Below are 57032 nucleotides of genomic sequence, written 5' to 3' on the forward strand. Positions count from 1 at the left end.
ACTGCAGGGGGGACCCTGTGGGAGAGTAGGACACCGCCGGACTTAACTTGAGAAACAACATGAAAGGCCACCCCACGGGGTGGCCTTTTTTGGTTTAACAACTGACCGGCGAGGGCGCTCGGGGAGGCGATAGACTTTTGCAGTGAACGCCCAACGCCCCTCTTCTGCCACACTGCGTGGACGCTTCGTGCAACTGCAACGGCTGGGCAGCGCCGCCATGCCCGAACTGTACCGGGCCATCGCCAAGCCCGCCGTCTTCGCCCACGGCTACGGTGGCGGCCCCTCGGCGCTGCGCACCGATGTCGACCGTTTTACCACCTGGGCAGACACCTACTTTCAGTGGGAAGGCATGCCCTATGCGGTGCGGCTGCTGGGCGGCCCCAACGACGGTGACCTCGTGGGCACCACCACTCTCGGCGACATCGATCTCGCCAACGAGTCGGCCCACCTGGGCTGGACCGCGTACGACCCGCGTGTCTGGGGCACCGCCGTCAACGCCGAAACCAAGCTGCTGCTGCTCGGTGCGGCCTTCGACAACGGCTTTGGTCGAGTGAAGATTCAGGCGGATGCCATCAACGACCGTTCCCGCGCTGCGATCCTCGGCATTGGGGCCACCTTCGAGGGGGTTCACCGCCGTGACCGCCCGCGCGCCGACGGTAGTTGGCGGGACACCGCCGTCTACTCGATCCTGCGCGAGGAGTGGCCGACCGTGCGCGACGGCCTACAGGCGCGCCTTGACGCGTTCCAGGGGCGTTCGGTGTCGTATCGCTCCCGCTAACTCGGCGACCGGTACGCAGCGCGGCCCGCAACCCCTGATAGCCCTGCAGTTTCTCGGCATGGGACTCGTCTGGGGCGCCAGCTTTCTGTTCATGAAGATCGCCCTCGACGGCGTGAGCTTCGGCCAGGTGGCCTGGTCCAGGCTCGTGCTCGGCGGCCTGACCCTCGGACTCATTGTGGCGGTCTCGCGGCCGCGCGTGGCCGGAGGGCCCGTGTTGCCGCGCGAAGCATCCGTCTGGCTGCATTTTCTGGTCATTGCGGTGACCGGATGCGTGCTGCCGCACCTGCTCTTCGCCTGGGCCGAACAGTACGTGTCGTCGGGGCTGGCCAGCATCTACAACGCGGTGACGCCGATCATGACCGCGCTCATGGCAACGCTCGCTTTTCGCGTGGAGCGCCTCGCGCGGGTGCAGGTGTTCGGCGTGCTTGTGGGCATCGTCGGAGTCATAGTCATCATCGCGCCGTGGCAGTACTCGGAGCTGTCCGGCGACCTGTGGGGCCAGCTGGCGTGCCTCGGTGCCGCGCTCAGCTACGGCTTTACGTTCGGCTACACCCGCCGCTATCTGAGCGGACGGCCGATCGCCGGGGCCACCTTTGCCTTCATGAATATCGGAATTGGCGGGGCGATCATGCTCGCGCTGACCCCGGTGCTCGCCTGGCAGCCGGTTGAACTGACGGTTCCGATCGTGCTCTGCCTGGTCACCCTCGGGGCTCTCGGTACCGGGCTCGCCTACATCTGGCACATCAACGTGTTGCGGGCCTGGGGGCCCACCACCACGTCGACGGTCACCTACGTGACGCCCGTCGTCGGCGTCAGCCTCGGAGTGCTGGTGCTCGCCGAAACGTTCTCCTGGCACGAACCGGCCGGCGCGGCACTCGTGCTCGGCGGCATCCTGCTGACCCAGCGCCGTTCCCGACGCCGGCTGCGCACAGGCCCGACCGGCACGGCGCCCGGCGGCGATGCATTATCGTCGAAGCATGGCCGTACAGGAAGAGTTGCCCGCTGACGCGGGGCAGGACGCGATTGACCAGCTGCACAGCATCCGCGAAAGCATCGACAATATCGATGCCGCGCTGATCCACCTGCTCGCGGAGCGGTTCAAGTTCACCCAGGGTGTCGGCCGGCTGAAGGCGGCACACGGGCTGCCTCCCGCCGATCCGGCCAGGGAACTGATGCAAATCGAACGGCTGCGCGGCCTGGCCGTCGAGGCCCACCTCGACCCCGCCTTCGCCGAGAAGTTCTTGAACTTCGTCATCGCCGAGGTCATCCACCACCACGTGCAGATCGCCGGCGGCCAGGCCGCATCCGGCGCCTAAGCGCGGTAACGAGGGCCGATCATGGGCTGGAATCCGCGGCGGCTGCCCGCGCAGCACGGCAGAACCTTCGTGGTCACCGGTGCCAACGCGGGCCTGGGCTACTTCACCAGTGAGCAACTGGCCTCCGCCGGCGCAGACCTCATCCTCGCCTGCCGCAACGAAGCGCGGGCACAGAACGCGGCGACCCGCATTCGGGAACGGGTGCCAGGGGCATCCGTCTCGACGCTCACGATCGATGTCGCCGACCTGAGGTCGGTTGCCGCAGCAGCAGAGCGGATGCTGGCCCTCCCTCGCCTGGACGGCCTCATTCTGAATGCCGGGATCGTGCACCCGCCGACGGACCGCAGCGTGAGCCTCGACGGCAACGAACTCGTCTTCGCCACGAACTACCTCGGCCATGCGGCTCTGGTTGACGCGGTGCTGCCGGTGCTCGACCGCACGCCGGGCAGCCGGATCGTGTCGCTCGGCTCGTTGATCTCTCGGATGATGGACTCGTCCCTCGATGACTTGCAGCTCGAGACGACGTACAGCGGCTGGAAGGCGTACGCGCAGTCCAAGATCGCGTCTCAGGTGCTGGGTTTCGATCTGGATCGCCGGCTGCGGTCGCGCGGCTCACAGGTGCGTTCGCTCGTCGCGCATCCCGGATACTCCATTTCGGGGCTGACCCCGCGCATTCGTGGCGTGAACGACGTGACCGGGGGCAAACGAGTGATCGACGGGCTGCAGCGGGTGCTCGGCGCGCAGGGCAAGCATCAGGGGGCGTACTCGGTTGTGCGGGCCGCGCTCGATGAATCCCTGCCCGGCGGGGCCTATGTGGGACCTCGTTTTCTGGTGCGGGGCGCTCCGATACGGCAGCCCGCCACCCGTACCTCGCGCGACCCCGGCATTGCCGCGCTTTTGAGGGAACGCACCGAGACGCTGCTCGCCTAGCCCCGTGTCGCCCCGCCCCGTGTTCGCGAAAGCGGGTGAGCCGTCGGTATGGCTGTCTCAGACCGCCAACTCACCCGCTCTCGCGGGGTGGGGCGCACTGGTCGGGACGCCAGCCGGCGGCTCGGAGAGCGGTTTCGACCCGGCGCACGATGACGGGCGAGGAGTAGGACTTGTTGATGCGCAGCACCCGCCAGCGCTCCTCGATGATGGCGTCGAGACCGTTTACGTCGCTGTTGTACTGGCTCTCGTTGGTACGATGCTGGCCGTCGTCATACTCCACGAGCACTCGAAAATCACGATAGACGAGGTCGCCGTGGGCGATGCAGACCCCCCAGCCGTCGGTGATCTCGCCGTTCACCTCGGGTTCCGGCAACCCCGCCCGCACGAGCAGGAGGCGCACGTCGGTCTCTGTGGGCGAATCGACGCCCGGGCGAATCCACAGCAGGGCCTGCCGCAGTGCCTTGGCGCCGCGCTTGCCCGCGTACCGAACGGCGCCCGCCCTGAGGCCGGCGAGGGTCGCGAATGGATTCTTGCGGCGCACGAGCGCATCGCCGACCCGAATGAGATCGTCGAGGCTCAGCACGGTGGCGAGCTGACACCAGGTATCGACCGGGCTGCTCACCCGCAGGCCATAGGCATCGACCACCCGCACCGTTCCTCGCTTCACGTGGTGGCCGATGACTCCCGTGCTGCCGTGGCGCACCGCGGGAGTCTCGGTCGACACGTGCAGGGTCATGGACCGCTGTAGATGGGCCGGCAGGGGAAGGCCGTAGATCAGCGCCGCCGTGACGTGGCTGTAGAAGTGGTCGGGCGACATCCGCAGCGCGTAGGCCAGAACGAGCGATTCGGCAGAGACCAGGGTGCGCGGCGCGGCATAGATGCCGCGGAACGGGCTGTCGAGGTCGGAGCGGCGCAGCCGTCCGGGGCGTAGACCGGCCGCGGCGGCCTCGGCGGAGGTGAAGGCTCGCCCGGCGATCCCCGGTGGTAGCTGCGCGGCCCGTTTCATGCACTGATGATGCAGCGATTCGGGCAGCCCCGCAGACTTCTGCACAGGTTTAGCACCGCATCGCGCCGCGAGAGCGGGTGAAACGTCGGTTAGACGGTGTCTAAGCGACGAATCGCCCGCTCTCGTGGGAGGGGGAGCGTGAGCTGCGCGGGCTAGGCGAAGGCGGCCGGCAGGGTCGAGCGGTGTCGCGACTGCAGGTCGGCCAGAGTGACCGAGAACACGTCCTGAATCTCGAGGGCGTGCAGGGTGGCATCCGTCACGCCGATGCGCAGCACCGGGTACTCGCGACCCTTGCAGAGGCCGAGGAACTTCACGTCGTCTTCGCGCGGCACGCTCACGATGACGCGGCCGGCCGATTCGCTGAACAGGGCGACGGATGCGTCCACGCCGTCACGCTCGCAGATCTCGCTCAGCCAGACCCGCGCGCCGACACCGAAGCGCATGACGGCTTCGGCGAGGGCCTGGGCGAGCCCGCCCTCGCTGAGGTCGTGGGCGCTGTCGACGAGGGCTTCCTTCGACGCGGCGTGCAGCAGACCGCCGAGGGCGACCTCACGCTTGAGGTCGACGGCCGGCGGGCGGCCGCCGAGGTGGTCGTGCACGACGCCGGCCCAGGCCGAACCGTCGAGCTCTTCGGCGGTGGTGCCGAGCAGGTAGATGTTGTGTCCGTCGTCCTGCCAGCCGCTCGGGGTGCGGCGGCCGACGTCGTCGATCACGCCGAGCACGGCCACGACCGGGGTCGGGTGAATAGGCTGGGTGCCGGTCTGGTTGTAGAACGACACGTTGCCGCCGGTGACCGGGATTTCCATTTCGAGGCATCCGTCGGCGAGGGCGGTGACGGCCTCACGGAACTGCCACATGACCTCGGGGTTCTCGGGGGAGCCGAAGTTGAGGCAGTCGCTGATGCCGACCGGCACCGCGCCGGTCGCGGCCACGTTGCGGTAGGCCTCGGCGAGGGCGAGCTGGGCGCCGACGTAGGGGTCGAGCTGGCAGTAACGGCCGTTGGCGTCGGTCGCGATCGCGAAGCCGAGGCCGGACTCTTCGTCGACACGGATCATGCCGCCGTCGTCGGGAAAGGCGAGGGCCGTGTTGCCGCCGACGTAGTGGTCGTACTGGTCGGTGATCCAGCTCGGGTCGGCGAGGTTCGGCGAGCCGAGCAGGTCGAGGAACTGGGCGCGCAGGGTGTCGCCGTCGAGCGCGCGGGGGAGTACGGAGGCGGTGTCGGCCTGCAGGGCGTCGATCCAGGTCGGGTAGGCGACCGGGCGCTCGTAGACCGGGCCGTCGATCGCGACGGTGCGCGGGTCGACGTTGACGATCTCTTCGCCGTTCCAGTCGATGATGAGGCGACCGGAGTCGGTGACCTCGCCGAGTACGCTCGTCTCCACGTCCCACTTGTCGGTGACCGCGAGGAAGCCCGCGAGCTTCTCGGGGGTGACGACCGCCATCATCCGCTCCTGGCTTTCGCTCATCAGGATTTCTTCGGCCGTAAGGGTCGGGTCGCGCAGCAGCACGTTTTCGAGCTGGATGTACATGCCGCCGTCGCCGTTCGACGCCAGTTCGCTCGTCGCGCAGCTGATGCCGGCCGCGCCGAGGTCCTGGATGCCCTCGACGAGCTTGCCCTGGAACAGTTCGAGGCAGCACTCGATGAGCACCTTCTCGGCGAAGGGGTCGCCGACCTGCACGGCGGGACGCTTGGTGGGGCCGCCGGCGCTGAAGGTGTCGGAGGCGAGAATCGAGGCGCCGCCGATGCCGTCGCCGCCGGTGCGGGCGCCGAACAGCACGACCTTGTTGCCCACGCCGCGGGCGTTGGCCAGGTGCAGGTCTTCGTGGCGCATGACGCCTACCGAGAGAGCGTTGACGAGGGGGTTGCCCTGGTACACGGCGTCGAAGTAGGTCTCGCCGCCGATGTTGGGCAGGCCGAGGCAGTTGCCGTAGAAGCTGATGCCGCTGACGGCGCCGTGCACGACGCGGGCGGTGTCGGGGTCGTTGATGTCGCCGAAGCGCAGGGCGTCCATGACGGCGACCGGGCGGGCGCCCATCGAGATGATGTCGCGCACGATGCCGCCGACGCCGGTCGCGGCACCCTGGAACGGTTCGATGTAGGAGGGGTGGTTGTGCGATTCGATCTTGAAGGTGACGGCCCAGCCCTCACCGACGTCGAGCACGCCGGCGTTCTCGCCCATGCCGACCATGAGGTTCTTCTTCATGGCGGGGGTGATCTTGTCGCCGAACTGGCGCAGGTACATCTTCGAGCTCTTGTAGGAGCAGTGCTCGCTCCACATGACGGAGTACATGGCGAGCTCGCCGCTGGTGGGGCGGCGGCCCAGAATCTCGCGGATCTGCGCGTACTCATCGGCCTTGAGCCCGAGAGCGCCGTAGGGCTGCTCTTTCTCGGGCGTCGCGGCGGCATTCGAGACGGTGTCCGCGATGCCGCGGGAGGGTGTGGTGGAAACAGCGGTCACGTGGCGTTCTCCCGAGGTATAGCGGATGCTTGACCCGCCCAGTCTACCTGTCACCCCTCCCTCGTCCGGTGGTCTGCCCCGGCTCCGGCTGGTGCCGGGGGCGAATTCAGGAAATCGGAGGGGGCCGCCCCGGAACTGCCGCACTGGTTCGTGGCCGCGGCGCGCGGCGGTCGAGGATTTCCTGAATTCGCCACCCGGCCATCCGGCCACCCGGCCATCCGGCGGCCCGGGGACCCGGCTGGGCGGCCAGGAGGGGAGCCGACTCTGCGCGCGCGGGTCAGGAACTGAGCGTATCCCGGGCGCGCAGGTCCTTGCGCAGGATCTTGCCCGAGGCCGACTTGGGGATGGCGTCGATGAACTCGACGACGCGCACCTTCTTGTGCGGTGCGACCCGTTCGGCGACCCAGGCGATGACGACCTCGGCGGTGATGCCGGCATCCGTCACCGCCACGATGTAGGCCTTCGGAATCTCCTGGCCGTCGTCGTCGTTGACTCCGATGACGGCGGCATCGTTGACGTGCGGATGGGTGAGCAGCAGCGCTTCGAGTTCGGCCGGCGCGATCTGGTAGCCCTTGTACTTGATGAGCTCCTTGCTGCGGTCGACGATCTTCACCACGCCCGCGGCGCTGACCGTCGCCACGTCGCCGGTGTGCAGAAAGCCGTCGGAATCGATGGTCTCGCGGGTGGCCTCGTCGTTGTTCAGATAGCCGAGCATCACGTTCGGGCCGCGCACCAGCAGCTCGCCCGGGTCGCTGACACCCGTTTTCGGCAGGGGGATCTCTGCCCCGGTGTCGAGGGACACGAGCTTACATTCCATATTCGGAATGGTCACTCCCACGGAATCTCGGGAGATTTCGGGGGCATCGCGGGGAATCAGGTGCGAGACCGGGCTCGCCTCGGTCATGCCATAGCCCTGCAGCATGCGACAGCCGAGGCGTTCGGCGACGGCCGCGGCGAGGGCTCCATCGAGGGGAGCCGCGCCCGAGAGGATGGTGTGCACGCTCGAGAGGTCATAGTCGGCCACGAGCGGATGCTTCGCGAGGGCCACAGCGACCGGTGGCGCGATGAAGACGTAGGAGCAGCGTTCGTCCTGAATGATGCGCAGAAACTCGGTCAGGTCGAACTTCGCCATGGTCACGAGGCTCGCGCGCTGCTTGAAGGCGAGGTTGAGCAACACGGTCATGCCGTAGATATGAAAAAACGGCAGCAGGGCGAGCACACGGTCGTCGGGCACGACGTTGATCAGGCCGCGGGCCTGCTGCACGTTGGCGACGAGGTTGCGGTGGCTGAGCATGACGCCCTTGGGTCGCCCGGTAGTGCCCGAGGAATACGGCAGCACCGCGACATGCGTCGCCGGGTCGATCGAGGGCGCGTCGACGAGCGGCTCCGCGAGCAACAGGTCGGCGAGCGACGGATGCCCGACGGCCCCGTCGAGCACGATCAGGTGGGTGTCGTCGAAACCCACCGTCTGGGCGGCCTCGCGGGCTCCGGCCAGCAGCGGCGACACGGTCACCAGCCAGGTGGCGCCGGCATCGGCGAGCTGGCGCTGGATTTCACCGGCCGTGTAGAGGGAGTTGATGGTCGTGACGGTGATACCGGCGCGCAGCAGGCCGTGGAAGACGCTCGTGAAGGCCGGAATGTTCGGGCACAGCAGGGCCACGACGGTACCGGGGCCGGCTCCGTGGGCGGCGAAGGCGCCCGCGACGCGGTTGATCTGGTCGACCAGGGTTCCGTAGGTCATGGCCGCGCCGGTGGCGCCGTCGACGACCGCGACCCGGTCGAGGTCCGACGGGCCGGTGTCTGATGTGAGCAGGTCGCCGAAGAGGTAGTCGTAAATGCTGACGTCGGGAATGTCGACGGGGGGATACGGGCTGGTGAACACGCAAAATCTCCTTTGATTTCGGTCACGCTTCGGGGCGTGAGCACACACTACCCGACGGTCCTGACCGTCACAGCAGCTTCGGTGTTTACCCGCAGTACACCCGAAGGGGGGCTCTCGTTCCCGCCGGGCCCCTACCCTGATAGGCGTCCGCGTCCACGACCGGGCACAACGAAAGGTCGTTACCGTGCAGGTCATTGACACCCGTGGCCCGTGCAGGCGCCGGGCGCTCCGATGAGTGCGACCGGCAGTGCGACCGGCGGTGCGACCGGCGGTGCGACCGGCGGTGCGACCGCGTTCGACGTCGTGGTCGTCGGCTCCGGCATCGTCGGCCTCGGGCACGCGCTCGCCGCCATCGACCGCGGGCTCAGCGTCGTGGTCGTCGACCGGGCGGCGACGCTCGCCGGGGCATCCGTTCGCAATTTCGGACACCTCTGCTTCACCCCGCAGGCCGGACTCGCACGCGAGTTCGCGGCGCGGTCGCGGCCGCTCTGGCTGCGCCTGGCGACGGATGCCGACATCTGGCTGCGCGAATGCGGCACCGTGGTCGTCGCCCGGCACGCCGACGAGTTGCGAGTGCTCGCCGAAATCGCCGCGGAACGCGGTGGGGCCGCGGTCTTCGGCGGGGACCTCGCTGGTGGTCGTGCGCCGGGCCCCGAAATCGAGATGCTCGACGCCGCCGAGCTCGAGGCACGCACCCCGGTGGCCCGCGGCATTGCGGTCGGCGGCGCCTTTCTGCCCGCCGACCTGCAGGTCAACCCGCGGCAGGCCGGCGCGGCCCTCGCCGGCTACCTCGCGGGCCGCGGCGTGGAGTTTCGCTACCGCACCGCGGTCACCTCGGTGCGGGGCGGCGCGGTCGAGACGACCCGTGGCCGCATCGATGCCGGCACGGTCATCGTGGCGGTCAACCACGACATCGACCAGCTCTTTCCCGAGGTGGCCGAGCGGGTCGGCATTCGCCGCTGCGGACTCGACATGCTGCGCGTCGATGCGGGCCTCGCGGCGCCGCTGGGTGCCCCGCTGCTGACCGGCTGGTCGCTGCTGCGCTACGCCGCCTTTGCCGCGGCGCCCTCGGCGGCGGCGCTGCGCGACCGACTGCACCGGGAGCATCCCTCGCTCGCCGCGCTGGATCTGAATCAGATGTACACGCAACTGCCCGACGGCAGCCTGATCGTGGGCGACACCCACTATCGCGGCGATGCCGTGGCGCCCTTTCAGGCCGAGGGGGCGTTCGACGCGCTGCTCGACCTGACCGCCGAGCTGTTTGCGGTGCCGCGGCCGCGCGTCATCGAACGCTGGCAGGGCGTCTATGCGTCCGGGCCGGATGACTTTCTCATCGACCAGCCGGAACCGGGCGTGCACCTCGTCGCCGCGACGACCGGCATCGGCATGACGACCGGTCTCGGACTCGCCGAGAGTGTCATTGCCGGATTGTACGAATCTGCCAGTTCCGAACCTCTCCTCACACCTCCCACGAAAGGCACACCATGACCATCAGTGACGGAACCTTTATCGCCGACGCCACCGACATCGACGCCGAGCAGCACGACGCCGGGCAGCACGACGCCGGGCAGCACGAGACCGAGCAGTACGAGTCCGAAGAATACGACGACGACTTCGAGGAGCTCGACGTCGAACTTGTCGTGCTCGACATGGCGGGCACGACCGTGCGCGACGACGGGCTCGTCGAGCGGGCCTTTGTTGTTGCCGCGCGCGCCGTGGGTCTCGCCACGACAGATGACGCCCTCGAGGCCGCGCTCGACTACGTGCGCGAGACCATGGGGCAGTCCAAGATTCAGGTCTTCCGCGCCCTGACCGAGAGCGAAGACGACGCCGCCGCCGCGAATTTGGCCTTCGAGGCGGCCTATCTCGACCTCGTCGTCGAGGCAGGAGTGACGGGAATCGAGGGCGCCGAAGAGCTCTTTCGCGAGCTGCGCGACTACGGCGTGAAGATTGCGCTGACCACGGGGTTCTCGCGCGCCACCCAGGACGCCCTGCTCGACGCGCTCGGCTGGGCCGACCTGATCGACCTCACCCTCTGCCCCGGCGAGGCCGGCCGCGGCCGGCCCTTTCCCGACCTCAACCTCACGGCCCTCCTGCGCACCGGGGCCACGAGCGTCGCCGGCATGGTCGTCGTCGGTGACACCGCGAGCGACATGCTCGCCGGCGTCAACGCGGGCGCCGGCCTGGTCGTCGGGGTGCTGAGCGGCACCCACGACGAAGAGACCCTCGAAGACGCGGGTGCCGACGTGATCATCGACAGCATCGCCGACCTCGCCGAGATGCTCGGCCTGCGCGACGGCGACGAGGACTAACCTCACTCGGCGACGCGGTTCGCGTCGCGGCACTCGTTAGGCGTCGCGGCACTCGTTGTAACGAGTGCCACGAGCGCGGATGAGTGCCGTGAGCGCGCGCGATCGAGGCGAGCAGTGCCGCGAGAAGCGACGGATGCGCTCAGCTGGCGCCGCCGGGCGGCCCGGCGGTCATCAGCACGGTCATCACGGAGATCAGTCCGAGCACCAGTACTGTCGTGAACAGCACGGGGCGCGCGAGCATCCAGCGCAGCAGGCCACTGACCCGGGTGTGATCGCGGGGATCGTCGGTGCGTGCACGGCGCCAGGCGCCGTCGAGCAGGCCGTTCTTTTCGAGCCCGCGGTCGAGGGGGATCGTGCCGAACGGAACGATCGCGGTGACCATGGCAATCGCGGTGAGCTTCGGGCCCCAGTGCTGGTTGACGCCCACCAGCAGGGCCGTCATGCCGAAGGCGATGAAGACGAGGCCGTGCAGAAACCCGCCGACCTGCACTCCCAGCTCGCCGACCTGCAGCACGTATTTGCCGAGCATTCCGGCGATCAACAGCGCCCAGGTGACGGCTTCGGCAATGGCGACGGAACGAAACAGCAGGCGTGGGGTCATGATGACTCATCGTCGCAGCCTCACCTGAGCAAGTCCCCGTCCCGCGAGAGCGGGTGAATCGTCGTTCTGGCCGCGGCTGACCGACGATTCAGCCGCTCTCGCGGCGCGGGCGGCTTCGGGTTTGCCGAGAAACTTGCGGCAACGCAAAGTTGCAGTTGCGCAATTACGCAGTGATTGCAAGAATTACAGCATGATCACCGATCCCAGTCTCGGCCTGCGCGACCGCAAGCGCCTCGAAACGCGCGCCCGGCTCGAAGAGGCCGCCGTCACGCTCGTGCTGCGCGACGGCCTCGAGCAGACCACCGTTGACGCCATCAGCGACCTCGCCGACGTGTCGCCGCGCACCTTCTTCAACTATTTCGACAGCAAAGACAGCGCCATCCTCGGCCTGCGCGAGATCGACATCACCGCGGGCCTGCTCGCCGACACCATCGACCGCGCCGCCGCCGACGGTCTCGTCGACGCGGTGGTGCACCTGATCCTCGACGTAATGGGTGCCCCGCTCACCCGCTCCACCATCAAAGAAGACCGGATGGAAATAGTGCGGCGCCACCCGCACCTGCTCGCCGGCCAGCTCGCCCAGTTCACCCAGCTCGCGGCGCAGCTGACCGAGGCCGTGCAGGTTCTGCTCGCCCGGGACCCGCGGTACGCCGGCCAGAACGAGGCCGACCGGGCGGCATCCGCCGACGTCGTGCTCTCGCTCTGCGGCGGCGCCGTGCGCGCCGCCGTGAAGGAATGGGCCGCGGATGCCGCCGCCGTCAGCGCGCGCTTCGACACCGCGAGCACCAGCCACCGACTTGAATTCCGAGCAATCTCGCTCGCCAGAGAGGTACTAGACAAACTTTCATGACCACCACACTCAACCGGGATGCGGCCCCTGCTGCCGCGGCCGTCGACCCGGGAGCCAAGCGCGGCATCCTGCTCGTATTCGCCGGCCTCATGGTCACCATGCTGCTCGCCTCGCTCGACCAGACCATCTTCAGCACCGCCCTGCCCACGATCGTGGGCGAGCTCAACGGCGTCGACCACATGCTCTGGGTGACGACCGCGTACATTCTCGCGTCGACGATCATGCTGCCCGTCTACGGCAAGCTCGGTGACCTCATCGGCCGTAAAGGCCTGTTCATCGGCGCGATCAGCATCTTCATTCTCGGCTCGATCATCGGCGGCCTCGCCCCCGACATGACCTGGCTGATCGTCGGGCGTGCGGTGCAGGGCCTCGGCGGCGGCGGCCTGATGATTCTCTCGCAGGCGATCATCGCCGACGTCGTTCCCGCCCGGGAACGCGGCAAGTACATGGGCATCATGGGCGGCGTGTTCGCGCTGTCGTCGGTGGCCGGCCCGCTGCTCGGCGGCTGGTTCACCGAGGGCATCGGCTGGCGCTGGGCGTTCTGGATGAACATCCCCCTCGGTGCCCTCGCCATCGTCACCGCGGTCTTCGTTCTGCGCCTGCCGAAGGTCGACCACGCCAAGCCCCGACTCGACGTCGCCGGCATGGGCCTGCTCGCCCTCGCCTCGACCGGTCTGGTGCTCACCACGACCTGGGGCGGCACCACCTACGCCTGGGATTCGCTGCTGATCATCGCCCTGATCGTCGTCACCATCGTCGCCGCCGCGGCCTTCGTCATGGTCGAGCGTCGGGCGCCCGAACCGATCATGCCCCTGCATCTGTTTCGCGACCGCAACTTCAACCTCACGACCATCGCCGGCCTCATCACCGGCATCGCGATGTTCGGGGCCCTCGCCTACCTGCCGACCTATCTGCAGATGGTGACCGGCGCGAACGCCACCGAGGCCGGGTTTCTGATGATTCCGATGATGGCCGCGCTGCTGATCAGCTCGATCGGCTCCGGCTGGCTGGTGTCGAAATTCGGCCGTTACAAGTGGATGCCGATTGCCGGCACGGTCATTGTCGGTGTCGCTCTCGTGCTGCTCTCGACCATGACGCCGACCCTGGCCGTCTGGATCCTCTGCAGCTACCTCGCCCTCATGGGCCTCGGGCTCGGCCTCAGCATGCAGATTCTCATTTTGATCGTGCAGAACAGCTTTCCGAACTCCGAGGTCGGCACCGCCACCGCGTCGAACAACTACTTCCGCCAGATCGGCGCCTCGATCGGCTCCGCCGTGGTCGGCAGCCTGTTCGCGGCCCGGCTGACCGAGCTGCTCACCGAACGTATGCCCGCCGGAGCATCCGGTGCCGGCGAGGCCAACTCGTTCACCCCCGCGATGGTGCGCGACCTGCCGGAGGCCGCCCGCCAGATCATCATCAGCGGTTACAACGATGCCCTCACCCCGGTGTTCCTCTATATGGTTCCGCTGGTCGTCGTCGCCGTCATCCTGCTGTGCTTCGTCACCGAGAAGCCGCTCGCCACCACGATCGAGCGGGACATCCTTCCCGAGAGCCTCGAGATCGACGGCGGCAACACGGTGCACCTCACGAGCGCGCGCCTCGCCGCCACCAATCAGACGAGCACCGATCAGGCGACGGATGCCCCCGTGGCCCGGTAGCTCGGCCAACGCTATTCGACCAGTAGTGAGACCGTTTCGGCCACGCACGCGGGCCGCTTCGCTCCATCGAGCTCGATGTCGTGGCGGACGACGGCCTGGTGACCGCGCTCCGATTCCGTCACCGACAGCAGCGTCAGATGGTCGCGCACTCGCGAGCCAACCGGCACGGGGCTCGGAAACCTGACCCTGTTCAATCCGTAGTTCACGACCATCCGCAGCCCATTGACGCGGTAGACCTGCTTGGTCAGGAACGGGATCATCGACAGGGTGAGGTACCCGTGGGCCACCGTGCGGCCAAAGGGCCCGGCGGCGGCGGCGACGGGGTCGACGTGGATCCACTGCTGGTCGCCCGTCGAATCGGCAAAGGCCTGCACCTGGTCCTGCGTGACGGTGTGCCACTCGCTCACGCCGAGCTCCTCACCCACGAGTGCCGACAGCTCGGTGACGCCCTGGATTTCGCGCACGCCTCAGCCCTCCAGGATCGGCCGGTACAGGGCCTGTATCTCGGCGAGGCTCTCACCGAGGGCCGTGCCGCCCTGAAACTCGGCGGGTACGAGGTTCTCCCCGAGCTGCTCGAGCACCGTGGGGTCGGTCAGACACGTCTCGAGGGCGCCTTCGAGCGCGTTCGCCAGGGGTGTCGGCAGATCGTGCGGGCCGAAAAGTCCAAAGACCGATGTCGCGTCCACGAGATCGGTGAAGCCGAGTTCCGCCAGCGTCGGCAACTCCGGCAGCCACGGCAGCCGTTCGGGCGTCGTCGCGGCCAGCGCCCGAAACGAGCCCTCATCGATGCGGGAGATGACGTCGGGGTGATCGTTGATGAAGAGCGCATCGACGTGACCACCGAGCAGGTTCGTGGTCATCTCGGCATTTCCCGCTGCGGGCACCGCCACGACCTCGACGTCGTACTGGTCCTTGAGGCGCCTGAGTTCGATCGCGGCCGGGCTCGTTGCTCCGGGAACACCCATCGTGAGGGTACCGGGGCGTTTCTCGGCCGCCGCGAAGAACGCTTCCGCGTTCTCGTAGGGGGAATCGTCACCGACGACGATGAGGGTGGGGTTCTCGGCCATCACTCCGATCGGGGTGAAGTCGTCAAGAGAATAGGCCAGGGAGTTCACCATCGGGGTCATGACGAGCGTTCCCGCGGTGCCCAGGCCGAGGGTGTAGCCGTCGGGCTTCGCGCTCGCGAGTTCCTGCATGGCCACCGCCCCGCTGCCTCCCGCCTTGTTCTGCACCACGAAGGTCTGGCCGAGACGCTCGCCGAGGCAGGACGAGATCGACCGGGCGGTGAGATCGGACGGACCACCGGCCGCGTACGGCATGAGCACCGTGACGGGCTTGGACGGGTAGGTCTCGTCGCCGCCGGTCGGGCCGGACTGGCACCCGGCCAGAGCGACGGAGAGAGCGATGACGGCAGGCGGCAGAAGGTATCTGTGGGACTTGTTCATGATGACCGCCTACCGGAATGCCGGAATGCCGGTGATGTGGCTGCCGAGGATGAGGGTGTGCACCTCGTCGGTGCCCTCGTAGGTGCGCACGGACTCCAGGTTGTTCGCGTGCCGCAGCGGTGAATAGTCCAGGGTGATGCCGTTGCCGCCGAGAATGGATCGGGCCTCCCGGCAAATCTCGAGGGCCTCCCGCACGTTGTTGAGCTTGCCGAGCGAAATCTGCACGGGCTCGAGCACCCCGGCGTCTTTCAGGCGACCGGTGTGGATGGCGAGCAGCGTACCCTTCTGGATCTCGAGAAGCATGTTCACGAGCTTGAGCTGCGTGATCTGGTACGCCGCGAGGGGCTTATCGAACTGCATGCGGTCGAGAGAATATGCCAGAGCGACCTCGTAGCTGTCCCGGGCGGCTCCCATCGCGCCCCAGATGATGCCATAGCGGGCCTCGTTCAGACACGCGAACGGACCCCGCAGCCCCCGCGCGCCGGGCAGCAGCGCGGTCTCAGGCAGTCGAACGTTTTCCAGCAGGATGTCGCACTGGATGGAGGCACGCATCGAGAGTTTCGCTTCGATCGGTGTCGCCGTGAACCCGCGGGTGTCGGTGGGTACGATGAAACCGCGCACGCCCTCGTCGGTCATGGCCCAGATGATCGCGATTTGGGCAACGGATGCGAGGCCGATCCACCGCTTCGATCCGTCAAGAATCCAGCCCCCGTTTTCATCACGGCGGGCGGTCGTCGCCATGCTCGACGGATCGGAGCCCGCGGTCGGTTCGGTGAGTCCGAAGCATCCGATCAGCCGGCCGGCCGCCATCTCGGGCAGGTACCGATTCTTCTGCTCTTCGGAACCCCACTTGTGGATGCTGCTCATGGCGAGCGAGCCCTGCACGCTCACGAAGGTGCGCAGACCGGAGTCTCCGGCTTCGAGTTCCATCGCGGCGAGACCGTATTCCACGCTCGATCGGCCGGGGCACCCGTAGCCCGTGAGATGCATGCCGAGAAGTCCGAGGGCGCCCATCTGCTGCACGATCTCGAGCGGAAAATGCGCCGCTTCGTACCAATCCTTGATGTACGGCCTGATGCTGTCCCGCACGAAGGCGCGAACCCGGTCGCGCAGTTCGATTTCTGCTGTGCTCAACAGCCCGTCAAGGTGGAGGATATCCGAAGTGGTCGCGGGCATATGAGTGGCTCCTTTGCCGAGTTGGCGCGCTGGGTGGCCAGCTGCACGCTCTCGACTGTGCCAGCAAATCTATTTTCGATCCAATACCAAATCACGTGTCTATTGATACCTGTTCGTCATGAACGGCGCTATCGTGCGCGACCGGCGGGGTGGGGAGCACCAGCTGCGAGAGTCTGAGGACTTCACGCAGCGCCGGGCTGTCATTGTCGGCGCGCCACACAAGCTGCAACAGGATCGGTTGCATTTCGTCTTCGAGCGGCAGAAAGATCACGCCGGGGTAATAGACGTTCTCGGCCACGGTGGACACGGTCAGGGCGATGCCGATCTCGGCCGCGACGAGCGAGACGAGGGTCCACGTGTCGGGGGCCACCTGCACGATGGAGGGCACGAAACCGGCCCTGCTCGCCAGCCGCATCAGGTGGTCGCGCAGGATCGCCCCGGGATCCTGCGGCAGGGTCACGAAGGGCTGGCCGACCAAATCCTTCATGGAAACCGACTGCCGATCGGCGAGCGGATGGCTGGTGTGGATCGCGATGACGAGGTTTTCGTAGGCGATCACGCGGCGTTCGATGCCGGCCGGGATGAAGTTCCACCTCCCGAGCCCGATCTCCATCTCCCTGTTGATCACCTTGTCGAGCGCGGGGATCGCGAAATTGGAGCTGTAGAGCTCGAAGTCGATTCCAGGATGGGTCTCACGCACGAGTTTGGCGAGTTTGCCCACCATGACATGGGACGACGCCCCCGCGAAGGCCACCCGCACGCGGCCGGTCTCGCCCTTTCCCGCCGACACCACCGCGACCGCCGCTCGGCGGACACCATCGAGGATGTCCGTGGCCGGTTGCACGAGGGCCTCACCGGCCGGCGTGAGGCGCACCGAACGGGTACTGCGAGCGAAAAGCAGGGTTCCGAGCTCGCGCTCGAGGTTCTGGATGGCCCGGCTCAGCGGGGGCTGCGCCATGAAAAGCTTCTCGGCCGCGCGGCCAAAGTGCAGCTCCTCGGCCACGGCGAGGAACGCTCGAATCTGCTGAATTTCCATGGCTCCACTATTGCGATAGGTGCATGAAACTGTCAAGGATTCATACGCTATTGCTGTTCAGGTATCAATCGGCGGCGAAATTGATATTGGACGCGACGTAATCAAATTTGCGACAGTGGAGGCACGACAGACGAACAGGGAGTCATTCAATGGATGAATCTGGCGCAGCAAAGAAGCTGCACCGCATTTTCGATCGGCCGGGAACCGGGCCGCTGAGCGGAATCATCGTGGCAGACTTCAGCCGCGTTCTCGCCGGCCCGTATTGCACCATGCTGCTCGCTGATATGGGCGCAACGGTGATCAAGGTGGAGAGTCTGCAAGGCGACGACACCAGGGGCTGGATCCCGCCGGTGCGAGATGACGAGGCGACCTTCTACCTCTCGGTCAACCGCAACAAGCACTCGATCGCCCTCGACCTCAATGATCCGGCCGATCTCGAGGTGGCACACGAACTCGCCGCGCGGGCCGACGTGCTCGTGGAGAACTTTAAGCCGGGCGGCCTCGACCGCTTCTTTCTCGACTACGACTCGGTCGTCACCCGCAATCCCGAGGTGATCTACGCCTCCATCACCGGTTTCGGAACCGGGGCAGGGGCCGGGCTGCCCGGATACGACCTGCTCGTGCAGGCGGTCTCCGGCATGATGAGCCTCACCGGCGGCCAGGACACCGAGCCGTACCGGGCGGGCCTCGCGATGTTCGATGTGATCACCGGGCTGCACGCGGGAATGGGCGTGCTGGGGGCACTGCACCACAAAGACCTCACCGGAAGCGGGCAGCGTGTGGAACTCAACCTGCTCTCATCCGCTCTCTCGGGCATGGTCAACCAGTCCGCCGCCTATGTCACGGGCGGTGTCATACCCACCCGCATGGGTAATGAGCACCCGAGCCTCTACCCCTACGAGCCGATGCCGACGGGCGACGGCATGCTCATCATCGCGGCGGGCAATAACCCCCAATTCGCGAGGCTGTGCACGGCACTCGACATTCCGGAGACCGCAACGGACGCCAGGTTCAACTCGCCGCAGCAGCGCAACTCGAACCGTGGCCCGCTCCGGGAGATCCTCCAACTCCAGCTCGTGCGGCGCTCGGCCGCCGACTGGTTCGAGTTTCTCTCCGACCTGGGTCTGCCCTGTGCACCGATCCAGGATGTGAAGGGCGGAATCGAGCTCGCCGAAAGGCTCGGCCTCGAGCCGGTCGTGCTGGCGGGAACCGGGGATCGCCGCATTCCGACCGTGCGGCATCCGGTCACCTTCTCGCAGACCCCGGTGACCTACGATCTGGCCCCACCTCACCTCAACGAGAGTTCAGACCTCGTGCGCTCATGGCTGGCCAGCCGCGAAGCGCAGCTCGTTGACTGAGCCGTTCCGCGCCCGGGTCGCGGTGCGCTGGAGCGACCAGGACCTCAACGGCCACGTGAACAACGCCCGCGTGGCCACCCTGCTCGAAGAAGCCCGGCTGGCCTGGCGGGCGCAGGCCCTTACCGGCTCCGACCACCTCGGTTCGCCGACGGTCGTGGCGGCCCTGCAGCTGAGCTTTCGGCGCCCGATCGAGTTCGGCGCCGTCGTCGAGATCGACGTCTGGGTGGGCCGGGTGGGATCCAGGTCGTACACCCTGCAGTACTCCGGGATTCAGGCCGGCCACCCGGTGCTGGATGCCTCGACCGTGATGGTGCCGCTGCACCCCGAAAACGGTGAGGCGCGGCGGCTCGACGCCGCGGAGCGCGGTTCCCTCGCCCGATGGGTCATCGCCGATGCAGCCCCACAGCAATCGCGCCAACAGAAAGGAACAGCATGACCGACTCCGAGATCAACAGTGATTACTACCTCGTCGACGACTTCCTCAACGATGAGGAGCGCGCCATTCGCCTCAAGGTGCGGGCCTTCGCAGACGCCGAGGTGCTTCCCATCATCAACGACTACTGGGACCGCGCCGCCTTCCCCTTCGAGCTGATCCCGAAGATCGCCGGGCTCGGTATTGTGGGCGGCACAATTGAAGGCTACGGATGCCCGGGGCTGAGCCGTCTGGGCGCCGGGATGGTGTCCCTGGAAATGTCCCGCGCCGACGGTTCGATCAACACCTTCATCGGCGTGCAATCCGGCCTCACCATGGGCACGATCAACATGCTCGGCAGCGAAGAGCAGAAACAGCGCTGGCTGCCCGGCCTCGCGGCGCTCGACCTGGTGGGCGCGTTCGGGCTCACCGAGCCCAACCACGGATCCGACTCGGTCGCGCTCGAAACGAGCGCCCGACTCGACGGCGCCCACTACGTTCTCAACGGCGCCAAACGGTGGATTGGCAACGCGAGCTTCGCCGACGTCGTCGTGATCTGGGCCCGCGACGAAGCCGACGCCAGGGTGAAGGCCTTCGTCATGGAAAAGAACCCCGATGGTTCGTTCCCCGAGGGCTACGACGCCACCGTCATCACCGGCAAGGTCGGCAAGCGAGCCATCCTGCAGCCGGACATCGTGATCACCAACCTGCGCATCCCCGCCGAGAACAGGCTCGTCAACGGCCACTCCTTTAAAGACGCCGTGCGCGTGCTGAATTCCACCCGCGGCGGGGCTTCCTGGGAAGCCCTCGGGCACGGCATCGCCGCCTACGAGGCCGCTGTCGCCTATGCCCGCGACCGCGTGCAGTTCGGCAAGCCCATTGGAAGCTATCAACTCGTACAGAACAAACTCGCCAATATGCTCGCCGAACTCACCGCGATGCAGCTGCTCTGCTTTCGGCTGGCCACGCTCGCCGACCAGGGCAAGATGACGGGGGCCATGGCCTCCCTCGCCAAGATGCACACGGCCCAGAAGGCGCGCTGGATCTGCCAGGAGGCCCGCGACATGCTCGGCGGCAACGGCCTGCTGCTCGAAAATCACGTGGCTCGGCACCTCACCGACATGGAGGTCGTGCACACCTACGAGGGCACGGATTCCATTCAGTCGCTGCTGATCGGCCGCGACATCACCGGAATTTCGGCATTCGCATGAGCCTCCGGCCCACGAGCGCCCCACAACAGACCAAGCAGGGAGATTTCATGAACAGGCTCACCGACAGGGTCGCGGTCATTACCGGCGGCGCGCAGGGTATCGGCGCGGCGACGGCGCTGCGGTTCGCCACCGAAGGCGCGCACGTGGCCATCCTCGATCTGAATGCAGAGCGCGCAGCCGAAACGGCCCAGCAGATTTGCCAGACCGAGGCCGTTATCGCGGCGGGCGGGTCGGCGAGTGGTCTCGTGTGCGACGTCACCGACGAAGACCGGGTGGCGGAAGCCTTCAGCCAGGTCTTCGCTCGCGCCGGCCGACTCGACATTCTCGTCAACAATGCCGGCATAACGCGCGACAACCTGCTGTTCAAGATGGGGCGTGCCGACTGGGACTCGGTTCTCGTCACCAACCTCACGAGTGCCTTCCTCTGCGCTCAGGCCGCCCAGAAATTCATGGTCCCCGCCCGCTATGGCCGGATCGTGAGTCTCAGCAGCCGCTCGGCGCTCGGAAACCGGGGACAGGCGAACTACGCGGCGGCCAAAGCAGGGATTCAGGGGCTGACGGCCACGCTCGCGCTCGAACTGGGGCCGTTCAACATCACCGTCAACGCGGTCGCACCGGGCTACATCGCCACGGCCATGACCGCGGCGACCGCCGAGCGGGTCGGCAGCACCGCGGAGGAACACCAGAAAGCGGTCGCCGAGCGCACGCCGCTCGGCCGGGTCGGGTCGCCGCACGAGGTCGCCGCCGCTATCGCATTCTTTGCGAGCGACGACTCCTCCTATGTCTCCGGCCAGACGCTCTACATCAACGGCGGAGCACGCTGATGGTCGAGGCCTTTCTCGTGGGAGGGGTGCGCACTCCCGTCGGCCGCTACGGCGGAGCCTTGTCGAGCATCCGCTCGGACGATCTTGCGGCTCTTGTGCTCGGCGAGCTGGTGCAGCGCACCGGCGTCGACCCCGCCGCGATCGATGAGGTAATTCTCGGCAACACCAATCAGGCCGGCGAAGACAGCCGTAACGTGGCGCGCCTGGCGAGCCTGCTCGCCGGTTTTCCCGACGAGATCCCCGGGCTCACGGTCAACCGCCTGTGCGCCTCGGGCCTGAGCGCCATCATCCTCGCCTCGCAGATGATCAAGAGCGGAGCCGCCGACCTCGTCGTGGCTGGCGGGGTGGAATCGATGTCGCGGGCGCCATGGGTGCTCGCCAAGCCGGACAAGGCATTCGGGCGACCGGGCGAGATCGCTGACACGAGCATCGGTGCCCGTTTCGTGAACCCGAGATTTGCCTCGACGACCACGCTCTCGATGCCGGAAACGGCCGAGGAACTCGCCCGCGTCGATGGCATCACCCGCGAAGAAGCGGATGTTTTCGCCCTCGGCTCCCACGAGCGGGCCGCGGCGGCCATCGATGGCGGCCGTTTTGCGGCGGAGATCGTTGCGGTGGCGACGAAGAAGGGTCTCGTGGAGCACGACGAGGGGCCGCGGCGGGACACGACTCTCGAGACCCTTGCGGGCCTGCGCTCGGTCGTGCGGCCGGGCGGGATTGTGACGGCGGGCAATTCGAGTTCGCTCAATGACGGGGCTTCTGCCGTGATCGTGGCGAGTGAGAGTGCCATTGAACGACTCGGCCTCAGGCCACGGGCTCGAATCGTGCACGGAGCCTCAGCAGGGGTGCCGCCGCAGATCATGGGCATCGGGCCCGTGCCGGCCACCCGAAAGGCGCTCGAACGCGCGGGGTGGTCGGTCGATGAACTGGGCGCGATCGAGCTCAACGAGGCCTTTGCGGTGCAGGCGCTGGCCTGTATTCGGCGCCTCGGACTCGACCCGCAGGTCGTGAACCGTGACGGTGGAGCGATCGCCCTCGGGCATCCGCTCGGCTCATCGGGCTCGCGGATCGCCATCACGCTGATGGGCCGGATGGAGCGCGAGGGCGCCAACCGGGGCCTGGCCACGATGTGCGTGGGGCTCGGCCAGGGAACGGCGATGTTGCTCGAACGGGTCTAAACCCCGACACGGTTTTATGTGCCACGGGTATCAATGCGCCCCCAAAATAGTATTGGAAATGGATTTATGATTCTGCGACAGTGAAATGGGCTGACGCGAATCACTGCGCGAATCACTCCGCCATGAGGCACCAAACAGATGACAATGAGGTCAGCTTTGAAGAAGAACACTGTTGTATTCCTGCCCGCGCTCGCCGGACTGGCCATGATGGGCCTCGTGGGCTGCAGCGCCTCCGGCTCTGTCGGGGCGCAGGAGGCGGAAGCCGGATACCCGTCGAAACCCGTTACCTTCGTGGTGCCGTTTGCGGCGGGCGGACCCTCCACCGTGACGGCCCTTGCCTTCGCCTCCTGCCTTGAGGCGGGGCTCGGACAGACATTCGTCATCGAGAACCAGCCGGGCGGCAGCGGCGGGCTGGCCATGCAGGACGTGTCGAGCGCCAAACCTGACGGGTACACGCTCACGCTCGGTACGAACGGTCCGCTCGTGATGAATCCCATGATCAACCAACTCAACTACGGCATCGAAGACTTCACCTCGGTCGGAGTAATGGCCCAGATGCCGACCGTGCTCGTGGTCGGTGAGGACTCCCCTTACGAGAGCGCCGATGAATTCTTCGCGGCGGCCGAAAAGAACCCCGGTAAGCTCAGCGTCGCCATTCCGGGGGCGACCACCTCTGCGGCGATCGAGCTGCAGCGGCTTCATGAGGAATACGACATCGAGGTCACCGCCGTTCCGGCCGTGGGCAACGCGGAGATGACCACGAGCCTGCTCGGCGGCCACGTCGACGCTCTCTTCATCACCGACCACCAGGACGTGCAGTCGCGCATCGAGGACGGGTCGTTTGTGCCGCTCGCGGTGAGCAGCCCCGAACGTGCGGACTGGTACGCGGACGTGCCGACCCTGGCGGAGCAGGGATACCCTGAGCTGGTCAACGCGGTGTCGGTCTTCGGAGTCGTGGGGCCGAAGGGCATGCCCGACTCCATCGTGTCGACCCTCGAGTCACAACTCAAGACCTGCTCGGAAGACTCGACCGTCATCGACCAGATCGGTGAGATGTTCGTTCCGGCGGAGTTCAGCGGAGCCGCAGCCCTCGACGGGGTCTTTGCTGACATGCAGAAACTCTACGAACCCATCCTCGGACAAGAATGAGCGACGATACGCTCGAGGCCACCCAGGTCGCCGAGCCTGGTCCGGTCAGAGCCACGGGCCCGCACACGGGCAGATACCGGCTCGTTCCCGTCGTACTGCTGGTCACCGGCATCGCAGCGGTGATCGGATCCTGGCGCCTCGGTCTGGGCGAACTCACGAACCCCGGGCCCGGTCTCTGGCCGTTGGTGGTCTCGATCGCGGTGACGATCACGGCGGCCATCCTCACCGTCATTCCCGATACCGAGGCTTACGAGAAGTGGACGCGACGCACGACGCTGCTCGCCGGCGGCGTGCTGAGCCTCGTGGTCTTCATCCTCCTCTTCACGGCCATCGGCTTCGTCGTGCCGGCCTTCCTGCTTCTGCTTCTCTGGCTGCGGGTGTTTGGCGAGGAATCCTGGCGGCTCGCCCTCACGCTCGCCGTCGGCGGTACCGCGGTCTTCTACGTGGGCTTCGCGGTTCTGCTCGGTGTTCCCTTTCCCGACGACATCGTCGTGGGCACCATTACCCGACTGATCGGAATGTGACATGGACGCCTTCAACAACCTGGGTCTCGGATTCTCCGTTGCCTTCGAGCCCATGAACCTGCTGTTCGTCTTCGTGGGTGTGGTCATCGGCACCGCCATCGGCGTGCTGCCGGGCCTCGGCCCGACGGCCACGATCGCGCTGTTGCTGCCGATCACCTACACGATGGACGCCACGAGTGCCGTCATCATGCTCGCGGGCATCTACTACGGTTCGATGTATGGCGGAACGATCACGTCGGTGCTGCTGCGCATTCCGGGCGAGGCGGCATCCGTGGTGACCACCTTCGACGGCTATCAGATGACCAAGCAGGGCCGCGCGGGACCCGCGCTCGGAATCAGTGCGATCGGCAGCTTCATCGGCGGCACCGTCGCCATCATCGGGCTGACATTTCTCGCGCCCCTGCTGGCGCAGGTCGCCGTCGCAGTGGGCCCCGCCTCCTATGTCGCGATCATGGTGCTCGGGCTCTTTCTCGTGACGTCCCTCGGCACGGGATCCACGATGAAGAGCCTCTGCATGGCCGCGATCGGCCTGCTGCTCTCGACCGTCGGCCAGGACCCGATCACGGGCACGGCCCGCTTCACCTTCGGCATTCCCTCCCTGCTCGGCGGCTTCGACTTCGTCGCCATCGCGATGGGCCTGTTCGGTGTCGGCCAGCTCCTGCACAGCCTCGAACGCACCGAAAAGGCGCAGGCGATCACGACGAAGATCAAGAACATCTGGCCCTCACGCAAGGATTTCCGGGACTCCTCCGGTGCCATCGCACGCGGTTCGCTGCTCGGCTTCGTGATCGGCGTTCTGCCCGGTGGGGGTGGGGTCATTTCTTCCCTCGCTTCCTACGCGCTCGAGAAGCGCCGAGCGAAAGACCCGTCACGGTTCGGTAAGGGTGCCATCGAGGGGGTTGCGGGACCAGAGACAGCGAACAACGCGTCGTCGACATCCGCTTTCATCCCGCTGCTGATTCTCGGTATCCCGTCCAACGTGGTGCTCGCGATGCTTTATGGGGCCTTGCTGCTGCAGGGGATCACACCCGGCCCGTCGCTGATCGAGGATCGGCCGGACATTTTCTGGGGCGTCATAGCGTCGATGTACATCGGCAACGTCATGCTCGTGATTCTCAATATTCCGCTGATCGGCATCTTCATTCAAATGCTGCGGGTCAGAACCGGCATTCTGGCGACCTTCGCGCTCATGGTCGTCATGGTGGGCGTGTACTCGATCAACAACAATCCCTTCGACATGTGGGTGGTGCTGATCTTCGGTGTCTTCGGTTGGATCATGATCAAGACCGGCTTCGACCCCGGGCCGCTCGTGCTGGCCTTCATTCTCGGGCCGATCCTGGAACGGTCATTTCGCCAGTCGATGCTCATCTCCGACGGCAGCTTCGGCATCTTCGTCACCGATCCGATCTCGGCGACGATCTTCGGGGTGCTCGCGGTCTTCCTGACCTACTCGTTCATCAGTCGCCGACGTCGCGCGAAGGCTGCTGCGGCTCCCGCGCGCGCGGGGGCGGACGCGCAGTAGCGGGGTGCGGGCGCTGCTAGCGTGAAACCATGCGCGCACCCCGACCTCGACCCGGCCGTACCCGGTGATCGGCGTCATCCTCGCGCTCACCTCTGCCGCGGCCTACGGAGTCAGCGACTTCCTGGGCGGCCTCGCCTCTCGGCGGGTGGCCGCCCTGCGGGTGATCCTGGTCTCGTATCCGCTGTCGGCGATCATCGTGACCGTGCTCGCGGTGTTCGTCGGCGGAACGCCGTCGTGGCACGCCATGCTGTTTGGGGCGGCGTCGGGGGTGGCCCTGGCCCTGGCGATGTGGTGGTTCTACATCGCACTCGCCGAGGGCCCGATGAGCGTCGTCTCGCCCATGACCGCGGTACTCGTCGCCGGCATCCCGGTCATCGTCGGTGTCGCCCTGGGCGAGCGGCCGTCGGTCGTCTCGTTCGTCGGGGTCGGCCTCGCGATCATCGCAGTGCTGCTGGTCAGCCGCGAACCGACGGATGCCCCGGCCGGCCCAACGGTTGCCGGCACCCTCACGCCCGGCCACATGGCCCGGTCCGCCCCACGCTTCACTCGCCGCGTGGCCTGGTTCACGATCGGCTCCGGCACCTTCTTCGCGCTCGCGTTCATCTTCGTGCACCAGATCGAGGCCGGCACCGGGCTGTGGCCGCTGGTCGCGTCGCGGGGCGTGGCATCCGTCATCGTGATCGCGGTGGCCGTGGCCACCCGGCAGCACGGCCTGCTGCCACGCGGCATCGTGGGTATCGCCGTGATCATCGCGCTGCTCGATGTGGCCGCGAACGTGACCATGCTCTACGCCTTCCAGGGCGGACTGTTATCGCTGGTCAGCGTGCTGATCGCGCTCTACCCGGCGGTCACCGTGCTGCTGGCCGTGCTCGTGCTCAAGGAACGCGTCGGCCGGCTGCAAGTGGTTGGCATGGGGCTCGCGCTCGCGGCCATCGCGGCAATCGCCATCAACGGCTGAGCCAAAACTTTTTTCTCGCGGCTGTCCTATCGGGCGGGGGCTGTTCGTTCCTAAGGTAGATCCATCATCCGATGGATCCCCACGAAGAACCGTGAAGGAGCAATCATGCCCAGCTATGTCGCACTCATCTACACGCCCGACGTCGATTGGAGCGCCCCCGAATACGCCGGTGAGATGGCCGAATACGGCGCCTTCGGCGAAGCGGCCGCGAGCGTCATTCGCGGCGGTGCCGCGCTGTACCACACGCCCACCGCGACGACCGTGCGGGTCACCGGCGGCAAGGGCGGCGACGTCGTGCTCAGCGACGGCCCATACGCCGAGACCAAGGAGGCCCTCACCGGCTTCTACCTGCTCGAGTGCACCGACCTCGACGAGGCCATCAGGGTCGCGTCGATGATCCCCGGCGCTTGGAACGGCGCCGTCGAGGTGCGTCCGGCGCTGCCGATGACGGCGCCGACGGATGCCGACGCGTCGGCCCCGGGTGCGGAAGCGCGCCCGACATCGGTCACCACCTGACGTGAGTGCTGCCGGGGCCGACCCCGCCCGCGCCCCGCACCTCGACGAGCCGACCGGGCTCGCCGAGGTGCTGCGGCGTGAACGGCGGCAGGTGCTTGCCTCGCTGACCCGGCTCACCGGCAACCTCGACGTCGCCGAAGACGCCGTGCAGGAGGCCTCGATCATCGCCCTCGCGACCTGGCCGCGCACCGGGCTGCCGCCCAATCCGCGGGCCTGGCTGATCGTGGCCGCGAAACGACGGGCCATCGATGAGCTGCGCCGGGAAGCCACCCGGCCAGGCAAAGAGAGGGAGGCGATCACCCTGGCCCTGCAATGCGCCCCCGATGACTTTTCCGTCGGGGTGCTGCGCGACGATCAGTTGCGCCTCATCTTCACCTGCTGTCACCCCGCACTCGCGCCCGAGGCGCAGGTCGCCCTGAGCCTGCGCGTGCTCTGCGGCCTCAGCGTCGCCGAGGTCGCCCGGCTGCTGCTGGTGCCGGAGGCGACCATGGCCAAACGCCTCACGCGAGCGCGGGGCAAGATCGCGGCCGCGGGCATCCGCTACCGGGTACCCGACGCGGCTGACCTGCCCGAACGGATGCGCCTGGTCGCCACGAGCGTGTTTCTGCTGTTCACCGAGGGCTACGCCTCGCGCTCGGCCGGGCTGCATGAGCGGCGCCAGCTCGCCGAGGAGGCCGTGCGGCTCGGCCGGCTGCTCGTGGCGCTGCTGCCGGGGGAGGCCGTGCTCGAGGGGCTGCTCGCGACGATGCTGCTGCAGCACTCACGCCGCGATGCCCGCTTCGACGAGGCCGGGGACATCGTGCTGCTCGCCGATCAGGACCGCGCCCGGTGGGACCGCGCGCTCGCCGCGGAGGGCGTGACGCGGGCGGCCGAGGCCATCCGCCTGAGCAGCGTCGTGCCGGAGCGCTTCGCGGTCGTCGCGGCGATCGCGGCCTGTCATGCCCTCGCAGCGGATGCCTCAGCCACCGACTGGAGCGCGATCGTCGCCTGGTACGACGTGCTCGTCGTGCTCGACGCGAGCCCGGTGGTGCTGCTCAACCGGGCCGCGGCCGTCGCCGAAACCGGCCAGACCGTGCTCGCCCTCGAGCAGGTCGAGGCGCTCACCGGGCTGGAGGGCTACTTCTGGTGGCATGCGAGCCGCGCGGAACTGTTGCGGCGCCTCGGCCGGCCGCGGGAGGCATCCGCCGCCGCCGCCGTGGCCGCCGGCCTCACGGAAAGCGCCGCCCAGCGCCGCCTGTTGGCCCGCCGCTACCCCTGAGCTTGCCGCCGCGTGGCGAATGCAGGACGGATTGCGTGTTCGTCGGCACAAGCAGGATGAATTGGCCTGTTTTCGCGGTCAGGTCCTGCTTTCGCCACACGTCGGCGGCGGGGAGAGGTGTTAGGCGTTGACGAGGGCGCGGGCGATGACCGAGGTGAAGAAGGTGAGACCGTCGACGCCGCTCGACATCGCCTGAGCGGTGTCGGGGCCGAAGCCGGCCTCGACCGCGTGCTCGGGATGCGGCATCAGGCCCACGACGTTGCCGCGGGCGTTCGTGACGCCGGCGATGTCGCCCAGCGACCCGTTCGGGTTGACGCCGATGTAGCGGGCCACGATGCGGCCCTCACCCTCGAGCCGTTCCAGCGTCTCACTGGAGGCCATGAAGGAGCCTTCGCCGTTTTTGAGCGGGATGGTGATTTCCTGGTTGGCCGTGAAACCGGTCGTCCAGTCGCTCGTCGAGTTCTCGATGCGCAGTTGCTGGTCGCGGCAGATGAAGCGGCCGGCTTCGTTGCGGATCAGACCGCCCTCCAGCAGGTGCGCCTCGGTCAGCATCTGGAAGCCGTTGCAGATTCCGAGCACGGGCATGCCGCCGTTGGCCGCGTCGATGACCTCGGCCATGATCGGCGAGAGGCTCGCGATGGCTCCGGCACGCAGGTAGTCGCCGTAGCTGAACCCACCCGGCAGCACGAGCGCGTCGACACCGTGCAGGTCGTGCTCGCCGTGCCAGAGGGCGACCGGCTCGGCGCCGGCGAGGCGGATGGCGCGCTGGGCGTCCCGGTCGTCGAGCGAGCCGGGAAAGGTGACGACGCCGATGCGCACTAGTTGACCGCCGCAGCCGCCGCGACGGACTCGACGACGTGGATGCCCACGACGTCTTCGATCACGGAGTTGGAGAGCACGGAGTCGGCGAGTTCGGTGACGGCGGCGAGGGCCGCGGCATCCGCCGGTCCGTCAACGGTGATTTCGAAACGCTTGCCGACGCGCACGGCGCTGAACTGCGTCTGGCCGAGGCGGCCGAGGGCCCGGGCGACGGCCTTGCCCTGCGGGTCCAGCAGCTCGGCCTTGGGCATAACTTCAACGACGATTACAGACACGGTGCACTCCAGAAAGGCTCGAGGTGGCCAGAAAGGCTCGAGGTGATTAGTTCGATTGTACAGGCCTGCGCTCCCGCCCGATCAGACCGCCCGCTCAGACCGCCCCGCCGCTCTGCCCGCTCAGACCGCCCCGCCGCTCTGCCCGATCAGGATGCCGCGCAGCACATCCCGAATCGCGGCGACGCCCTCGTAGGTCTCCACAAAGCTCGTGCTGAGCGGCGCGAGCCCGATGCGCAGGCCATCCGGCGCGCGAAAGTCGGGGATCACGTCGTTCGCCCAGAGAATCTCGGTCACCTGCCGCATCGACGGGTGGTCGATCGTGACGTGTCCGCCGCGGTGTGTGCTCTCCCGGGGCGAGGCCACCGTGACGCCCATTGGCGCGAGCCAGTCGTCGACGAGCGTGAGGGCGAACTCGGTCAGCGCGACCGACTTCGCCCGTACCTCCCCGATCGTGGCCTGCTCGATCATCGCGATGGTGTCCTGCATCGCGAGCATGCCCACGACGGCGGGCGTTCCGCTCATGAAGCGACGGATGCCGGTGGCCGGCACATAGCCCGGCCCCATCAGGAAGATGTCCTGGGTGCCCATCCAACCCTGAATGGGCTGGGCGAGCACGTCCTGCAGGTCGCGGCGCACGTAGCCGAAGGCCGGCGCACCCGGGCCGCCGCTGAGGTATTTGTACGAGCAGCCGACGGCGAGGTCAACGTCGCAGAGGTCGAGTTCGACCGGGACCGAGCCGACGGAGTGGCTGAGATCCCAGAGCACGAGGGCGTCCTGGGTGTGGGCGACCCGGGTGATGGCGCGCATGTCGGCGAGAAAACCGGAGCGGTAGGCGACATGGCTGAGCAGCACGAGGGCGGTCTGCGGCCCGACAACGGCACGCACCTGCTCGGGTGTGACGCCCGCGGCAGGATCGCTCGTGATCCACCGCAGGGTGAGGCCGCGTTCGGCGGCGATCCCCTCGAGCACGTACCGGTCGGTGGGGAAGTTGTCGCTGTCGAGCACGATTTCGGTACGCCCCGGCCGGGCATCGACGGCGGCGCGAGCCAGCTTGTAGAGCAGCACGGTCGTCGAGTCGCCGACGAAGACCTGCCGTGGTCCGGCGCCGAGGGCCGCGCGGCCGAGGTCGTCGCCGATCTGCAGGGGCAGTTCCATCCACTCGTCGTCCCAGCCGCGAATGAGGCGGGTGCCCCAGGCGCCGGTGATGAACGCGGCGATGCGTTCGGCGGCCGCCTTCGTCGGGCGCCCGAGGGAGTTGCCGTCGAGGTAGGCGATCGGATTGGGGAGGGCGGCGGCCGGGTCGGCGCTGCCGTCGGCCACCGTGCCGATGAAGCGTGCCCGGTAGTGACCGAGCCCGTCGATGCGGTCCTGCCGACGCGCGAACGCGAGGTGGCTGTCGGTGAGCGGAGCGGTCGGGGTCATCGGAGGGCCTCTCGAGGGGCGGAATCGGGCGCGGAATCGGGTGCGGGGAGGGGGCCGGACACGCTGCGGGCCGTGCACAACCAGTCGGCGAATGCCTGCCGGGAGGCGGGCCGTGGGCCGGCAATTCGGGTGTGACGCAGCGCCGGCCCCCAGTCGATGCCGAGCGCAGCGCCGTCGTCATCAGACGTGAGCGTCGCGATCACGGCATCCGTCGACAACCCGGCGGCGAGCAGCGCGCCGATCTCCCGCCGATTCAGGCCCACCGGCAACGGCCCGTTTCCGAGGTCGGTGCCGTACAGCATCCGTCCGCCGTGGGCGTGAAACCGGCCCAGATTATCCACGGCGGTGTCGAATTCGCGGCTCGGCCGGCCCCAGCCGTGGATGTCGAGGGTGCTGATCCAGGTCATGCTCCCGGCCATCGCCGCGATCAGTTCGTCGTCGAGCCGTTCGCTGAACGGGGTGTGGGCGAAGGCGTCGACGCCGGCCGTGAACGCCCGCTGCGCCTGTCCCCGGCCCTGCGCGTGAACGACCACGGTGACCCCGCGGTCGTGGGCGCGCCCGACGATCGCCGCGAGCACATCACCCGGGAAGACCGGTCCGGCAGCCGAATTGAGCGTGATTTTCACGACGGATGCGCCTCCGGCGAGCTGCCGATCGACCGCGCCCGCCGCATCCGTCGCCCCGTTCCCCGGTGCGCCGCTGACCTCGCAGACGCTGCCGGGCGGCGCCCAGCCGGCCCGGCTCGGATATCCGCCCGGGGCGGTGAGCAACTGCCCGGCGCCGCGAACGCAGAGCCGGTCGGCGCCGGACGCGCCCGACCCGAGCCTCCAGCCACCGAGGTCGAGCACCCGGCTGATGCCGCCGGCCAGCAGCGCGGCCGGCGCCGCGGCATCCGCGAGGGCGAGGTGAACGTGGGCGTCGAGAAAACCCGGCAGCACGGTGTCGGTCGCGGTGCTCGGGCCGGCCGCTGTCATGACCCGATTTCGGTGCGTACCGCGAACAGCTCGGGAAAGAAGGTGAGTTCGAGGGCCTTCTGCAGAAATGCGGCGCCGCTCGAGCCGCCGGTGCCGTGTTTCATGCCGATGATGCGCTGCACGGTCTTGAGGTGGCGAAAACGCCAGAGCTGAAAGTTATCCTCGAGGTCGACGAGTTCCTCACAGGCCTCGTAGGCGGCCCAGTTGTCGTCGGCGTTCTCGTAGATGCCGCGGAAGGTCTGCACGAGCTCGGCATGCAGCACCCAGGCCTCGGTCACGTCGCGCTCGAGCACGTCGGTCGGCACCGCGTACCCGGCGCGTGCCAGATAGCGCAGAAACTCGTCGTAGAGGCTCGGGGCGTCGAGCATCTCGGTCAGCAGGGCGTGCGCGTGCGGGTCGGACTCGAACACGCTCAGCATGCGCCGATTCTTGTTGCCGAGCGCGAATTCCACGGCTCGGTACTGGTACGACTGGAATCCGCTCGAATTGCCGAGAAAGCCACGAAATTGGGCGTACTCGGTGGGGGTCAGCGTCGCGAGCACCGACCACTGCTCGGTCAGGGTGCGCTGAATGTGCTTGACCCTGGCGATGCGCTTCAGCGCGGGGGCGAGCTCGTCGCGGCGCAGCGACGCGGTCGCCGCTCGCAGCTCGTGCAGCACGAGTTTGAGCCACAGTTCGGTGGTCTGATGCTGAATGATGAAGAGCAGTTCGTCGTGGTGCTCCGGCTCGCTGACCGGTTTCTGGGCGCCGAGCAGGGTGTCGAGGTCGAGATAGGAGCCGTAGCTCATCCGCTGCCGAAAGTCGGTCACGATCTGCGGATCGAACTCTCGGGTGTTGTTCTCGACCGGCACGATAGCTCCGTTTCTGCTGCGCTGGCCCGGGCGTCGCGGCACGGGTCCTGCTCTGAATTGTGCGGGCTGACGCGCTCAGACGCAACACGGCGCGCACCAATCGATGCCGGTGGCGGCGACACGCGGGCCCGCCGAAAACTATTCCACCAATCTGGGCGCGTGATACCACGACTCACGGAGGTTTCCCTCCGAGTAACCCAGACACGGCACCTAGAATCGAGTCCATGACTTCGTCCGCACGCGCGCCCCAGGACCGGCCGCAACCCCGGCGCCGTGACGCGCGGCAGAACCGGGAACGCCTGCTCACCGAGGCGAGAGCGCTGATCGCCGTCAACGGCGTCGACGCCTCCCTTGAGGAGATCGCCCGCCGCGCCGAGGTCGGCGTGGCCACGCTCTACCGCAACTTTCCGACCCGCGACGACCTCGTGCGCGCCCTCTACGATCTGGCCCTGGCCGAGCTCGCCGCCGTGCAGGGCGAAATCGCCGCCGCCGACACGGCGTGGGACGGTGTGGTCATCTACACCGAACGCGTCGCCGAATGGCTCGTCGCCGATCCGTCACTGCCACCGATTTTAAAGCGGATGTCCACCCTCGACCCCGGCGCCCGCCCCGGCACGGACTTCGAAGCCGTCATCGCGGCCCTCGTGGCTCAGGCGAAGAAAGACGGTGCCCTGCGCTCCGACGTCGACGCCGTGGACATCGCCGTGCTCGTCACGATGGTCGGCTCGCTCGGTGGGCTCGGCGACGGCTACGCCGGCCAGTGGCGCCGGCAACTGGGCATCGTGCTCGACGGCCTGCGCGCCGCCGACAAGCCGCGTGCGAAGCTGCCCGGCCGCCCGCTCAAGGGCAAGGAATTTCAGGCCACCGTCTACGGGCTGACGCGGCGCGCGAAGCGTGCCGCCCGCGGTCCCGGCAAGGCCTGACCGCAGCGCCAAGCGCGCCGCCCGTGGTCCCGGCAAGGCCTGACCGCAGCGCCAAGCGCGCCGCCCGTGGTCCCGGCAAGTCCTGACCCGCCTTCCGCTCAAATTCCGCCCGCCTCCCGCTCCGCTTCCGCTGGCGCGGCGGAACCCGCGAGGGCTCTCAGGACTGTGCGCCGCAAAGCTGCTCGTGCGGCGCAAACTGTCACACTGCTGCGCGGCTACGGCCGTTGATGCGCCCAAAAGCGGCGGCTACGACCGTCCTGCGCCCCAAAGCTGCTGACGCGCCTCAAACTTGCACGCCGTCGTGCGCCTCAAAGCTGCTGATGCGGGCCAAACTTGCACCTCAGAACGGTCATGCGCCCGAAAACTGCACGTGCGCCTGGCAGGCCAGGCGCACGTGCAGTTTTTCCGCGCATGAAGAAACCGGGGCGCCGTCTTCGCCCGCACGTGCAGTTTTTCGGCGCACGAGCGCCCCGAGCGCAGGCGTCCTGGTACTGGCACTGGCACCGACGAACGGAATCCGGCCGCACGGTCACCTTTGACGGGAAATCGCAAGCCGCACCGGTAGTCGAACCGAAACGTCGCCGCACCGAAACACCAGCGCGGTGGTCAGTGCGCGGCACGCACCAGGATGCGGTTCGCCCAGGGGTCGTCGAAGCCGAGGGTCTGCCCGTCGTGACGGGTCGGCACGCCGTAGTGCGACATCCGCTCGCTGAGGGAGCCGAGGTCGTCGGCGCCGGGCACGATGATGCTGACCTCGCCGAGTCCGAGCGCGAGACGGCGGCGGCCGGCGCCCTGGCTCTGCCAGGTGTTCATCGCCATGTGGTGGTGATAGCCGCCGGCCGAGACGAACAGGGCGCTCGGGCCGAAGTTCGCGGTGGCCTCGAAGCCGAGTCGGTTCACGTAGAACTCGCGGGCGCTGGCCACGTCGCCGACCGAGAGGTGAATGTGCCCGACCGTGGCGGGGCCGTGGCTTGAGCTCGCGGCCGCTGCTTCGGTGAGGTGCTCGCCGATGAAGGCGTTCGGATCGAGCGCGAGGGTCGCCATTTCGACCTGGCCGTGGGTCCAGCTCCACAGCGTGCGGTCGCGGTCCCAGTACAGCTCGATACCGTTGCCCTCCGGATCGGTGAAGTAGAAGGCCTGGCTGACCAGGTGATCCGCGCTGCCGGTGAAGGTGCCCGGATGCTTCGTGCCGACCGAGTAGACGGCCTTCGCGAGCTCCGTCTGCGTCTCAAAGAGAATTGCGGTGTGAAACAGGCCGGCCGAGCGGGGCTCGGCGGCGGCGAGTTCGGGGGCGTGCTGCAGAATCACGATCGGCGTCGTGCCTCGGCCGAGCACCGCGACGGGGCCGTCGTGGCTGATCAGGTCGAGGGTCACCGCGTCGCGGTAATAGGCGATGAGGGCATCGAGGTTACCGGCGCGCAGAGTCACGGCGCCCATGCCGGTGTCGGCGGCGAGCAGGTCTGTTCGAGTGGTGTTCACGGTGATGTCAACGGATGCCGCGCCCCGGCTATTCCGACGCCGCGCCCCGATCTGACCCCCGTTGTGGACGAGCGCCGCGCCGCGCCCGGCCCCGCTCGATGCGGCTGCGGGGCCAGCGCTGCCGGCCTAGTCCTGGTGGAGCTGAATGTAGTTTCCGCATCCGTCGTCGAAGACGGCCGTGGTGCCCGAGAAATCGGTGCTCGGAGCGCTCTGGAAGTACACGCCGAGGGCGCGCAGCCGGTCGTACTCGGCCTGCACGTCGGGGGTGCCGAACACGATCGCCGGGATTCCGAGGCGGTGCAGGCCGCTCTGGTAGGCCTTGGCGACCTTGGTGTCGCTCGGCTCGAGCAGCAGCCCTGGGCCGGTGGGGTCGTCGGGGGCCCGCACGATGTAGAGCGCGTGCTCCGGCATGCGCATGAGCTCGGTGAAGCCGAGCAGCTCGGTGTAGAACGTGAACGCGGCGGAAGGATCGTCAACGTGAACGCTGCACATCTTGATTCTCATGAGGTCGACAGTACCGGGCGCCGCCGACATCCGGGCCCGGGAACCGGCCGGGCCGACATCCGGGGACATGCCGCCGGGGCGCCGGAGGCTACGCGGCGGTGAGGCGCTCGAGCAGCTCGTGGTATCGGGCCGCGGTCTGCTCAACGATCTCGGGTGGCAGCAGCGGCGGGATGCCGGTCTCGTCCCAGTTGGCCGCGAGCCAGTTGCGCACGATCTGCTTGTCGAAGCTCTCCATGCGCGCCTCGGGCGTCGCCGCGCTCTGCCAGCTGGCGAGGTCCCAGTAGCGACTCGAATCACTCGTGAGCACCTCGTCGGCGAGGGTCGTGACGCCGGTCTGCCGGTTCGCGCCGAACTCAAACTTGGTATCGGCGAGAATCACGCCGGCCGCCTCGGCGATCGTCGACGCCGTGCGGTACAGCTGAAGCGAGAGGTCGCGCAGCTCGGCCGCGACGACCGGGCCGACGAGTTCGACGGTGCGCTCGAAGCTGATGTTCTCGTCGTGCTGGCCCATCGGGGCCTTCCAGGCGGGGGTGTAGATCGGCTCGGGCAGGCGGTCGCCGTTCTGCAGCCCGGCGGGCAGCGCGATGCCGCACACCGATTGCGACACGAGGTATTCCTTGAAGCCGGAGCCGGTGAGATACCCGCGCACGACGCACTCGATCGGAAACATATCGAGGGTGGAGCAGAGCATCGCACGCCCGGCGACCTCGGCCGGAATCAGGGCGCGCACGGTGTCGCCGACGAGCTCGTGGTCGGCCACGAGGTGGTTGGGTACGTCGGTGAGGCGGTCGAACCACCACAGGCTCAGCGTCGTGAGCAGCTCACCCTTGCCGGGGATTCCCGGTTCGAGCACGTGATCGAACGCGCTGACCCGGTCGCTGGCGACGACGAGCACGCGGGCGGCGCTCGCGAGGTCGGCCGGGGCATCCGCTTCTGACGCCGTAGTGGGAACGTACAGGTCGCGCACCTTGCCCGAATAGGCGTGGTGCCATCCGGCGAGCGGGCGGGTGGGCTGCTGAAGGGAAGTCACGGTCCCCATTCTCCCGCATCCGCTCTCGCTCGCGCGATTCGGCCAGGCGAGGCGGGTAACTCAGGCAGCTCAGGCGACGCGGGCCGCGATGTCGGTGCGAAACTGTGATCCGGCGAGGGTGACGTGGCCGAGGGCCTCGTAGGCGCGGGCGCGGGCCTCGGCGAAATCGGCTCCGACGGCGACGACGCTCAGCACCCGGCCGCCGGTCGACACGAGCGCGTCGCCCTGCAGCGCGGTCGCCGCGTGCGCAATCGTGACGCCGCCGACGACGGATGCCTCGGCCAGCCCCGTAATCTCGCGCCCGGTTGCCGGGGTGCCCGGGTAATTCTCACTCGCGAGCACGACGGTCACGGCCACCTCAGACGAGAATTCGGGCCACGGCAGGGCGGCCAGGCCGCCGGTCGAAGCCGCGAGCAGCAACTCGGACAGCGGGGTCACGAGGCGCGGCAGCACGACCTGCGTCTCGGGGTCGCCGAAGCGCGCATTGAACTCGATGACGCGGATGCCGTCTTTCGTGAGGATCAGCCCACAGTAGAGCAGCCCGACGAACGGGGTGCCCTCCCGCGCGAGCTGCGCGATCGTGGGCAGAGCGACGGTCTCGATGATCTCGCCGATGAACGCCTGCTCGCTGCCAAACTCCGCGTCGAGCCAGGGCAGCGGGGAGTACGCGCCCATGCCGCCGGTGTTCGGGCCGGCGTCGTTGTTGCCGAGACGCTTGTAGTCCTGCGCGGGGGAGAGCGGCCGCACGGTCACGCCGTCGCTCAGCAGAAAGAGGGAGATCTCCTGGCCGTCGAGAAACTCTTCGATCAGTACGCTGCCGTGCTCGAGCCAGAACACGGTGTGGTCGATCGCGGCGGCGCGGTCTTCGGTGACGAGCACGCCCTTGCCGGCGGCGAGGCCGTCGGCCTTCACGACGTAGGGCGCACCGAACTCGTCGAGGGCCGCTTCGGCCTCGGCGAGGGTGCCGGCCCGCACGGCACGGCCGGTGGGCACGCCGGCCTCGTGCATGATGCGCTTGGCGAACGTCTTGCTGCCCTCGAGGGCGGCGGCGGCCTGGCTCGGCCCGAATACCGGGATGCCGCGTTCCCGCAGCGCGTCGGCGACTCCGGCGACGAGCGGTGCCTCCGGACCGATCACCACGAGGTCCATCGCGTGCTCGACCGCGTACGCGGTCACGGCGGCCGGGTCGTTCGCGTCGAGCGGCACCACGGGAACGTCGGCCGCGATGCCGGCGTTGCCGGGGGCGGCCGTGATCGCGTGCCCGGGGCTCTCGCGCAGCAGGGCGGTAATGATGGCGTGCTCGCGGGCACCGGAGCCGAGTACAAGAATTCTCACCGGTTCAGGTTACCGGATGCTTGGCGCTCGCCCCCTGTCGGGCGCCTCGGCCGGGCCTGCGCCCGCGATCGGGCAGACTGGAGCCATGGCACGAGCACGAATCGATGACGAAGCGGGCACGGTGGCCGTGCGCGCGGCGCTCGCCGAGGGCGCACAGGCGAGCAGGGACATCCGTGCCCAGGCTGTGCGCTACACCCTGCAGCTGCTCGCCGAACAGGCCGAGGGCAACACCCTCGAGGTGCGGGTGCCGCCGTTCGGCGCGACGCAGTGCATGGCCGGACCCCGCCACACCCGCGGAACCCCGCCGAACGTCGTCGAGACGGATGCCGCCACCTGGCTCGCTCTCGCGACCGGCGCCCTGACCTGGGCCGACGGGGTCGCGACCGGCGCGATCCATGCCTCGGGCCAGCGCGCCGACCTCACCGGGCTCGTGCCCGTGCTGCCGCTGTAGCCCCGGCCTGCACCAAGGCGCTGCGCTCGGCCGCGCCCAATTAGTGGGTTTAACCCCAGCCGTTCACCTTGCGGCCACCCGGTGACAGCCCGGGTTCTCTAGCGTGGGGTCGCCCTGCCCCACGATCGAAGGCCAGTTTCCGTGCAGATCTCGCGCCGCCCCATCCGTCATTCCCCGCTCGCCGGGGCGCTCGTGCTGCTTCTGGGGCTCGGCGCCGCCGCCGCGGCCCCCGGCTCGATCGCGCAGGCCAGCACCGCGCAGGCCAGCACCGCGCAGACGGATGCCTTTCCCCTCGTGGTCACGGAGATCACTCCCGACACGCTCGGCTACGACAACTTCGAGTTCTTCGAGGTCACCAACACGACCGACGTCGACATCGACCTGACCGCCGCGGGTATCGGGCTGAGCTACATCTTCGCCGATTCCGACGACCGCGCCAAGGACGTGCCCTTCACGATTCCGGCGAACACGATCATCGCCGCCGGCGATTCCACTGTCTTCTGGGTCGACTACACCTCCGGCAACGTGGATACCTCCGTCGTCACTGAGAACGACTTTCGCGCGCACTTCACCGCGGTGGGAGCCCCCGCCGCGGAGTACCCGCTCGTGCGGGTCACGGGCCAGCCGGGCCTGGCCAACGGCGGCGGGCGTGGCATCCGCGTGACCGATGCGACGAACACCTCGATCGGCTGGGCCCATTACCCGTCGGGTTCGGTCGGTGTCGACGCGAGCGCTCACTTCGCTGCGCCGACGGATGCCGCGGCCCGCTCGCTCACGCTCGTGCAGTCGAAGGGCGTTCCGACCCCCGGCGCGCCGAGCCCGGTGACCGAGCCGACCTCCAGCCCGACCCCGACGCCGACGGCCACCCCGACCCCGACCCCGACGCCCACGGCATCCGCTGCCCCGTCACTGATGGTCACCGAGATCACCCCCGACAACGTCGGCTACGACAACTTCGAGTTCTTCGAGGTCACCAACACCACGACGGCCGACATCGACCTCACCGCAGACGGCGTCGGCCTGAACTACATTTACGCCGATTCCGACGACCGCGCGAGCGACGTTCCCTTCACCGTTCCGGCGAATACCGTGATCGGTGCCGGCGACTCCACGGTGTTCTGGCTCGACTACTCCACCGCCACGGTCGACACGCAGGCGTTCACCGTCGACGACTTCCGGGCCCGCTTCGCCACCGGCGAGACCACCACGGCCTACCAGGTTGTGCGCGTCACCGGTCAGCCCGGCATGGCCAACGGCGGCGACCGCGGCGTGCGCATCGTCGACGCGGCGAACGCGAGCATCAGCTGGTCGTTCTACCCGACCGGATCGGTCGGCACCGACGCGAGCGCCCACTTCGACGCTCCGGCCGGCGGCCTGTCGGCCGCGCTGATCCGCAGCCAGGGCGTGCCGACCCCCGGCGTCGCCGCCCCGGTCACGACAGACCCGACCCCGACGAGCACGCCGACGCCCGAGCCCACCTCCACGCCGATCCCCACAGCGACGGCGACCCCCGACCCCACCACGGTCACGGCGCCGCTGCAGATCACCGAGATCACCCCCGACACCACCAATGTCGGTACCGGCGACGGCTTCGAGTTCATCGAGGTCTACAACGCGACCTCCGAGCCCATCGACTTCAACGACTACACCCTGAACTACCTCTACCCGCTCGCCGACCTCAGCAACAGCTCCACGCTGCGCTGGCCGGCCGTGCCCGCGAACGTCGTGATCCCCGCCGGCGGCACACTGGTGTTCTGGGTCAAGAACGGCCAGAACGACGCCCTCACCGCCGCCGACTTCAACGCCCAGTTCGGCTCCGACCTCACCCTCGGCACCGACCTCGTCGAGGTCTTCGTGGGCGGCCTGGCCAACGGCGCCGCCCGCGGCATCGAGATCATCAGCAACACCGGCTTCAGCGTCAATACCGCCTACTACAACCTCGACGGCGTCAAGGATGTCACCGCCAACCTCGGCATCCAGTACGGCACCGACCCGGCCAACCCGGCCCGGCAGACCAAGCTCGGCGCGATCGCCGCCAACCCCGGTCTGGTCTTCGCCGAGCAGGTACCCGCCGGGCTCATGATCGTCGCCGCGGACAGCGAGCAGCCGGTCGTCACCGACCACACCCTCGGGCAGATCGACGCCACGCAGAACTTCGCGCTCGCCGCCACGGTGACCGATGACGTGCAGGCCCGCACCGTGACGCTGCACCTCAAGAGCAACCTCGACGCCGATTACCTCGAGCTGAACCTGGCGACGGATGGCGCCGACGGCTACCAACACAGCCTCCAGTCCGTCGACCTCACCGGAAAAAGCTGGTACGAGTACTACTTCACCGCCACCGACGGTCACAACTCGGTCGACACCCCCGTGACCCGGGTCGGACTCACGGGCCTCGACACCGCCCCGGTTCGCCTGAACGTCGAGGACGGCCAGTACCTCAGCGGCCTCAGCACACTGTCCGCGGCCGGGGACGCGTACCCGTCCGGCCTCACGCTCAACGTGGACGGCACATCCGTCGCCACCACGCCCCAGCTCGAAGGTGAACCGCAGTTCGTGTTCGAGGCGACCGCCGTCGACACCTACTTCAAGAACGGCGTGCTGGTCGGCGACGATATTTTGCGCATCTTCGACGACGGCATCTACGAGGGCTGGGACACCATCGCGACCCCGATACCGCTCGGCTACGTGCGTGAGGGCCAGGACCTCGTCGCGAGCATCTACGCCGGCACCAAGGTCGCGCCCGAAATCGACCTCGACGAGAACAACGACGACTTTCAGGTGCGCAACCTGCGCCTCGTGCTGCCCGACGGCCGCACCCTCGCCCCGGCCGGCTATACCGACCCGACCCTCGCTCTCAGCATGGGCGACAGCGCCGGCAAGCTCGACTTCTTCGACGCGCACTTCACGATTCCGGCGGATGCCTACACGGCCGTCGAACATGCCTGGGACACCACCCTCGCCGCGGACGGCGCGCACACGGTCAGCGCCAGCAACGGGTTGGATTCACGCAGCCGCCGCGTCATCGTCGACAACCTCGCACCCGCCATCACGACCGACGTCGAGGCCGGCCGCCTCTACCAGGGCGAGTTCATGATCGACGCCGAGGCGACGGATGCCGGCGCCGGCCTCGAATCGCTCACCGCGACCCTCGACGGCCGCGATATCCAGCTGCCGTATGCGACCTCATCGATCCGGCTCGCCGACGGCGAGCACACCCTCGTGCTCACGGCACGGGACCTGATCGGCAACGAGGCGAGCGAGACGACGCTGTTCTCGACCCCGGTCGAAGAACCCGGCAACGAGCTCATCACCCCGCTCGACGGTGCCGAGATCTCGGTCGAGGCCGGCGGTACCGAGCTCACCGCCCGCGCCACCGACCCGAGCGGCGACCTGCTGACCGTGACCCTCAACGAGGGCGACCGACTCGCGGCCGGCGATGACGGAGTGCGCGAATACTCGGGTGTGACCGGGGTCGCGAGCGCGGTCGACCGGCCAGAGAAGCAGCTGCTCTCGGCCGAGCAGGTCGCCTCGATGGCCCGCCTCGACGACGTCACCGAGCCGGTCTCGTCTGACGCGGCGTTCCCCTACCAGCTGTTCGAGGTGGACGTTCCGGCCGACTCCGGCGACGACTTCACCGCCCGGGTGCGCTGGGACGGCACCGCTAACGCCGACGCGAAGGTGCTGCTCTATGTGCAGAACCACCTCACCGGCGCCTGGGAGGAGTTCGACCGACAGGTGACGATCGGTGAGGAATCAACGACCTTCACCCTCGACGCGATGGTGCCCGCCGCGGGCCACGTGGCCAACGGGGTCATCACGGTGCTGATCCAGCACTCGGAGGGCTTCGCCGGCGCCGACCTGTCCGACCGCACCAGCACCCTGCCGGTCAACAACGTCAACGACACCGCCCGCTCGAGCTACGACTTCACGCTCGGCTGGGAGTCCGACACGCAGTACTACAACGACTCCTACTACCAGCGTCAGCTCGACATTCACGACTACCTGCTCGAGGAGCGCGAGGCGCTCAACCTGCAGTACCTCTTCCACACCGGTGACATCGTCGACAACCACTACGAGACCCGCCAGTGGCAGAACGCCGATGCCGCCTACACGATGCTCGACGACGCGAGCCTGCCCTACGGGGTGCTGGCCGGCAACCACGATGTCGGCCACAAAGAGATCGACTACGCGCCCTACAGCTCGTACTTCGGTGACAACCGCTACGACGCCAACCCCTGGTTCGGCGGCAGCTTCGAAGACAACCGCGGTCACTACGATCTGATCACCGCCGGCGGCATCGACTTTCTCATGCTCTACATGGGCTGGGCGCCCACACAGGACGGCATCGACTGGCTCAACGAGGTGCTCGCGCAGTACCCGGAGCGCACGGCCGTGCTGAACCTGCACGAGTACATGCTGACCACCGGCGGTCTCGGCGAGATTCCGCAGCAGATCTACGACGAGGTCATCACCCCGAACGCGAACGTCGCCATGGTCTTCTCCGGCCACTACCACGACGCTTTCACGCGCATCGATGAGTTCGACGACAACGGTGACGGCGTCGCCGACCGTCAGGTCTACCAGATGCTCTTCGATTATCAGGGCCTGCCGGAGGGTGGCCAGTCGTTCCTGCGGCTGCTGCACTTCGACAACGAGACCGAGCAGATCGCGGTGCGCACCTACTCGCCCTACCTCGACGTCTACAACTCCGACGACCCGACCCTTGAAGCACAACACCAGGACTTCACCGTTCCCTACGCCGCTTTCGGCATGACGCCCACGGTCAAGTCCCTGGCGACGGATGCCTTCACCGTCGACATCCTGACCACCACCGAGATCGCCGCCTTCGAGAACGTGCCGAGCGGCACCGAGGTCACCGCGGCCTGGAACCCGGGTGTCGGCAGCCACGGCTGGTTCGCGTTCAGCGAAGACCCGTACGGCGCGACGGCGTACTCCGAGGTGCGCCGGCTGACCATCGCGGCGGCCGTGGTGCCCGAGGTGGAGGTGCCCGTCGAGGTGCCCGCAGTTGAGGTGCCGTCCGAGGTGCCGTCCGAGGTTCCGGCCGAGGTTCCGGGTGCGGGAGCCGCGGCATCCGCTGCCGCCGGCTCGAACCGGCCCGCGACGCCCCGCGGGCCGGCCACGGGGTCCGGTGCCCTGAGCGCTGCCGCGGTCGCGGCTGCCGAGGCGCTCGCCGACACCGCCGCTGTCGCGGCAGCTGAGGCCGCCGACGAAGCTGAAGCGAACGAGCAAGAGAGTGAGAACACTGACGAGTCCACCGACTCGAGCGGCTCAAGCGACTCGAGCGAGTCCGAGGCAACGGATGCCGCCCTCGACTCGGTCGACAGCGTCGGCGGTATCGGCGGCTGGGCAATCGTGCTCGTCACGCTCGCGGTGCTGGCCGGGCTCGCCCTCGCCGTGGTCGCCGTGCGTGCGGTGCGGGCTCGCCGGGCCTGACGCGGGGCTGGTCAGCGTTCCGGGCCGGGGCCGGGAGAAGGCCCAGGGCGAAGGGCGCCACGGAAGTTGCGTCGTGGCGGTTGGGGCTGCCGGCTCGCCTTCTCCTTGGTCTCGCCTCATGGAGAGGGCCGGCGGCCCGCACGGTGTCACCGACGCCCCCTCGGGGTCTCGGCGATCGCCCCGAAGGCTCGCTCATGGGGCGTTTGTTGGCTTTTCGTCAGCGAGAAGCCAACAATGGCCCCTTGGGGGATGTCGGCTGGTCGTGAGAAGCCAAAAAGAGCCCCATGGATCGAGTCGAAGGGGCATATTTTGGCTTCTCGCGGTGGTTCAAGTCCTGCCATGGGGCACTTTTTGGCTTCTCGTGAGCGAGAAGCCAAAAACGGCCCCTTGGGCGCGGGGCGCAGTCTCAAGCGAAGGCCCGCGGGCCGACCCGCCTGGCCTGTACGCCTGCGCGTGCCTGCGCGGCCGCCAGCGCGCAAGAACTCACCCGAGGATCGCGGCGACCTCCGCGAGCATCGGCAACGACTCCGTGGCGCCGGGACGGGTGACCGTGAGCGAGGCGGCGACCGTCGCCCAGCGCACGGCATCGACCATGGCCTCGGGGGAGACCGAGCCAGCCACCGCGGCATCCGTCGCCGCGAGCCGGGCGACGAGGGCGCCCACGAAGCTGTCCCCGGCGGCGGTCGTGTCGACCGCGGTCGCCGGGCGGGCCGGGGCGAGGCCGAGCACCTCGCCGTCGAAGGCCACGATCGCTCCCTCGGCGCCGAGGGTGACGATTGCCCAGGTCGTGTCGGCGCTGAGCAGCTCAGCGGCGCGGGCGGCATCCGCTTCACCGGTCAGCGCGCTCGCCTCGATCTGGTTGGGCACGACCAGGTCGACGGATGCGAGAAAACCGGCCGGCAGCGGCACCACCGGTGCCGGGGTCAGCACGGTGAACACGCCGGCAGCCCGGGCCACCTCGATGGCCGAGGCGAGCACCGCGATCGGCAGCTCGCACTGCATCACGAGAAATCCGGCGCCGCTGATCGTCGCCCGCTGCTCCGCCGACAGCGCCGTGACGGTCGCGTTCGCACCCGACACGACGACGATGGAGTTCTCGCCGGCATCCGTCACGCTGATGTGCGCGGTGCCGGTCGGCTCGACCGACTCGGCCAGCCCCTCAGAGCGGATGCCCTCACTCGCGACGAGCGCCCGCAGCTCGGCCCCGTAGGCATCCGCTCCGACCGCGCCGAGAAACTCAACGGCGGCGCCCTGACGAGCCGCGGCGACCGCCTGGTTGAGGCCCTTGCCGCCCGGAACGGTCGTGAAGCCGTGGCCGAAGATGGTCTCGCCCGGTTCGGGCAGCCGTGGCTGCCGAACGACGAGGTCCATGTTGGCGCTGCCCAGTACGGCGATGATAGTCATCGCTCCAGTCTGCCAGCGCCCGCAGCCCCCGTCCGCGAGAGCGGGTGAATCGTCGGTTTGCCGCAGCCAGAACGACGATTCACCCGCTTTCGCGAAAAGAGGGCAGGGCTTTCGCGGCAGTAGGAGCAGCTGCTCGTGGAACAATAGACGGGTGAGCCTTTCCGAACCGCAGCCCGAACCGCAGGAACAGCAGCCCGAACGCGCTGAGACCGTCATCGGCACCGTCACCGGCACCCTGCACCGCGCCCCGCGCTACACGAACTTCATGATCCTCGGTGCGATCCTCGGCGTGCTGACCGCCCTGATTCTCACGGTGATCTACCCCGAAAACGCCGACTTCAGCCGGGCTCAGGTCTTCGGCTTTCTGCTGCTCGCCGGCGTCGCCGGAGGCGTGGCCCTCGGAAGCGTCATAGCGCTCATCCTCGACCGGGTGGTAGGTCGGCGATCGAGCACCGTGGTCGCCGATAGACTGAGCCGCAGTGAGTCACGCGCCGATCAGGCGCCGGAGAGCGAATCTGACACGAACGCATCCGACACCCGCACGATCAACAACAACGAGATATAAAGGGGCTGCGGCTTGCCCGGTGGCGACGGACTGTTAAATCACGATCTTCTTCCCGGCGAGAAGGGGCCACAGGATGCCTGTGGCGTCTTTGGCGTCTGGGCTCCCGGCGAAGAGGTGGCCAAGCTCAGCTACTTCGGCCTCTACGCCCTGCAACACCGCGGTCAGGAATCGGCCGGCATCGCCACGAGCGACGGCAGCAAGATCCTCATCTACAAGGACATGGGCCTGGTCTCACAGGTCTTCAACGAGGCCTCGCTCAGCACCCTGCTCGGGCACATCGCAGTAGGGCACACCCGCTACTCCACGACCGGGTCATCGAGCTGGCAGAATGCCCAGCCGACCCTCGGCCGCACCGCGAGCGGCACCGTCGCGCTCGGCCACAACGGTAACCTCACCAACACCGCCGAGCTGCTGCAGCTCGTGCACGAGCGTTACCCGCAGGCCGACGGCGAGCTGGCCCGCGGCAACACGACCGACACCGCCGTCATCACGGCGCTGCTGATCGGTGACCGTGACCACACCCTCGAAGCCACCGCGATGGAGGTGCTGCCGCGCCTGCGCGGCGCCTTCTGCCTGGCTTTCATGGACGAAACCACCCTCTACGCTGCCCGTGACCCCCAGGGTGTGCGGCCCCTCGTGCTCGGCCGGCTCGAACGCGGCTGGGTCGTCGCCTCAGAGACCGCCGCCCTCGACATCGTCGGCGCAAGCTTCGTGCGTGAGGTCGAACCCGGCGAACTCATCACGATCGACGAAGACGGGCTGCGCAGCCAGCGCTTCGCGCCCGCCGACCCCAAGGGCTGCGTCTTCGAGTACGTCTACCTCGCCCGCCCCGACACCACCATCGCCGGTCGCGGCGTGCACGAGGCTCGAGTCGAGATGGGTCGTCGGCTTGCCGCCGAGTATCCGGTCGAGGCCGACCTCGTCATTCCCACCCCGGAATCCGGTACCCCGGCGGCCATCGGCTACGCCCAGGCCTCGGGAATTCCGTTCGGCCAGGGCCTGGTCAAGAACTCCTACGTGGGACGCACCTTCATCGCGCCGTCGCAGACCATCCGGCAGCGCGGCATCCGCTTGAAGCTCAACCCGTTGAAAAATGTGATCAAGGGCAAGCGGCTGATCGTCGTCGACGACTCGATCGTGCGCGGCAACACCCAGCGCGCCCTCGTGAGCATGCTGCGCGAGGCCGGCGCGGCGGAGGTGCACGTGCGCATCTCCAGCCCGCCCATCACCTGGCCGTGTTTCTACGGCATCGACTTCGCCAGCCGTGCCGAGCTCATCGCGACCGGCCTCGAAATCGATGAGGTGCGCCAGTCGATCGGTGCCGACAGCCTCGGCTACCTGTCGGAAGACGGCATGATTGCCGCCACCGAGCAGCCGCGCGAGCGCCTCTGCACCGCCTGCTTCACCGGCGTCTACCCGATCGCGCTGCCCGAATCGCAGCACCTCGGCAAGAATCTGCTGGAGCGCCAGCCCGCGCAAGCCGCATCAAACGGATGCGACCCCGGCCCCGACGCCGACCTCGAAGGCGTTGTCGAACCGGTGGCGACACGTGAAGAAGCCCTCGCCCACCTGGGCAAGGCGCCATCAGTACAGACCCCAGTGGTTCAGGCCGCCTTCGGAGATCCGGGAAGACAAGAATGAGCAACGCCTCCTACGCCGCCGCCGGTGTCGACACCGCGGCCGGCGACCTCGCCGTGAGCCTCATGAAGGCCGCCGTCTCGAAGACTCACGGCCCCGAGGTTCTCGGCGGCTTCGGCGGCTTCGCCGGACTCTACGACGTGAGCTTTCTCACCCGGTTTCGCCGACCCCTGCTGGCCACGTCGACGGATGGCGTGGGTACGAAGGTAGCCATCGCCCAGGCCATCGACAAGCACGACACCATCGGTCAGGACCTCGTCGGCATGGTCGTGGACGACATCATCGTCGTCGGTGCCCGCCCGCTGTTCATGACCGACTACATCGCCTGCGGCAAGGTCGTTCCCGAGCGCATCGCGGACATCGTCGCCGGTATCGCGCGGGCCTGCTCCGCTACCGGAACCGCCCTCGTCGGCGGCGAAACCGCCGAACACCCCGGGCTGCTCGGGCCCGACGACTACGACGTGGCCGGCGCGGCCACCGGCGTCGTCGAGGCCGACCAGGTGCTCGGGGCCGAACGGGTCGTCTCCGGTGACGTCGTCATCGCCCTCGCCTCCTCCGGGTTGCACTCCAACGGCTACTCCCTGGTGCGCAGTATTCTGCGCACCACCGGCGTCGACTTCACCGATCGGTCCGACGACCTCGGCGGAATCGTCGGCGAGGTTCTGCTCGAGCCGACCCGCCTGTACACCGGCCCGCTGCTCGACGTGTTGAACGACCCCGACCTGGCCGGGGCCGTGCACTCCCTCAGCCACGTCACCGGCGGCGGCATCGCGGCAAACCTGGCCCGCGTGCTGCCGCTGGGCTCCTGGGTCGACGTCGACCGCTCGACCTGGTCGCCCGCCCCCGTCTTTCGCGTGCTCAGCGACATGGCCGGAACCTCCCTCGAGAGCTCAGAGGGAACCTGGAACCTCGGAATCGGTATGTTCGCGGTCGTGGATGCCGCATCCGCTTCCTCGGTGATCGCCCGCCTCGATCGCAGCGGAATCAGCGCCTGGGTCACCGGCCGGGTGTCGATGGCAGCGCGCGACATCACCGGTTTCGAGCAGGGCGCCAAGGGCGTCAACGGCGGCGCCGTGCGCCTCGTCGGCGGATACGCCGCGTAGCGACCGGCCCCCGGTCAGGCAACAGGCCGTCAGCTAGAACGCACGGAGTCAGGCAACAAAAAACCCCGTGAGGCTCCGGTTCTGGTCGGGCCCACGGGGTTTGCTGTCTGCTGGTGTTGAACCAGAACGGCGCTGCGGTTACGCGCGGCGCTGTTCTTCTTCGGTGGCATAGTGTTCGGTGGCGTAGTGATCGACGTATCGCTCGTCTTCGTCACTCTCATCGTCGGTGGCGTTGTTCTTCGCAGCCTCGGCCTTTTCGGCCTTCTCTTTTTCGTACTCAGGCCACTTCGCCAGGTCTTCGTCGAGACGCGGGTCAGCCGGATGCCCGGTGAGCTCGCGTTCGAGCGCGTTGTAGTTGGTGTCCGGGCTGAAGTACTTCAGCTCACGAGCCACCTTGGTGTGTTTTGCTTTTTGACGGCCGCGCCCCATGCGTGACCCCCTTTACGATGCCAGGCCGGGTGAGCCAGAGTCTCCCGGGAGTTGCCGAACGGAATGGAAAAACTAGAGGCCAGTTTAGCATGGCCGAACGAACGGCTTGCTGACCCACCTCTCAGGCGTACCTGATGAGATGGGCTGTGATGCCGAGCGATGCGAGTGCGCCTGTAGTGATCGTCGGAGCAGGGCAGGCGGGCCTGTCAGTAGCCTACTATTTGCGCAGCTCCGGTTTGGTCGCCGGGCGGGATTTTGTGATCTTTGACCGTGGTCCGCAGCCGGGCGGAGCCTGGCAGCATCGCTGGCCGGCCCTGAAGCTCGGTACGGCCCACCGCGTGAATGACCTGCCGGGCCTCACCGACCTCGGCCTGAGCTTCGAGAACGCCGACCGCGCGCGACCGGCGAGCGAGGTCGTCACCGAGTACTACCGTCGCTACGAGCAGCACTTCGAGCTTGCGGTGGTGCGCCCGGTCGCCGTGTCCCGGGTCGGCACCCGCGGCCCCGACCTCGTCGTCGACACGACCTCGGCGCTGTACGGAGATCACCGCACCACCACGCAGATCCTCGTGAACGCGACCGGCACCTGGGGCGCACCCTTTCGCCCGCACTATGCCGGGGCCGAGACCTTTCGCGGTCGTCAACTGCACACGAGTGATTACCGCACGGCCGACGAATTCGCCGGTCAGAACGTGGTCGTCATCGGCGGCGGAACCAGCGCGATCGGGTTTCTGCTCGAACTCGAACCGGTCGCCTCCCACCTCGCCTGGGCGACGCGCCGGCCAGTGGAATGGAGCGACAGCGAGTCACTCGATCTTGAGGCGGCCGTCGCCGCGGTCGCCGCACAGGACGCGGCCGCACGGGCCGGGCGCCAGCTGCCGAGCATCGTCAGCGGAACGAAAGTGCCGATGAACGAGCGTATCCGCAACGGAATCAAGCGGGGTGTGCTCGCGGACCGGCCGATGTTCACGCGCATCGAACCGACCGGCGTGCGCTGGGCCGACGGCAGCTTCAGCCCGGCCGACGCGCTGCTCTGGGCGACCGGGTTTCGGCCCGAAGTGCGCCACCTGTCTGCGCTGAGGCTGCGTGAAGCTGCGGGCGGCCTGCGGGTGCAGGAGGGGGCATCCGTCGCCGACCCCCGCATCTTCTTCGCCGGCTACGGCCCGCAGGCGAGCACCATTGGGGCTGCGCGGGCGGCGCGCCGCACGGCCAGGGCGATTCTCGAACGGCTGCCCGCGCTGCGCACGCGGTAGGTCGCGGCACATCGACGGTCAGCGCGCGAGCAGGTAGCCGAGCGTTGCCACGCCCACGCCCAGCGCGAGGGTCAGCCCCGCATTGACCACGGCAGAGCGCCAGCGGCCGCGGTTCACGAGCTCGATCGTCTCGACGCTCCAGGTGCTGAAGGTCGTGAGGCCCCCACACACCCCGGTGAGCAGCACGAGCTGCAGGTCAGCCGAGATCGCGGCGCGCTCGGCGAGGCCCAGCACGACGCCGCCGAGCGCCGAACCGACCACGTTCACGAGCAGCACTCCGCCCGGCAGCCGCCCAGGGCGCACCGGCCAGGCGCGCGCGACGAGGTAACGGATGACGGTGGCCGCGCCGCCGCAGACCACCACGCTCAGCAGGGCCCAGACACTCATGAGCGTTCTCGCGGTCGGGGGAGACGCCCGCCGAACCACAGGCCGAGCGCCGCAGCACCGAAGCCGAGCACGACCGAGGCGATGAGGTAGCCGGTGGCCAGCGCCCACAGCCCGGTCGACCCCTGGGCGACGACCGAGACCATCACCGCCGAGAAGGTGGTGAAGGAGCCGAGCAGGCCAGGGCCGAGGGCGACCTTGAGCCAGGCCGGCACGGACGGACGCGTCCACAGCCCGCCGACCAGCCAGCCGAGCACGAGGGCACCGAGCACGTTGACGACGAGGGTTCCGGCCGCAAACTGGTCGTTGCTGTGGGGAACGGCGAGATCGGCGGCGAAGCGCAGGCTGGTGCCCAGACATCCGCCCACGAAGGCGGCCAGGATCAGCCGCACGCGTTACCGGCGCTTTCGGCGCCGCGATGCCTTCGGCGTGGAACGGTTCGACGGGGCACCGACGACGGGACTGCCGTTCTTGACGACCTTGCCAGGCATGGTGATGGCTCCGGTGCCGAGCGGCGCGAGGGACTTGCGCTGCACCGGGCGCGAACGCACCGGCTCGCCGCGGCGATCCTGGCCGGGGATCGGGCGGGAGCGACGTCCGTAAATGAGCTCGGAGGAGTCCAGCAGCCAAGGCACGAGGGCGATCGTCACGCCGTGCACCATCATGAGCTTTTGGCGCAGGCGGCGGGCCTTGTGGTTGTGCAGCAGGCCCTCCCACCAGTGGCCCACGATGTAGATCGGCGTGTACACGGTGACGACCTCGGCACCGTGGTCTTCGCGGCGGTCGCGAATGTAGCTGATCAGCGGCCAGCTGATGTCCCGGTACGGGCTCGCGACGATGCGCAGCGGTACCTGGATGTTCTGTTTCACCCAGGCACGTTTGAGTTCCTTGGTCTCGGCGTCGTCGATGGAGACGTGCACGGCCTCGAGGCTCACATGGCGGGCCGCGATGGCGTAATCGAGGGCCTTCAGCACGGGCTTCTGCATCTTGCCGACGAGCACGATCGCGTGGTCGCCCTGCGAGCCGAAGGTCGTGATCGGGTCGACCTCGATCTCACGGGCCACGTCGCGGTAGTACCGGTTGACGCCCATCATGAGGGCAAACAAGATGGGCATCATCAGAAACACGAGCCAGGCGCCGTGGGTGAACTTGGTGACGGTGACGACGATGAGCACGATGCCGGTGAGCATCGCGCCGAAGGCGTTGATCGACAGGCTCATGATGATCGAGCCTCGATGGGCCGGCTTGGTTTTCAGCAGGGTCAGCCAGTGCTTCACCATGCCGGTCTGGCCGAGGGTGAACGAGACGAAGACACCGATGATGTACAGCTGAATCAGCACGGTGAGGTTGGCCTGGTAGACCACCATGATCACGATCGCCGCGAGGGCCAGCAGAATGACGCCGTTGGAGTAGATCAGGCGGTCGCCGCGGGTGCTGAGCGACTTCGGCGCGTACTGGTCGCGGGCGAGCACCGAGCCGAGCAGGGGAAATCCGTTGAACGCGGTGTTCGCCGCGAGCAGCAGCACGGCTGCGGTCGCCGCCTGCAGCACGTAGAACATGATCGAGAAGTTTCCGAAGGTCGCTGCGGCGACCTGGGCGATGAGGCTGCGTTGCGGGTCGGTCGCGCACTCGGCCCAGCCGATCAGGTCGCACGGTCTCTCGGCGTAGTGCACCTGGGAGGCCAGGGCCAGAGCGGTCAGCCCCACGAACAGCACGATCGCGATGCCGCCCATCAGGGCGAGCGTGGTCTGGGCGTTCTTCACCTTGGGGTGCTGGAACGCGGGGACCCCGTTGGCGATCGCTTCGACGCCGGTCAGGGCGGAGCATCCGCTCGCAAAGGACCGCAGCAGCAGCAGAATGAACGCCGACTGCGCGAGGCTGTGGCCCTCCACGTCGAAGCCGGCCGATTCGGCGGTCGGGGTGTCGCCGAGAGCCATGCGCACGAGGCCGACCACGATCATCAGGGCAACGCTGCCGACGAACAGGTAGGTGGGGAAGGCGAAGGCCTTACTCGACTCGCGTACCCCCCGCAGGTTGGCGGCGGCGAGCAGAATGATGAAGACGACGGCCAGTTCGACCCGCAACGGGTCGAGCCCGGGAATGGCGGAGATGATGTTGTCCACGCCGCTGGCGACCGAGACGACGACGGTCATGACGTAGTCGACCAGCAGGGCGCTCGCGACGATGAGGCCGGCCTTTTCGCCGAGGTTCTTGTGGGCGACCTCGTAGTCACCGCCGCCGGAGGGGTACGCCTTGATCAGCTGCCGGTACGAGACGACGACCACGACGAGCAGCACCACGACAACCGCGGCGACCCAGGGCGCGAAACTCAGAAAGGCGAGTCCGCCGAGGGTGAGAATCATCAGCAGCTCTTGCGGGGCGTAGGCCACGCTCGAGAGCGGGTCGCTCGCGAAGATCGGCAGCGCGAGGTGTTTGGGCAGCAGCTGGCCCTCGAGGTGCTCGCTCGGAAGCGGATCGCCAATGATCCATCGCTTCGGAGAGCGGCTTTCTGGGGTGGGGGTGGGCCCCTCTGGTGTCACGAGGGATGACACTACACCGTTGCCTCCCGGTGTCAAGTTCACGCGCTCCCGCCCCATTGTCGCGAGTGAGCGCTTTGTGCGCTTCCCGGCGCTTCCCGGCGCTTCCCGGGTGCGGGAAGCGCAGAAAGTGCTCACTCGCGGGGGCGGGCCGCGCTACGGTTGGGTCGCGAGGATGCTCGCCCGCACCGCATCCAGCTGACGGCGCAGGGCAGACACGGTCTCCTCGGGAAGGCCCGCGCCCGCGGCCTGCGTGCGCAGGTCGGCGCGCAACTGGTGCCGAAACTCGTTGAGCACCAGGTCGGCTTCGTGCAGGGCACGCGTTGACGCGAGGTGGGCATCGGCGTGGGTCGACGCTGGCGCGGCGGAGGCAGTCGTTTTGGCCTGCCGGGCGGCGCTCGCGAGGTCGGCCCGCAGGCTCTTCATCGCGGCGCTGACCCCGGAACGCACCTCGTCGGCCAGCCGACGCACCGATTCGGTGACCTCGCTCTCGACGCGGCCGAGTTCCCCCTCGCGGGCCAGCAGCTCGGAGCGCCCCGCGTCGGTGATTTCGTAGACGGTCTTGCGGCCGTCGGCCGTCTTGGTCACCAGGCCGTCTTCTTCGAGCTTGGCCAGGCGTGGGTAGATCGTGCCGGCGCTCGGGCTGTAGGTGCCGCCGAAGCGGTCGCTCAGGGCCTGGATCAGCTCGTAGCCGTGTCTCGGCTGCTCGGCGAGCAGGCTCAGCAGGTAGAGCCGCAGGCTGCCGTGGGAGAAGACGGGGGTCATGACGCGGCCTCGCCGGGTGCGGTGGCGGGCTCGGCGGCATCCGTCGCCTGGGCCTGCGGCGTTTCAGACGCGGCTGCCCGGCGCACGACCGAGATATTGCCGGAGACCGAGTTGGCGTTGAGTTCGAGAAAGGTGTTGTCGAGGTTGCCGGTACTGCCCTGATAGCCCTTGCCGAAGGTGGTGCGCAGCGTTTGGTCGTCAAGCTGCAGGGTACCGGCGACCGTGTTGAGACGGTAGCGGGCGGCCACATCGGCACCGAGACGCACGGTCAGATTGCCCGAGACGGTGTTCGAATTGACCTGATCCGGGGTGCCCGTGAGGTCAAGAAAAACGTCGCTCGAGACCCCGTCGATGCTGAAGCGACGGATGTTGCCGCTCGCCGTCACCTCGCCGGTCACGGTGTGCGCCGCGATGGTGCCGACATGGTTGCGCACCGAGATCTCGCCGTTGACCGCGTTCAGTTCGAGGTCGCCGGTCACGTCGTCGATCACGAGATCGCCGGAGACGGTGCTGAGTTTGGCGTCGTTGCGCAGCCCGGAGACGAGGGCGTCGGCAGAGACCACGCCGAACTTCAGGGCCACATCGCGGGGCACCATGAGGCTCAGGTCGGCCTGGGCGGTGCCGCGGAACGAGCCGAAGACCTCGATGAAGTTGTCCCAGCGCAGCTGTGGGTGGTCGATTTCGAGGGCGTCACCGTCCATCGAGATCTTGAGATCCTTGCCCGTCACGCTGTGCACCTCGATGCGGGCGCCGGGCTCGTCGTGGCCGATGACGTCGATCTTGCCGCCGATGAGGCCGACCTTGAGCCTGCGGACGAGCTCAATGTCGATGATTTTGCTCTGCCCGGGAGCGACCAGCCATTTTTCCAGAGACACCGTGCATCCTTTCCGTAGGTATGGTTCGCGATGCGCGAGGTGAACAGCGCGAGTGCCGCGAACGACGCGATATATCGCGTCTGTTGAGTAACACGATATATCGCGTTTCGGCGCTCGGCAAGGGCTGGGGCTGAGTGTCTCCCGAGAGCCCTAGTACGGAAAAATTGCGAGCCATTCGGGGTTGTGGGCGTGCACGAGTACGAGAAACACGACGAGGTCGAAGAGCAGGTGCACGCAGACCACGTAGGTCAGCGAGCGGGTGCGGGCGAAGGTGTAGCCCTGCAGCAGCGCGAAGGGAAACGTCATGAGCGGGCCCCAGCTCTGGTAGCCGAGTTCCCAGAGAAACGAGGTGAAGATGACGGCCTGTAGCAGGTTCGCCTGCCAGTCCGGAAAATGTCGTCTCAGCAGGGCAAACGCGGTGCAGATGAAGAAGAGTTCGTCCCAGATGCCGACGAAGCCGACCCCCACGAACAGGCGCGCGAGCTCGTCGGGCGTGCTGATCGCCGGCCAGTTGAGGTAGGCGCCGCTGCCGATGAAATAGCTCGGCAGAATCAGGTACCCGAGCAGTACGACGAGCGGCAGGTACCAGCGTTCCAGGGTCGTCCAGCGCTGCCCGGTGCGAATCGGAAACCGAATTGCGTGGTCCTTATAGGCGTAGCGGGAGAGAAGATACGGCACGAGTACCGAGAGCGTCAGCACCGTGCCCATCAGGGCGATGTTCGGGTAGTCGATGTTGGCTTCGAGCGAGATGGTGCTGATGATCAGCAGCCCGAGCGCGAGCAGCAACAGGTCGCGAAACAGGGCCCGGTTCACGAAGAACGCAGCGACGACGGATGCCGCCAGCAGGCCGTATCCGGCAAGAGGCAGTTGCAGCGCGAAGATGAGAACGGCGGAACCCGAGAGCATGGCGGCCGGGATCAGCCCGGCCGACAAGCGCGGTTTCGCCTCGTTCGGCAGGGGAGTGTGCGTCGCAGATGCGGCCATGTTTTACCCTAACAAGTCCGCTCTGGGAGGTGTTCGGGTATCGCGGCCGAGATCTGCGGCCGAAACCTGCCCGAGACATCAGAGAGGTACATTCGGGTCATGCTCGACGACCTCACGACACCCGACGACCTCACGACCCCCGACCCGATTGAGCTGCTGCGCACTCTCATCGCGATTGACTCGGTCAACCCCGACCTCGTGCCGGGGGCGGCCGGAGAGGCGCGCATCGCGACCTGGTGCGCCGACTGGCTCGCTGCTCGCGGCTTCGAGGTGCACCGGCTCGAAGAGCGCCCGGGCCGCCCCTCGATCGTCGGCGTCTGCCGCGGCACCGGCGCGACAACCGGTGCCGGTCGCTCGCTCATGCTCAATGGCCACCTCGACACCGTCGGCGTCGCCACCTACGCCGGGGATCCATTCACGGCCGAGCTGAGAGACGGCAAAATCTTCGGCCGGGGCTCCTTCGACATGCTCGGCGGGGTCGCGGCGATTCTCGTGGCGGCGGCGCGGGCATCCGTCGTCGCACCCGGCGGCAACGGCCTGACCGGCGACATCATCGTGACCCTCGTCGCCGATGAGGAGTTCGGCAGCCTCGGCACCGAGGAGGTGCTGCGCCGATTCACAGCGGATGCCGCGATCATCGCCGAGCCCAGCGGCCTCGAGCTCACCCTCGCCCACCGCGGATTCGCCTGGTTCGAGCTGGAACTCACGGGGGTCGCCGCGCACGGCTCACAGCCCGAGCGGGGCGTCGACGCCATCGCGCACGCGGCACGGGTCTTCACGGCCCTGGACGCGCTGCGCGAGCGCCTCGAAGCCACCCCGCCGCACTCGACCCTCGGCCACGGCACCGTGCGGGTCTCGATGATCTCGGGCGGCGATGATGCCGCCACCGTCGCCGCATCCTGCACGATGACCCTCGAACGACGGATGCTGCCGGGCCAGTCCCCGCCGGCGGTCGAGGCCGAGCTGCGCGCCCTGTTCGACGACCTCGCCGCCACGGTGCCCGGCTTCCGGTTCGAGCTGCGCCGCCTCGTGGCCCGCGCCGCCTTCGAAGCGGACGTCGACTGGCCGATCGTGCAGGCCCTGCAGTCGAGCGCGACCCGGGTGCTGGGCCGCGCCCCCGCGCACCGCGGCGAGCCCTTCTGGACCGATGCCGGCCTTGTTCTGGCGGCGGGCATCCCGTGCCTGGTCTTCGGGGTCGATGGCGGCGGCGCCCATG

52 protein-coding genes (1 of these 52 running past the window's edge) are annotated in these 57032 nt (G+C 68.0%); 27 read left to right on the forward strand and 25 right to left on the reverse strand.

Going from position 1 to position 57032, the window contains the following annotated elements:
• Positions 1–142: 142 nt before the first annotated feature.
• From E3T55_RS00685 to E3T55_RS00700, 4 genes are read left to right on the forward strand one after another with little or no spacing between them, the layout of a single operon-like run.
• Positions 143–778 carry a GNAT family N-acetyltransferase gene (locus E3T55_RS00685; protein ID WP_134517663.1) on the forward strand — a complete coding sequence of 212 codons (636 nt, stop codon included), beginning with the start codon at positions 143–145 and terminating at the stop codon, positions 776–778.
• The gene (locus E3T55_RS00690) at positions 735–1784 is read left to right on the forward strand and encodes a DMT family transporter (protein ID WP_478213434.1); all 1050 of its coding nucleotides are present in this window, start codon (positions 735–737) and stop codon (positions 1782–1784) included. Before E3T55_RS00685 ends, E3T55_RS00690 begins: the two co-directional genes overlap by 44 nt.
• Positions 1756–2094 carry a chorismate mutase gene (locus E3T55_RS00695; protein ID WP_134517665.1) on the forward strand — a complete coding sequence of 113 codons (339 nt, stop codon included), beginning with the start codon at positions 1756–1758 and terminating at the stop codon, positions 2092–2094. The genes E3T55_RS00690 and E3T55_RS00695 overlap by 29 nt, the downstream gene beginning before the upstream one ends.
• Before the next feature lie 21 nt (positions 2095–2115).
• Positions 2116–3024, forward strand: coding sequence for an SDR family NAD(P)-dependent oxidoreductase (locus E3T55_RS00700; RefSeq protein ID WP_134517666.1), 909 nt, complete (start codon positions 2116–2118; stop codon positions 3022–3024).
• Positions 3025–3094: 70 nt separating this feature from the next.
• Here the strand turns inward: E3T55_RS00700 and E3T55_RS00705 are convergent, their stop codons facing one another.
• The 3 genes from E3T55_RS00705 to E3T55_RS00715 form a co-directional block, all read right to left on the reverse strand.
• Positions 3095–4030 (reverse strand): hypothetical protein, encoded by a 936-nt coding sequence (locus E3T55_RS00705; RefSeq protein ID WP_134517667.1) that lies wholly within the window; start codon positions 4028–4030, stop codon positions 3095–3097.
• A 152-nt stretch (positions 4031–4182) separates the two neighbouring features.
• Positions 4183–6489, reverse strand: a complete 2307-nt coding sequence (gene purL / locus E3T55_RS00710; RefSeq protein ID WP_134517668.1) for a phosphoribosylformylglycinamidine synthase subunit PurL — start codon at positions 6487–6489, stop codon at positions 4183–4185.
• A gap of 277 nt (positions 6490–6766) precedes the next feature.
• Positions 6767–8371, reverse strand: a complete 1605-nt coding sequence (locus tag E3T55_RS00715; protein ID WP_134517669.1) for an AMP-binding protein — start codon at positions 8369–8371, stop codon at positions 6767–6769.
• A gap of 231 nt (positions 8372–8602) precedes the next feature.
• On the opposite strand from E3T55_RS00715, the gene E3T55_RS00720 reads away from it, so the two are divergent.
• Positions 8603–9859 carry a TIGR03364 family FAD-dependent oxidoreductase gene (locus tag E3T55_RS00720; RefSeq protein ID WP_134517670.1) on the forward strand — a complete coding sequence of 419 codons (1257 nt, stop codon included), beginning with the start codon at positions 8603–8605 and terminating at the stop codon, positions 9857–9859.
• A complete protein-coding gene (locus tag E3T55_RS00725) occupies positions 9856–10683 on the forward strand; it encodes a phosphonatase-like hydrolase (RefSeq protein WP_134517671.1) in 828 nt (275 codons plus the stop codon). Before E3T55_RS00720 ends, E3T55_RS00725 begins: the two co-directional genes overlap by 4 nt.
• A gap of 139 nt (positions 10684–10822) precedes the next feature.
• Here the strand turns inward: E3T55_RS00725 and E3T55_RS00730 are convergent, their stop codons facing one another.
• Positions 10823–11284, reverse strand: coding sequence for a DUF3817 domain-containing protein (locus tag E3T55_RS00730; RefSeq protein WP_134517672.1), 462 nt, complete (start codon positions 11282–11284; stop codon positions 10823–10825).
• 190 nt (positions 11285–11474) lie between these two features.
• On the opposite strand from E3T55_RS00730, the gene E3T55_RS00735 reads away from it, so the two are divergent.
• Positions 11475–12134 (forward strand): TetR/AcrR family transcriptional regulator, encoded by a 660-nt coding sequence (locus E3T55_RS00735; RefSeq protein ID WP_134517673.1) that lies wholly within the window; start codon positions 11475–11477, stop codon positions 12132–12134.
• Positions 12131–13792 carry an MDR family MFS transporter gene (locus E3T55_RS00740; RefSeq protein WP_134517674.1) on the forward strand — a complete coding sequence of 554 codons (1662 nt, stop codon included), beginning with the start codon at positions 12131–12133 and terminating at the stop codon, positions 13790–13792. The genes E3T55_RS00735 and E3T55_RS00740 overlap by 4 nt, the downstream gene beginning before the upstream one ends.
• Before the next feature lie 11 nt (positions 13793–13803).
• On the opposite strand, the gene E3T55_RS00745 is transcribed toward E3T55_RS00740, so the two are convergent.
• From E3T55_RS00745 to E3T55_RS00760, 4 genes are all read right to left on the reverse strand, one after another.
• Positions 13804–14256, reverse strand: coding sequence for a MaoC family dehydratase (locus tag E3T55_RS00745; protein WP_134517675.1), 453 nt, complete (start codon positions 14254–14256; stop codon positions 13804–13806).
• A 3-nt stretch (positions 14257–14259) separates the two neighbouring features.
• Positions 14260–15237, reverse strand: a complete 978-nt coding sequence (locus E3T55_RS00750) for a Bug family tripartite tricarboxylate transporter substrate binding protein (RefSeq protein ID WP_134517676.1) — start codon at positions 15235–15237, stop codon at positions 14260–14262.
• Between the two features lie 9 nt (positions 15238–15246).
• Positions 15247–16413, reverse strand: coding sequence for an acyl-CoA dehydrogenase family protein (locus tag E3T55_RS00755; protein WP_134517677.1), 1167 nt, complete (start codon positions 16411–16413; stop codon positions 15247–15249).
• Between the two features lie 91 nt (positions 16414–16504).
• Complete coding sequence (locus E3T55_RS00760) at positions 16505–17449, reverse strand: LysR substrate-binding domain-containing protein (protein ID WP_134517678.1); 945 nt, start codon at positions 17447–17449, stop codon at positions 16505–16507.
• Between the two features lie 149 nt (positions 17450–17598).
• Between E3T55_RS00760 and E3T55_RS00765 the strand changes: the two genes are divergently transcribed.
• The 11 genes from E3T55_RS00765 to E3T55_RS00815 all read left to right on the forward strand — a co-directional run bounded on the left by E3T55_RS00765 (position 17599) and on the right by E3T55_RS00815 (position 28359).
• A complete protein-coding gene (locus E3T55_RS00765; protein WP_134517679.1) occupies positions 17599–18807 on the forward strand; it encodes a CaiB/BaiF CoA transferase family protein in 1209 nt (402 codons plus the stop codon).
• Complete coding sequence (locus tag E3T55_RS00770) at positions 18800–19243, forward strand: acyl-CoA thioesterase (protein ID WP_166791631.1); 444 nt, start codon at positions 18800–18802, stop codon at positions 19241–19243. Before E3T55_RS00765 ends, E3T55_RS00770 begins: the two co-directional genes overlap by 8 nt.
• On the forward strand, positions 19240–20430 hold the full coding sequence (locus tag E3T55_RS00775) for an acyl-CoA dehydrogenase family protein (protein ID WP_134517681.1): 1191 nt from the start codon (positions 19240–19242) through the stop codon (positions 20428–20430). Before E3T55_RS00770 ends, E3T55_RS00775 begins: the two co-directional genes overlap by 4 nt.
• A 47-nt stretch (positions 20431–20477) precedes the next feature.
• Entirely contained in the window at positions 20478–21254 is a 777-nt protein-coding gene (fabG, locus tag E3T55_RS00780) for a 3-oxoacyl-ACP reductase FabG (protein WP_134517682.1), read from the forward strand.
• On the forward strand, positions 21254–22432 hold the full coding sequence (locus E3T55_RS00785; protein WP_134517683.1) for a thiolase family protein: 1179 nt from the start codon (positions 21254–21256) through the stop codon (positions 22430–22432). Before fabG ends, E3T55_RS00785 begins: the two co-directional genes overlap by 1 nt.
• A gap of 156 nt (positions 22433–22588) precedes the next feature.
• Positions 22589–23581 (forward strand): tripartite tricarboxylate transporter substrate binding protein, encoded by a 993-nt coding sequence (locus E3T55_RS00790; protein ID WP_198418480.1) that lies wholly within the window; start codon positions 22589–22591, stop codon positions 23579–23581.
• Positions 23578–24105, forward strand: a complete 528-nt coding sequence (locus tag E3T55_RS00795; protein WP_134517684.1) for a tripartite tricarboxylate transporter TctB family protein — start codon at positions 23578–23580, stop codon at positions 24103–24105. Before E3T55_RS00790 ends, E3T55_RS00795 begins: the two co-directional genes overlap by 4 nt.
• 1 nt (position 24106) lies before the next feature.
• A complete protein-coding gene (locus tag E3T55_RS00800) occupies positions 24107–25627 on the forward strand; it encodes a tripartite tricarboxylate transporter permease (protein WP_134517685.1) in 1521 nt (506 codons plus the stop codon).
• 64 nt (positions 25628–25691) lie between these two features.
• Positions 25692–26585 (forward strand): DMT family transporter, encoded by an 894-nt coding sequence (locus E3T55_RS00805; protein WP_198418481.1) that lies wholly within the window; start codon positions 25692–25694, stop codon positions 26583–26585.
• Positions 26586–26690: 105 nt separating this feature from the next.
• Positions 26691–27101, forward strand: coding sequence for a YciI family protein (locus E3T55_RS00810; protein ID WP_134517686.1), 411 nt, complete (start codon positions 26691–26693; stop codon positions 27099–27101).
• 1 nt (position 27102) lies between these two features.
• On the forward strand, positions 27103–28359 hold the full coding sequence (locus tag E3T55_RS00815; RefSeq protein ID WP_198418482.1) for an RNA polymerase sigma factor: 1257 nt from the start codon (positions 27103–27105) through the stop codon (positions 28357–28359).
• A gap of 120 nt (positions 28360–28479) precedes the next feature.
• On the opposite strand, the gene purQ is transcribed toward E3T55_RS00815, so the two are convergent.
• From purQ to kynA, 5 genes are all read right to left on the reverse strand, one after another.
• Complete coding sequence (gene purQ, locus E3T55_RS00820) at positions 28480–29178, reverse strand: phosphoribosylformylglycinamidine synthase subunit PurQ (RefSeq protein WP_134517688.1); 699 nt, start codon at positions 29176–29178, stop codon at positions 28480–28482.
• Positions 29178–29453, reverse strand: coding sequence for a phosphoribosylformylglycinamidine synthase subunit PurS (purS, locus tag E3T55_RS00825; RefSeq protein ID WP_134517689.1), 276 nt, complete (start codon positions 29451–29453; stop codon positions 29178–29180). The genes purQ and purS overlap by 1 nt, the downstream gene beginning before the upstream one ends.
• Before the next feature lie 120 nt (positions 29454–29573).
• On the reverse strand, positions 29574–30875 hold the full coding sequence (locus E3T55_RS00830) for a kynureninase (RefSeq protein WP_134517690.1): 1302 nt from the start codon (positions 30873–30875) through the stop codon (positions 29574–29576).
• Entirely contained in the window at positions 30872–31849 is a 978-nt protein-coding gene (locus tag E3T55_RS00835; protein WP_134517691.1) for an amidohydrolase family protein, read from the reverse strand. The genes E3T55_RS00830 and E3T55_RS00835 overlap by 4 nt, the downstream gene beginning before the upstream one ends.
• Positions 31846–32700 carry a tryptophan 2,3-dioxygenase gene (gene kynA / locus E3T55_RS00840; protein WP_134517728.1) on the reverse strand — a complete coding sequence of 285 codons (855 nt, stop codon included), beginning with the start codon at positions 32698–32700 and terminating at the stop codon, positions 31846–31848. The genes E3T55_RS00835 and kynA overlap by 4 nt, the downstream gene beginning before the upstream one ends.
• A 224-nt stretch (positions 32701–32924) precedes the next feature.
• Between kynA and E3T55_RS00845 the strand changes: the two genes are divergently transcribed.
• Positions 32925–33623: a TetR/AcrR family transcriptional regulator gene (locus E3T55_RS00845; RefSeq protein ID WP_134517692.1), complete on the forward strand. Its 699-nt coding sequence runs from the start codon at positions 32925–32927 to the stop codon at positions 33621–33623.
• 606 nt (positions 33624–34229) lie between these two features.
• Here the strand turns inward: E3T55_RS00845 and E3T55_RS00850 are convergent.
• The 4 genes from E3T55_RS00850 to purD form a co-directional block, all read right to left on the reverse strand.
• Positions 34230–35060 (reverse strand): VOC family protein, encoded by an 831-nt coding sequence (locus E3T55_RS00850; RefSeq protein ID WP_134517729.1) that lies wholly within the window; start codon positions 35058–35060, stop codon positions 34230–34232.
• Between the two features lie 168 nt (positions 35061–35228).
• Positions 35229–35606 (reverse strand): VOC family protein, encoded by a 378-nt coding sequence (locus tag E3T55_RS00855; RefSeq protein ID WP_134517693.1) that lies wholly within the window; start codon positions 35604–35606, stop codon positions 35229–35231.
• Between the two features lie 88 nt (positions 35607–35694).
• Positions 35695–36645 (reverse strand): phosphoribosylaminoimidazolesuccinocarboxamide synthase, encoded by a 951-nt coding sequence (locus E3T55_RS00860; RefSeq protein ID WP_134517694.1) that lies wholly within the window; start codon positions 36643–36645, stop codon positions 35695–35697.
• 60 nt (positions 36646–36705) lie between these two features.
• Complete coding sequence (gene purD, locus E3T55_RS00865) at positions 36706–37971, reverse strand: phosphoribosylamine--glycine ligase (protein WP_134517695.1); 1266 nt, start codon at positions 37969–37971, stop codon at positions 36706–36708.
• 85 nt (positions 37972–38056) lie between these two features.
• On the opposite strand from purD, the gene E3T55_RS00870 reads away from it, so the two are divergent.
• On the forward strand, positions 38057–38422 hold the full coding sequence (locus E3T55_RS00870; RefSeq protein WP_134517696.1) for a sterol carrier family protein: 366 nt from the start codon (positions 38057–38059) through the stop codon (positions 38420–38422).
• A 141-nt stretch (positions 38423–38563) separates the two neighbouring features.
• On the forward strand, positions 38564–43879 hold the full coding sequence (locus E3T55_RS20425; RefSeq protein WP_174775405.1) for a lamin tail domain-containing protein: 5316 nt from the start codon (positions 38564–38566) through the stop codon (positions 43877–43879).
• Between the two features lie 483 nt (positions 43880–44362).
• On the opposite strand, the gene E3T55_RS00885 is transcribed toward E3T55_RS20425, so the two are convergent.
• Positions 44363–45283, reverse strand: coding sequence for a ribokinase (locus E3T55_RS00885; protein WP_134517699.1), 921 nt, complete (start codon positions 45281–45283; stop codon positions 44363–44365).
• Between the two features lie 151 nt (positions 45284–45434).
• Between E3T55_RS00885 and E3T55_RS20430 the strand changes: the two genes are divergently transcribed.
• The 3 genes from E3T55_RS20430 to purM are packed head-to-tail and all read left to right on the forward strand — an operon-like array spanning position 45435 to position 48589.
• Positions 45435–45848, forward strand: a complete 414-nt coding sequence (locus E3T55_RS20430; protein WP_174775406.1) for a hypothetical protein — start codon at positions 45435–45437, stop codon at positions 45846–45848.
• 12 nt (positions 45849–45860) lie between these two features.
• Complete coding sequence (purF, locus tag E3T55_RS00895; protein WP_134517700.1) at positions 45861–47489, forward strand: amidophosphoribosyltransferase; 1629 nt, start codon at positions 45861–45863, stop codon at positions 47487–47489.
• Positions 47486–48589: a phosphoribosylformylglycinamidine cyclo-ligase gene (gene purM, locus E3T55_RS00900; protein ID WP_134517701.1), complete on the forward strand. Its 1104-nt coding sequence runs from the start codon at positions 47486–47488 to the stop codon at positions 48587–48589. The genes purF and purM overlap by 4 nt, the downstream gene beginning before the upstream one ends.
• Before the next feature lie 138 nt (positions 48590–48727).
• Here purM and E3T55_RS00905 read toward each other — a convergent pair whose 3' ends face one another.
• Positions 48728–49018 carry a DUF3073 domain-containing protein gene (locus tag E3T55_RS00905; RefSeq protein WP_134517702.1) on the reverse strand — a complete coding sequence of 97 codons (291 nt, stop codon included), beginning with the start codon at positions 49016–49018 and terminating at the stop codon, positions 48728–48730.
• 149 nt (positions 49019–49167) lie between these two features.
• Between E3T55_RS00905 and E3T55_RS00910 the strand changes: the two genes are divergently transcribed.
• Complete coding sequence (locus E3T55_RS00910; RefSeq protein ID WP_134517730.1) at positions 49168–50271, forward strand: NAD(P)-binding domain-containing protein; 1104 nt, start codon at positions 49168–49170, stop codon at positions 50269–50271.
• Between the two features lie 18 nt (positions 50272–50289).
• On the opposite strand, the gene crcB is transcribed toward E3T55_RS00910, so the two are convergent.
• The 6 genes from crcB to E3T55_RS00940 all read right to left on the reverse strand — a co-directional run bounded on the left by crcB (position 50290) and on the right by E3T55_RS00940 (position 55816).
• Positions 50290–50658 (reverse strand): fluoride efflux transporter CrcB, encoded by a 369-nt coding sequence (gene crcB / locus E3T55_RS00915; RefSeq protein WP_198418483.1) that lies wholly within the window; start codon positions 50656–50658, stop codon positions 50290–50292.
• Positions 50655–51047, reverse strand: a complete 393-nt coding sequence (locus tag E3T55_RS00920; protein ID WP_134517703.1) for a fluoride efflux transporter FluC — start codon at positions 51045–51047, stop codon at positions 50655–50657. The genes crcB and E3T55_RS00920 overlap by 4 nt, the downstream gene beginning before the upstream one ends.
• A gap of 3 nt (positions 51048–51050) precedes the next feature.
• A complete protein-coding gene (locus E3T55_RS00925) occupies positions 51051–53141 on the reverse strand; it encodes an APC family permease (protein WP_241992767.1) in 2091 nt (696 codons plus the stop codon).
• 207 nt (positions 53142–53348) lie between these two features.
• On the reverse strand, positions 53349–53957 hold the full coding sequence (locus E3T55_RS00930) for a PadR family transcriptional regulator (RefSeq protein WP_134517705.1): 609 nt from the start codon (positions 53955–53957) through the stop codon (positions 53349–53351).
• Positions 53954–54832, reverse strand: a complete 879-nt coding sequence (locus E3T55_RS00935) for a DUF4097 family beta strand repeat-containing protein (RefSeq protein WP_134517706.1) — start codon at positions 54830–54832, stop codon at positions 53954–53956. The genes E3T55_RS00930 and E3T55_RS00935 overlap by 4 nt, the downstream gene beginning before the upstream one ends.
• A gap of 150 nt (positions 54833–54982) precedes the next feature.
• A complete protein-coding gene (locus E3T55_RS00940; RefSeq protein ID WP_134517707.1) occupies positions 54983–55816 on the reverse strand; it encodes a CPBP family intramembrane glutamic endopeptidase in 834 nt (277 codons plus the stop codon).
• Positions 55817–55915: 99 nt separating this feature from the next.
• Between E3T55_RS00940 and E3T55_RS00945 the strand changes: the two genes are divergently transcribed.
• Positions 55916–57032, forward strand: partial view of an ArgE/DapE family deacylase gene (locus tag E3T55_RS00945; protein ID WP_134517708.1) — the 5' portion only. Its footprint extends 83 nt past the window's final position; 1117 of the gene's 1200 nt are visible here — the first part of the coding sequence; it begins with the start codon at positions 55916–55918; its stop codon lies off the right edge, out of view.

It is taken from the genome of Cryobacterium frigoriphilum (assembly GCF_004403305.1).
Taxonomy (GTDB): Bacteria; Actinomycetota; Actinomycetes; order Actinomycetales; family Microbacteriaceae; genus Cryobacterium; species Cryobacterium frigoriphilum.

Bases quoted from the DNA above. Each gene is read 5' to 3' on its own strand.
- E3T55_RS00810 (WP_134517686.1), top strand. From the start codon at position 26,691: ATGCCCAGCTATGTCGCACTCATCTACACGCCCGACGTCGATTGGAGC.
- E3T55_RS00885 (WP_134517699.1), bottom strand. From the start codon at position 45,283: ATGACTATCATCGCCGTACTGGGCAGCGCCAACATGGACCTCGTCGTT.
- E3T55_RS00835 (WP_134517691.1), bottom strand. From the start codon at position 31,849: ATGACAGCGGCCGGCCCGAGCACCGCGACCGACACCGTGCTGCCGGGT.
- E3T55_RS00700 (WP_134517666.1), top strand. From the start codon at position 2,116: ATGGGCTGGAATCCGCGGCGGCTGCCCGCGCAGCACGGCAGAACCTTC.
- E3T55_RS00845 (WP_134517692.1), top strand. From the start codon at position 32,925: ATGACTTCGTCCGCACGCGCGCCCCAGGACCGGCCGCAACCCCGGCGC.
- E3T55_RS00765 (WP_134517679.1), top strand. From the start codon at position 17,599: ATGGATGAATCTGGCGCAGCAAAGAAGCTGCACCGCATTTTCGATCGG.
- E3T55_RS00735 (WP_134517673.1), top strand. From the start codon at position 11,475: ATGATCACCGATCCCAGTCTCGGCCTGCGCGACCGCAAGCGCCTCGAA.
- E3T55_RS00870 (WP_134517696.1), top strand. From the start codon at position 38,057: ATGGCACGAGCACGAATCGATGACGAAGCGGGCACGGTGGCCGTGCGC.
- E3T55_RS00785 (WP_134517683.1), top strand. From the start codon at position 21,254: ATGGTCGAGGCCTTTCTCGTGGGAGGGGTGCGCACTCCCGTCGGCCGC.
- E3T55_RS00905 (WP_134517702.1), bottom strand. From the start codon at position 49,018: ATGGGGCGCGGCCGTCAAAAAGCAAAACACACCAAGGTGGCTCGTGAG.
- E3T55_RS00750 (WP_134517676.1), bottom strand. From the start codon at position 15,237: ATGAACAAGTCCCACAGATACCTTCTGCCGCCTGCCGTCATCGCTCTC.
- E3T55_RS00705 (WP_134517667.1), bottom strand. From the start codon at position 4,030: ATGAAACGGGCCGCGCAGCTACCACCGGGGATCGCCGGGCGAGCCTTC.
- E3T55_RS00740 (WP_134517674.1), top strand. From the start codon at position 12,131: ATGACCACCACACTCAACCGGGATGCGGCCCCTGCTGCCGCGGCCGTC.
- E3T55_RS00855 (WP_134517693.1), bottom strand. From the start codon at position 35,606: ATGAGAATCAAGATGTGCAGCGTTCACGTTGACGATCCTTCCGCCGCG.
- fabG (WP_134517682.1), top strand. From the start codon at position 20,478: ATGAACAGGCTCACCGACAGGGTCGCGGTCATTACCGGCGGCGCGCAG.
- E3T55_RS00930 (WP_134517705.1), bottom strand. From the start codon at position 53,957: ATGACCCCCGTCTTCTCCCACGGCAGCCTGCGGCTCTACCTGCTGAGC.
- E3T55_RS00775 (WP_134517681.1), top strand. From the start codon at position 19,240: ATGACCGACTCCGAGATCAACAGTGATTACTACCTCGTCGACGACTTC.
- E3T55_RS00830 (WP_134517690.1), bottom strand. From the start codon at position 30,875: ATGACCCCGACCGCTCCGCTCACCGACAGCCACCTCGCGTTCGCGCGT.
- E3T55_RS00800 (WP_134517685.1), top strand. From the start codon at position 24,107: ATGGACGCCTTCAACAACCTGGGTCTCGGATTCTCCGTTGCCTTCGAG.
- E3T55_RS00850 (WP_134517729.1), bottom strand. From the start codon at position 35,060: ATGGGCGCCGTGACTCTGCGCGCCGGTAACCTCGATGCCCTCATCGCC.
- crcB (WP_198418483.1), bottom strand. From the start codon at position 50,658: ATGAGTGTCTGGGCCCTGCTGAGCGTGGTGGTCTGCGGCGGCGCGGCC.
- E3T55_RS00695 (WP_134517665.1), top strand. From the start codon at position 1,756: ATGGCCGTACAGGAAGAGTTGCCCGCTGACGCGGGGCAGGACGCGATT.
- purM (WP_134517701.1), top strand. From the start codon at position 47,486: ATGAGCAACGCCTCCTACGCCGCCGCCGGTGTCGACACCGCGGCCGGC.
- E3T55_RS00755 (WP_134517677.1), bottom strand. From the start codon at position 16,413: ATGCCCGCGACCACTTCGGATATCCTCCACCTTGACGGGCTGTTGAGC.
- E3T55_RS00910 (WP_134517730.1), top strand. From the start codon at position 49,168: ATGCCGAGCGATGCGAGTGCGCCTGTAGTGATCGTCGGAGCAGGGCAG.
- E3T55_RS00760 (WP_134517678.1), bottom strand. From the start codon at position 17,449: ATGGAAATTCAGCAGATTCGAGCGTTCCTCGCCGTGGCCGAGGAGCTG.
- E3T55_RS00795 (WP_134517684.1), top strand. From the start codon at position 23,578: ATGAGCGACGATACGCTCGAGGCCACCCAGGTCGCCGAGCCTGGTCCG.
- E3T55_RS00860 (WP_134517694.1), bottom strand. From the start codon at position 36,645: ATGGGGACCGTGACTTCCCTTCAGCAGCCCACCCGCCCGCTCGCCGGA.
- E3T55_RS00725 (WP_134517671.1), top strand. From the start codon at position 9,856: ATGACCATCAGTGACGGAACCTTTATCGCCGACGCCACCGACATCGAC.
- E3T55_RS00940 (WP_134517707.1), bottom strand. From the start codon at position 55,816: ATGGCCGCATCTGCGACGCACACTCCCCTGCCGAACGAGGCGAAACCG.
- E3T55_RS00730 (WP_134517672.1), bottom strand. From the start codon at position 11,284: ATGACCCCACGCCTGCTGTTTCGTTCCGTCGCCATTGCCGAAGCCGTC.
- E3T55_RS00720 (WP_134517670.1), top strand. From the start codon at position 8,603: ATGAGTGCGACCGGCAGTGCGACCGGCGGTGCGACCGGCGGTGCGACC.